The 57671-nt window shown below is 59.4% G+C and carries 41 protein-coding genes and 2 riboswitches (2 of these 43 running past the window's edge); of the genes, 17 read left to right on the forward strand and 24 right to left on the reverse strand.

Translation table 11 applies throughout. The features are described 5' to 3' along the window. Positions 1-421 carry the 5' portion of an MFS transporter gene (locus tag HQN82_RS11470; RefSeq protein ID WP_022556971.1) on the reverse strand. The gene continues 857 nt to the left of window position 1, outside the view, so the window shows 421 of its 1278 coding nt (coding positions 1-421); the start codon lies at positions 419-421; its stop codon lies off the left edge, out of view. Between the two features lie 413 nt (positions 422-834). On the opposite strand from HQN82_RS11470, the gene leuC reads away from it, so the two are divergent. Next, on the forward strand, positions 835-2244 hold the full coding sequence (leuC, locus tag HQN82_RS11475; protein ID WP_004443956.1) for a 3-isopropylmalate dehydratase large subunit: 1410 nt from the start codon (positions 835-837) through the stop codon (positions 2242-2244). Positions 2245-2295: 51 nt separating this feature from the next. Here leuC and HQN82_RS11480 read toward each other — a convergent pair whose 3' ends face one another. The 7 genes from HQN82_RS11480 to HQN82_RS11510 all read right to left on the reverse strand — a co-directional run bounded on the left by HQN82_RS11480 (position 2296) and on the right by HQN82_RS11510 (position 10608). Beyond that, a complete protein-coding gene (locus HQN82_RS11480) occupies positions 2296-3810 on the reverse strand; it encodes a M48 family metalloprotease (RefSeq protein WP_048902756.1) in 1515 nt (504 codons plus the stop codon). A 254-nt stretch (positions 3811-4064) separates the two neighbouring features. Further along, positions 4065-4781, reverse strand: coding sequence for a thiamine ABC transporter ATP-binding protein (locus tag HQN82_RS11485; RefSeq protein WP_173614902.1), 717 nt, complete (start codon positions 4779-4781; stop codon positions 4065-4067). Then, on the reverse strand, positions 4778-6418 hold the full coding sequence (gene thiP / locus HQN82_RS11490) for a thiamine/thiamine pyrophosphate ABC transporter permease ThiP (RefSeq protein ID WP_022556975.1): 1641 nt from the start codon (positions 6416-6418) through the stop codon (positions 4778-4780). Before thiP ends, HQN82_RS11485 begins: the two co-directional genes overlap by 4 nt. Positions 6419-6437: 19 nt before the next feature. Then, entirely contained in the window at positions 6438-7451 is a 1014-nt protein-coding gene (gene thiB, locus HQN82_RS11495) for a thiamine ABC transporter substrate binding subunit (RefSeq protein ID WP_173614903.1), read from the reverse strand. Between the two features lie 37 nt (positions 7452-7488). Next, a riboswitch (TPP riboswitch) is annotated at positions 7489-7599 on the reverse strand. A 45-nt stretch (positions 7600-7644) separates the two neighbouring features. Beyond that, entirely contained in the window at positions 7645-8037 is a 393-nt protein-coding gene (locus tag HQN82_RS11500) for a VOC family protein (protein ID WP_112765645.1), read from the reverse strand. Between the two features lie 86 nt (positions 8038-8123). Next, positions 8124-9950 (reverse strand): ABC-F family ATP-binding cassette domain-containing protein, encoded by a 1827-nt coding sequence (locus tag HQN82_RS11505; RefSeq protein ID WP_004443966.1) that lies wholly within the window; start codon positions 9948-9950, stop codon positions 8124-8126. A 4-nt stretch (positions 9951-9954) separates the two neighbouring features. Further along, positions 9955-10608: a thiamine diphosphokinase gene (locus tag HQN82_RS11510; protein WP_107340285.1), complete on the reverse strand. Its 654-nt coding sequence runs from the start codon at positions 10606-10608 to the stop codon at positions 9955-9957. Positions 10609-10697: 89 nt separating this feature from the next. Next, positions 10698-10774, forward strand: a riboswitch (SAM riboswitch). A gap of 84 nt (positions 10775-10858) precedes the next feature. On the opposite strand from HQN82_RS11510, the gene metA reads away from it, so the two are divergent. Beyond that, positions 10859-11785, forward strand: a complete 927-nt coding sequence (metA, locus tag HQN82_RS11515; RefSeq protein ID WP_022556978.1) for a homoserine O-acetyltransferase MetA — start codon at positions 10859-10861, stop codon at positions 11783-11785. A 76-nt stretch (positions 11786-11861) separates the two neighbouring features. Next, a complete protein-coding gene (locus tag HQN82_RS11520; RefSeq protein WP_022556979.1) occupies positions 11862-12881 on the forward strand; it encodes an aldose epimerase family protein in 1020 nt (339 codons plus the stop codon). A gap of 15 nt (positions 12882-12896) precedes the next feature. Here the strand turns inward: HQN82_RS11520 and mtgA are convergent, their stop codons facing one another. Further along, positions 12897-13607, reverse strand: a complete 711-nt coding sequence (gene mtgA, locus HQN82_RS11525) for a monofunctional biosynthetic peptidoglycan transglycosylase (RefSeq protein WP_034500053.1) — start codon at positions 13605-13607, stop codon at positions 12897-12899. 174 nt (positions 13608-13781) lie between these two features. On the opposite strand from mtgA, the gene HQN82_RS11530 reads away from it, so the two are divergent. Beyond that, positions 13782-14696, forward strand: a complete 915-nt coding sequence (locus HQN82_RS11530) for a polyprenyl synthetase family protein (protein WP_112765647.1) — start codon at positions 13782-13784, stop codon at positions 14694-14696. Between the two features lie 31 nt (positions 14697-14727). Here HQN82_RS11530 and HQN82_RS11535 read toward each other — a convergent pair whose 3' ends face one another. The 6 genes from HQN82_RS11535 to HQN82_RS11560 form a co-directional block, all read right to left on the reverse strand. Continuing rightward, positions 14728-15390, reverse strand: a complete 663-nt coding sequence (locus HQN82_RS11535) for a YiaD family glycine zipper/OmpA-like lipoprotein (RefSeq protein ID WP_004443979.1) — start codon at positions 15388-15390, stop codon at positions 14728-14730. Between the two features lie 66 nt (positions 15391-15456). After that, on the reverse strand, positions 15457-16707 hold the full coding sequence (gene ispG / locus HQN82_RS11540; RefSeq protein WP_004443981.1) for a flavodoxin-dependent (E)-4-hydroxy-3-methylbut-2-enyl-diphosphate synthase: 1251 nt from the start codon (positions 16705-16707) through the stop codon (positions 15457-15459). Between the two features lie 120 nt (positions 16708-16827). Further along, positions 16828-18018, reverse strand: a complete 1191-nt coding sequence (locus HQN82_RS11545) for an MFS transporter (RefSeq protein ID WP_112765648.1) — start codon at positions 18016-18018, stop codon at positions 16828-16830. A 33-nt stretch (positions 18019-18051) separates the two neighbouring features. Then, the gene (locus HQN82_RS11550; protein ID WP_077986979.1) at positions 18052-18831 is read right to left on the reverse strand and encodes a DeoR/GlpR family DNA-binding transcription regulator; all 780 of its coding nucleotides are present in this window, start codon (positions 18829-18831) and stop codon (positions 18052-18054) included. A gap of 122 nt (positions 18832-18953) precedes the next feature. Then, a complete protein-coding gene (gene pyc, locus HQN82_RS11555) occupies positions 18954-22415 on the reverse strand; it encodes a pyruvate carboxylase (RefSeq protein ID WP_173614904.1) in 3462 nt (1153 codons plus the stop codon). A 105-nt stretch (positions 22416-22520) separates the two neighbouring features. Continuing rightward, the gene (locus HQN82_RS11560) at positions 22521-23258 is read right to left on the reverse strand and encodes a helix-turn-helix transcriptional regulator (RefSeq protein WP_004443990.1); all 738 of its coding nucleotides are present in this window, start codon (positions 23256-23258) and stop codon (positions 22521-22523) included. A gap of 335 nt (positions 23259-23593) precedes the next feature. Between HQN82_RS11560 and HQN82_RS11565 the strand changes: the two genes are divergently transcribed. Continuing rightward, the gene (locus tag HQN82_RS11565; protein WP_004443992.1) at positions 23594-25360 is read left to right on the forward strand and encodes a glucan ABC transporter ATP-binding protein/ permease; all 1767 of its coding nucleotides are present in this window, start codon (positions 23594-23596) and stop codon (positions 25358-25360) included. A gap of 523 nt (positions 25361-25883) precedes the next feature. Here HQN82_RS11565 and HQN82_RS11570 read toward each other — a convergent pair. Next, positions 25884-34379 carry a glycoside hydrolase family 94 protein gene (locus HQN82_RS11570; RefSeq protein ID WP_173614905.1) on the reverse strand — a complete coding sequence of 2832 codons (8496 nt, stop codon included), beginning with the start codon at positions 34377-34379 and terminating at the stop codon, positions 25884-25886. Positions 34380-34943: 564 nt separating this feature from the next. Between HQN82_RS11570 and HQN82_RS11575 the strand changes: the two genes are divergently transcribed. Continuing rightward, positions 34944-36122 carry a M20 aminoacylase family protein gene (locus HQN82_RS11575; RefSeq protein ID WP_162699294.1) on the forward strand — a complete coding sequence of 393 codons (1179 nt, stop codon included), beginning with the start codon at positions 34944-34946 and terminating at the stop codon, positions 36120-36122. A gap of 76 nt (positions 36123-36198) precedes the next feature. Here the strand turns inward: HQN82_RS11575 and HQN82_RS11580 are convergent, their stop codons facing one another. Beyond that, positions 36199-36342: a hypothetical protein gene (locus HQN82_RS11580; protein WP_004443999.1), complete on the reverse strand. Its 144-nt coding sequence runs from the start codon at positions 36340-36342 to the stop codon at positions 36199-36201. 227 nt (positions 36343-36569) lie between these two features. On the opposite strand from HQN82_RS11580, the gene HQN82_RS11585 reads away from it, so the two are divergent. Beyond that, a complete protein-coding gene (locus HQN82_RS11585; protein ID WP_173614906.1) occupies positions 36570-37673 on the forward strand; it encodes an NAD(P)/FAD-dependent oxidoreductase in 1104 nt (367 codons plus the stop codon). An 11-nt stretch (positions 37674-37684) separates the two neighbouring features. On the opposite strand, the gene HQN82_RS11590 is transcribed toward HQN82_RS11585, so the two are convergent. From HQN82_RS11590 to denD, 4 genes are all read right to left on the reverse strand, one after another. Further along, positions 37685-38659: a threonine ammonia-lyase gene (locus HQN82_RS11590; protein ID WP_112765651.1), complete on the reverse strand. Its 975-nt coding sequence runs from the start codon at positions 38657-38659 to the stop codon at positions 37685-37687. Positions 38660-38769: 110 nt separating this feature from the next. Then, positions 38770-40554 (reverse strand): IlvD/Edd family dehydratase, encoded by a 1785-nt coding sequence (locus HQN82_RS11595; RefSeq protein WP_112765652.1) that lies wholly within the window; start codon positions 40552-40554, stop codon positions 38770-38772. 9 nt (positions 40555-40563) lie between these two features. Next, positions 40564-41466, reverse strand: a complete 903-nt coding sequence (locus HQN82_RS11600; protein ID WP_006698294.1) for an NAD(P)-dependent oxidoreductase — start codon at positions 41464-41466, stop codon at positions 40564-40566. Beyond that, complete coding sequence (gene denD / locus HQN82_RS11605; RefSeq protein ID WP_037090136.1) at positions 41463-42449, reverse strand: D-erythronate dehydrogenase; 987 nt, start codon at positions 42447-42449, stop codon at positions 41463-41465. Before denD ends, HQN82_RS11600 begins: the two co-directional genes overlap by 4 nt. 200 nt (positions 42450-42649) lie before the next feature. Between denD and HQN82_RS11610 the strand changes: the two genes are divergently transcribed. The 6 genes from HQN82_RS11610 (at position 42650) to HQN82_RS11635 (ending at position 49169) form a co-directional block, all read left to right on the forward strand. Beyond that, positions 42650-44095, forward strand: coding sequence for an FAD-binding oxidoreductase (locus HQN82_RS11610; RefSeq protein ID WP_112765653.1), 1446 nt, complete (start codon positions 42650-42652; stop codon positions 44093-44095). 119 nt (positions 44096-44214) lie between these two features. Next, positions 44215-44931, forward strand: a complete 717-nt coding sequence (locus tag HQN82_RS11615) for a FadR/GntR family transcriptional regulator (RefSeq protein WP_045533422.1) — start codon at positions 44215-44217, stop codon at positions 44929-44931. A gap of 196 nt (positions 44932-45127) precedes the next feature. After that, positions 45128-46288 (forward strand): fumarylacetoacetate hydrolase family protein, encoded by a 1161-nt coding sequence (locus HQN82_RS11620; RefSeq protein ID WP_045533424.1) that lies wholly within the window; start codon positions 45128-45130, stop codon positions 46286-46288. Positions 46289-46309: 21 nt separating this feature from the next. Continuing rightward, a complete protein-coding gene (locus tag HQN82_RS11625; protein ID WP_004444021.1) occupies positions 46310-46840 on the forward strand; it encodes a TRAP transporter small permease in 531 nt (176 codons plus the stop codon). Positions 46841-46844: 4 nt separating this feature from the next. Further along, the gene (locus HQN82_RS11630) at positions 46845-48122 is read left to right on the forward strand and encodes a TRAP transporter large permease (RefSeq protein WP_045533426.1); all 1278 of its coding nucleotides are present in this window, start codon (positions 46845-46847) and stop codon (positions 48120-48122) included. A gap of 39 nt (positions 48123-48161) precedes the next feature. Next, positions 48162-49169, forward strand: coding sequence for a TRAP transporter substrate-binding protein (locus tag HQN82_RS11635; protein ID WP_004444024.1), 1008 nt, complete (start codon positions 48162-48164; stop codon positions 49167-49169). Positions 49170-49270: 101 nt separating this feature from the next. Here the strand turns inward: HQN82_RS11635 and acs are convergent, their stop codons facing one another. Continuing rightward, positions 49271-51223, reverse strand: coding sequence for an acetate--CoA ligase (gene acs, locus HQN82_RS11640; protein ID WP_004444026.1), 1953 nt, complete (start codon positions 51221-51223; stop codon positions 49271-49273). A gap of 230 nt (positions 51224-51453) precedes the next feature. Between acs and HQN82_RS11645 the strand changes: the two genes are divergently transcribed. Continuing rightward, entirely contained in the window at positions 51454-52155 is a 702-nt protein-coding gene (locus HQN82_RS11645; protein ID WP_173614907.1) for a DUF1013 domain-containing protein, read from the forward strand. 57 nt (positions 52156-52212) lie between these two features. Here the strand turns inward: HQN82_RS11645 and HQN82_RS11650 are convergent, their stop codons facing one another. Then, a complete protein-coding gene (locus HQN82_RS11650) occupies positions 52213-52872 on the reverse strand; it encodes a YggS family pyridoxal phosphate-dependent enzyme (RefSeq protein WP_072495178.1) in 660 nt (219 codons plus the stop codon). A gap of 191 nt (positions 52873-53063) precedes the next feature. Between HQN82_RS11650 and leuS the strand changes: the two genes are divergently transcribed. The 3 genes from leuS to holA are packed head-to-tail and all read left to right on the forward strand — an operon-like array spanning position 53064 to position 57281. Continuing rightward, positions 53064-55694: a leucine--tRNA ligase gene (gene leuS / locus HQN82_RS11655; RefSeq protein WP_173614908.1), complete on the forward strand. Its 2631-nt coding sequence runs from the start codon at positions 53064-53066 to the stop codon at positions 55692-55694. Continuing rightward, positions 55687-56232 carry an LPS assembly lipoprotein LptE gene (gene lptE / locus HQN82_RS11660; protein ID WP_006698300.1) on the forward strand — a complete coding sequence of 182 codons (546 nt, stop codon included), beginning with the start codon at positions 55687-55689 and terminating at the stop codon, positions 56230-56232. The genes leuS and lptE overlap by 8 nt, the downstream gene beginning before the upstream one ends. 11 nt (positions 56233-56243) lie before the next feature. After that, entirely contained in the window at positions 56244-57281 is a 1038-nt protein-coding gene (gene holA / locus HQN82_RS11665; protein WP_004444036.1) for a DNA polymerase III subunit delta, read from the forward strand. Between the two features lie 64 nt (positions 57282-57345). Here the strand turns inward: holA and fdxA are convergent, their stop codons facing one another. Further along, a protein-coding gene (fdxA, locus tag HQN82_RS11670) for a ferredoxin FdxA (protein ID WP_004444038.1) crosses the window boundary here: on the reverse strand, positions 57346-57671 show its 3' portion. 13 nt of this gene lie beyond the right edge of the window; only the last 326 of its 339 coding nucleotides appear in the window; the start codon falls outside the window, past its right edge; its stop codon occupies positions 57346-57348.

A 57671-nucleotide genomic window follows, 5' to 3' on the forward strand; every position in this document is an offset into this window, starting at 1 on the left:
CGATCATGCGGCCGCGATAATCGCGCGGGAACCAGAGCGTCATCAGGAACAGCACACCCGGGAAGAAGCCCGCCTCGCAAAGCCCGAGCAGGAAGCGCAGGATGTAAAACATCGTGGCGTTCTGCGTATAAGCAAGCGCAATTGTGACGGCCCCCCAGGAAACCAGAATGCGGGCAAACCATTTGCTGGCGCCGAAGCGGTTGAGGAACAGGTTGCTCGGCACTTCGAAGATGAAGTAGCCGATGAAGAACAGCGACGCGCCAAGACCATAGGCGTATTCGCTGAGGCTCAACGCATCGACCATCTGCAGCTTGGCATAGCTGACATTCTGTCGGTCGATATAGGCGATGAGATAGAGAAGGCCAAGAAACGGCATGAGCCGCCAGGTGATCTTCGAGATAAGGGCCTTTTCGGATACCATATGCTTTCCTCCCTTCGATTTCTCGTCGAATGCAAATGATAAGGGAACCCATCTATATGTGCGCTGCAAAATAGGCAAGTTGCGTTGCATCATAACAACCGCAAAGCGTTGCTGGGCAGGCCGTCTCGCCGTGATGCAGTGCATAGTGTTGGCACGATCCTGTCCTTCAGCCTGTCTCCTGCGCATTCATGTTGCCGTAAAACCATCGATCTGCTATGAAAGTTGCCATGGGATCTAAATTCGGATGTCTCGCTCAGAATGTGTATGTGCTGCAGGACCACAAGCGTCTGCCGGCACGCTTCTTTGCGCGCGTTTCCGGGGCGCTCACCAGCCGACTTAGGCTCGCCTGACAGCACCGCTGTCCACCGCCTTACTGAACCCTATTATCCTTTTCCATGACAAGGCACAGAGCCATGAGCGCACCCCGCACTTTGTATGACAAGATCTGGGACGACCACGTCGTCAATCGCGACCCGGATGGAACCTGTCTTCTCTATATCGACCGTCACCTCGTTCATGAGGTGACGAGCCCCCAGGCCTTCGAAGGTCTGCGCATCGCCGGCCGTCCGGTGCATTCGCCGGCCCGCACGCTCGCTGTGGTCGATCATAACGTGCCGACCACCGCCGACCGGCTGGAAGGCATCAAAAACGAAGAAAGCCGCATTCAGGTGGAAGCGCTGGCGCAGAACGCCAGGGACTTCGGCGTTGAATATTATTCCGAACGCGACAAGCGCCAGGGCATCGTTCACATCGTCGGTCCCGAACAGGGTTTCACCCTGCCGGGTATGACGATCGTCTGCGGCGACAGCCACACCTCCACCCACGGCGCATTTGGCGCACTGGCGCATGGCATCGGCACCTCCGAAGTAGAGCATGTTCTGGCCACACAGACGCTGATCCAGAAGAAAGCCAAGAACATGCTGGTGCGTGTCGATGGCAAAATCCCCGAGGGCGTTACCGCCAAGGACATCATCCTTGCCATTATCGGCGAGATCGGCACCGCCGGCGGCACCGGCCATGTCATCGAATTTGCTGGTGAGGCGATCCGTTCGCTCTCCATGGAAGGTCGCATGACGGTCTGCAACATGACCATCGAGGGCGGCGCCCGCGCCGGCCTGATTGCGCCTGACGAAACGACCTTCGAATACATCAAGGACAAGCCGCGTGCGCCGAAGGGCGAAACGCTGGAACAGGCGATCGCCTACTGGAAGACTCTGAAATCCGACGAGGGCGCCCATTACGACAAGGTCGTCATCCTCGATGCGGCCAATCTTCCGCCTATCGTCTCCTGGGGCTCTTCTCCGGAAGATGTAACCTCTGTTCAAGGCATTGTTCCCAATCCCGATGATATCGATGAAGAAAACAAGCGCGCCTCCAAGTGGCGTGCGCTTGACTACATGGGCCTCAAGCCCGGCACGCGCATTACCGATATCGCCATTGACCGCGTCTTCATCGGCTCCTGCACCAATGGCCGCATCGAGGATTTGCGCGCGGCGGCGAAGATCGTTGACGGCCGTAAAGTCGCTCCCACCGTTTCGGCCATGATCGTGCCCGGCTCCGGTCTCGTGAAAGAACAGGCGGAAAAGGAAGGTCTGGACAGGATTTTCCTCGAAGCCGGTTTCGAATGGCGCGAGCCAGGCTGCTCCATGTGCCTTGCCATGAATGACGACCGCCTGAAACCCGGCGAACGCTGCGCGTCCACCTCGAACCGCAATTTCGAAGGCCGTCAGGGCTATAAGAGCCGTACCCACCTCGTCTCCCCCGCCATGGCGGCGGCGGCAGCCATTGCGGGTCATTTTGTTGACGTTCGTGAGTGGCAGTGATCGCCGGGTGAAGGCCTGAACATAAAACCCCGGGGCTATCCGGGGTTTTTGTTATTCAGAGATGATCTTTACCCTTTGCCCGGGCTGAATCGTGGCCGTGGCGCCCATCGCATTGATCATGCGGAACATGTCGAGCTTCCGCTCCGTTCCCATCATCCGCGCCGCCATCGTGGCCACGGTTTCACCCGGCTTCACCGTCACCACCCGCACTCTTAGCGGCTTCAGGGAGGCGATCTCCTGCGGCGTCATCTTGCGGAAGCTGGTGCGCAAGGTATTGGCGATGGAATCGAGTTGCGTATTGCCCTTCGGCACCGCGGTCAGGAACCGGAATATCTGCTGGCCGACGCGGATGACCGTGACGTCGAAATCCCATTTATCCGCGCTTGCCCGGGCTGTCGCGGCCTCCAGTCCGTTGATCTGCGTTTCCTTTACCGTTTCAGGCAGCAGGCCGGCGACCCAGCCGCTCGTCAGGTAATTGGCAAGGCTCGTCTGTTTCGGATCGGCGACGCCGTCGAAACGGATTGCGACCTCGCCCGGCCCTGTCGCCAGCACAGCCTCAACCTTGTTGTCGATCACGAAACCTTCCGGCACGTCGAAACGAATGCCGAGCGTTCCATGCAGGAATGTCTGGCCGCGGACATAACCTTCCTGCGGGCTATCGCCGTAAAGCAGCCCGTCTATACCGTCCAGAAACCAGTCTCGGCCACGATCTCCGACCTGGCCTTCCTGGCCGAAGGCACGGGCATGCCGGCGCGCAAGCTCGATGCGCTGTGGTGTATTGGGGTGACTCGAAAGGAAGTCGAGGCTCTGGTCGTTTTCCGGATCGGCCGAAGAGAACCGCGCATAGGCCGCCATGGAATCAAGAAAGCGCGGCGATGCGTAAGGATCGTAACCCGCCTCGCCAAGCATGCGTACCCCGATCACATCCGCCTGCAACTCCTGCTGGCGAGAAAAAGCTGCAAGCCGCAGCTTGCCACGGGCCAGCGCCTGCTTGCCGGCGAGATCGCTGGACAGGACCTCTGCAACCACGCGGCTCGCAATCACTTCCGCTTCTTCGCGGCGCTGACGTTCGATCCCGTGGTTGGCGGTGACGTGGCCCATTTCGTGCGACAGCACGGCCGCCACTTCCGAGGCGTCATTGGCGAGCGCCAGAAGCCCGCGCGTCACGTAAAGATACCCGCCGGGCAAAGCGAAAGCGTTGATGGCGGGCGAATTGAGAATGGTGATGCGGTAGGATTGCTGCGGATTTTCGGAGACGGCCGTCAGCGCTCCGGCAATCCGGGCGACAAGCCGCTCCGTCTTGGCATCACGATATTCGCCGCCATAGCTGGCCACGATGCGTGGATGTTCGCGTGCGCCCATCTGCGCGCGCGGATCGTTCTTCTGAACCTCTTCCACCGTCTGCGGATTGTCCGAGGGACGCAATGTGGACTGGTAGGCCGGGCTGAAAAGAGATTGGCACGATGACAGCAACACGGCAGAAGCGGTCAGCGCGGACCACGCCGCAGCGAGCCGGCCGGAACGGCGAAGGCCTGAACCGGAGGAGAGCCTCCGCTGTGCAGTCATGCTATTTTTCATTCTCTATGCCTGCCCCTTAACGTTCCTGATCATCCGTTAATTGCAGACCAGAATAACAGATTCGCCCCAACGGGCGATGAATGCCGAGACGGTAAAATCGATCCATCAAATCCGGAATATTCCTGAAGAACGCAATAATTCTCATCTTTTCTCGGGCAACAACTTGAAACTGGCAAGTGCAAATTAGCGCCATTGAAGTCATCTAAAGCGATTGCCAGCGGCGCGCGTCGAAAATAAGGCGGTCACCCGTTCAGGAAACTGTCCACGGCCTTCACATTTTGTGTGGCAAAGAAATCCGCTGTCGCTCCGGCAAAAACGACACGGCCACGATCAAGAAAAACCACCCGCCGCGCTAATCTTTTTATGTCTTCCGGTTGATGGCTCACAATAATCACCGCATTATTTGTTTCTTTATGCAAGTCAAGCAACAGAGAACTCATGCCCGCCCGTAGCCCTGGATCAAGTGCGGCGAAAGGTTCATCGAGCAGCATGACGGGCTTCTTCCTGACCAATGCGCGCGCAAGCGCCGCCCTCTGCCTTTCTCCTCCGGAGAGCGTGCCCGGCAGACGCTTGCCGAAACCCGAAAGACCAACGCGCGCAAGCGCAATATTTATTCTTTGCCGGTCTTCCGCGTGTAATCTGAGCGTGGGGCTTATACCAAGCGCGACATTGGTAAAAACGTCGAGATGGGCAAAAAGATTATTGTCCTGAAAAATCGAAGAGACGGGCCTTTCGGAAGGGTCGAGCGTCGTCACGTCCCGTCCGCCGATCATCACGCGGCCGGAATCCGGCAACTCGAAACCGGCAACGAGGTTAATCAGTGTCGATTTTCCCGAACCGGATGCACCGACGACAGCGGTGACCTGCCCCTGCAGAAACGCACAGTCGAGGTCGAAATCCTGCGTTCCAAGCCGCAGCCTGACCCTGTCGAGCTGCACTGCGAAATCGTCGCCCTTCATGTCATCGCCTCTGCCGCTTTTGCCTGCTCCGGTTGTGAATGTCGCGATACGCCGGTTGCAGCAAGCAACAGGCAGACCACACCGAGAAGAAAGGCGTAACCGGCGGCATCGTTGGTCCGGTAGCTGCCCATATTGCTATAGACGAGCCACGGCAAGGTGACAAAATTCTCTGAACCGAACAGGGCAACCGCGCCGAGATCGCCAAGCGACAGGGCCATCGCGAAGGAAAATGCCATGGCCAGCGGCCGCCACAGGACGGGCAGATCGGCGAACCGCAGCCGCGGCAGACCCTGAAGCCCGAGGCTGGCGGAAAGTCGGCCGGTGCGGAGAAAATGACTGGTGACGGCCGGCTCCAGCACCCGCATGGCAAGCGGCAGGGCCATCAGCATGTTGATGAGCGCCACGAGAACCGGGGCATAAACAGCGACGTCACCGAAAGGCCGCAAGAGAAGGAACCATCCGCTTCCGAGCACCACGGGCGGAACCAGCAGAACCAGAGACGATCCCGCGCCGAGAACGCTGGACAAGAGGTGAAGAGGCCGCGCGGCCCGCCGTTTCGCGCTGACCGCCTGACGTGCGCGGATGATCGCCATGCTGACGATGATCACGAAAATTGCCGAGAACGCGGCAATCCCAAGACTTGTCGCCGCCGCGCGCAGGAAGACCGGTGCTGTGATGAGGCGCGGCAGGTCTGCCTGGACGCCCGAGAACACAATGGCGACAAGCGGCAGTCCGATCAAAAGCACCGCGGAAACGATGATTAGACCGTCCCACAGGCGGGCCGCCGCCCGGCCCGCATCGAAACGGCGCACGGGCCGGCCAAGTGAGGCGATTTCCGCTTCCGGCGACGGCAGGCAGGCCAGAAGGCCGAGCAGGGCCGCGGTGAGGACGATCTGCAGAACCGAGAGCGCGATCGCCCGCTGCGGATCGAAATCGAACCGCAGCGCCTGGTATATAGCGACCTCCAGGGTGGTCGCCGCCGGCCCACCGCCCAAAAGGAGCACGAGCGTGAAACTGGTGGCGCAAAGCATGAAGATGAGGCCGGCGATACCCGGAACAAGCCGGGACACGGCCGGCCATTCGACAAAACGGAAAACCGAGATCGGCCCCATGCCGAGGCTCGCCGCCATGCGCCAATATTCGCCCGGAATACGCTCCAGCCCGGCCAGCAACAACCGGACGGAAAGCGGCAGATTGAAAAACACATGAGCAATGAGGATGCCGGAAAGACCGTAAATGCTGAAAGGTTCTTCCGCGCCGGCGAAAACAAGGAGCGTATTTAAGACACCCTGCCTCCCCCAGATGGTAATGATACCGAAGGCGCCGACGATAACCGGCAGCCCCATCGGCACTGCCATCAACCGGATGATCCAGATCCTTCCCGGAAACTCCCGCTGCCGGGAGAGTGCCAAGGCCACGGGAAGACCAAGAATGATGGAAAGAAGGGTGGAGAGCGTCGCCTGATAAACCGTGAAGCGCAGAATACGCAATGTATAAGGGTCGGAAATGCCGGAAGCGGATGCACCCGCGTCAAAGGACAGAAGCGCAAACACGGCGAGCGCCATGAACAGGAAAACGGCGGCAAAAGCCGCCGTCCCGAAAATGATTGACCGCCGGTAATCGCGACGCAGCATCATGCGTGGACGCGCCTCTTCTTCAATTCATGCTCATGGCCGTCAGCCATTCGTCTATCCATGCCTTGCGGTTTTTCACGACCTCTTCCGGCTGCATCAGGAAAGTCTTCTGCGGCACGACGAGCCTGGAAAAGGCCTCCGGCAGGGGGGCGGAGGTTGCCGCAACCGGCATCATCCAGTTGTTTTCGGGAATGGTATCCTGAAAACCGGAGGTGAGGGTGAATGCGAGAAACTGCTTTGCAAGATCCTTGTGCGGCGCGTTTTTGAGAAGGCCTGACACTTCGATCTGGATGTAATGTCCTTCGGAGAAAGCTGCGGCCTGATAACGATCCGTCTTTTCGGCGACCATATGATAGGCGGGCGAAGTCGTATAGGACAACACCATCGGCACCTCCCCCTTGGTGAAGAGCCCGTAGGACTCCGACCAGCCCGGCGTAACGGTAAGGATCCGCTTCCTGAGCTTTGCCCAGGCTTCCGGCGCCTGGTCGCCATAAACCGATTTCACCCACAGAAGCAGCCCCAGTCCCGGCGTCGAGGTGCGCGGGTCCTGAATGGCTATCTTCTGGGCAGGGTCGCCTTCCACGAGTTCTTTGAGGCTCGCTGGTGGGCTTTTCAGCGTCTGGGTGTCATAGACGATAGCAAAATGGCCGTAATCATAGGGAACGAACACATCGTCCTCATAGCCGCCGGGTACCTTGGCCGCTGATGCATCAACGCCGCTGACATCGAAAAGGCCGGTCTGTTTCGCCTCCGCGACCAGATTTGTATCAAGTCCCACGACGACATCCGCCTTGGACCCCGCACCTTCTAATTTCAGCCGGTTGAGAAGCGCCACGCCGTCCGCCACGCCGACAAAATTGACGGTGCAAGCGCACACCTTCTCGAAAGCGTCCTTTATTTTGGGACCGGGACCCCATTCAGAAACGAAGCTCTCATAGGTATAGACCGTCAGTTCGGGTTTTTCCTGCGCAACGGCGAGGCCGGGCAGAAGCATGGAAACGGCAATGATGGAATTTACAAAAACACGACGGCGCACGAATATCTCCTCAAAACGAGGAGGGAAATAGCCGCCTGCATGAAAGCCGTCTAATCCCTCCGCCGGTATGAACCGGATCAGGTTCTTCGGGTTGGCAAGCCTCTCAGCCTTTTGCGCCCAAGCGCGAAAGACACCCCGTTAGATCAAGATAATGGTGTAGTCCCGCAGACCCATCTTGGCAAGATGGCTGCCATCAACCCTGCTGCGCCATGTGCACCAGTTCCCAGACGTGGCCGTCGGGATCCTGAAAACTGCCTGCATACATGAATCCGTGATCCTGAATGGGTTTCCAGTGGCTGCCGCCTGACGCGAGCGCGGCCTCGATCATACGGTCGATTTCCTCCCGGCTTCCGGCGGAAAGACAGGTCAGTACCTCGGTACTCCGCTTGGCGTCGGCGATGTCGCCGTTGATGAAATCACGAAAACGCTCTTCTTGAAGGAGCATGACGAAGATGTTCTCCTCGACAATCATGCAGAGCGTGCGGTCATCGGAATATTCCGGATTGAAGGTGAAACCCAGTGTCGTGAAGAAGGCTCTCGATGTCTCGATATTCTTGACGGGCAGGTTGACGAAGATCATGCGCATGGTGTTGAACTCCTCCGAACCGGGACAGCAAACGGCATTTCCGCCGTCCTGTCAAAGGCGGATGGCGGTGCGACGGAAAGATCGGCTCAGCCTTCCAGTTCCTCGCGCAGCATCTCCAGCTCCAGCCACTCCTCTTCCATGGCCTCAAGCTTTTCGCGCAGCTTTTCCATTTCCTGCGCCAGCTTGTTGAAGGCCGCCTGATCCTTGGCGAAGAGTTCCGGGTCGGCCATGCGCTGCTCGCGTTTTGCGATCTCTTCCTGCGCCTTCTCCATCTCCTTGGGGAGATTTTCGAGGGCGAATTTCTGCTTGAACGAAAGCTTGGCCTTGGCCTTTCCAGGCTCCTGCGAAGACGGGGCTGAAGGTGCGGCTTTCGCCTTTTCCTGTCTCTCAGCTTTTCGTTTCTCTTCCGCAGCTCCCTTGCGCTGCGCCATCATATCCGAATAGCCACCGGCATATTCGATCCAGCGTCCGTCCGGTTGATCGGGATTGGCCGGCGCGATGGTGGAAGTGACCGTACGGTCAAGAAAATCACGGTCGTGGCTGACAAGGATGACCGTGCCGGAAAACCCGGCAACGATCTCCTGCAACAGATCGAGCGTTTCGATATCGAGATCGTTTGTCGGTTCGTCGAGAATCAGAAGATTGGTCGGCCGGGCGAGAATACGCGCCAGAATGAGCCTTGCACGCTCGCCGCCGGAAAGGTTGCGGATGGGTGTGCGGGCCTGTTCCGGCTGGAACAGAAAGTCCTTCATATAACCCGTGACATGCTTCACCTCGCCATTGACGAGAAGATTGTCGCCCCGGCCGTCGGTCAAATAATGTGCGAGCGTATCGTTGGGATTGAGCTCCTCGCGCTTCTGGTCAAGCGTTGCGATCTCGAGATTGGTGCCGAGCTTCACCCAGCCGCTGTCTGGTTCAAGCTGGCCGGTGAGCATCTTCAGCAACGTTGTCTTGCCCGCGCCATTCGGTCCGACGAGACCGATGCAATCGCCGCGATGCACCCGCAGTGAGAACGGCGCGACAATCATGCGCTCACCGTAAGCCTTGGTGATAGCCTCCGCCTCGATGACCAGCTTGCCGGACTCCCGGCCTTCCGTGACGGTCGCCTGTACAGTCCCCTGCGGCCCCTTGTGCCCACGATATTCCGCCCGCATGGCCTGAAGCTCACCGACACGGCGCATGTTGCGCTTGCGCCTTGCAGTTACGCCATACCGCATCCAGTGTTCTTCGCGCTCGATGGCCTTGCCGAGCTTGTGTTGTTCAAGCTCTTCCTCTTCAAGCACCTTGTCACGCCATTCCTCGAAATGGGCAAAACCACGATTGAGACGGCGGGACTGGCCGCGATCGAGCCAGACGGTCGAGGTCGAAACCCGTTCGAGAAAACGACGGTCGTGCGAAATCAGCACCAGCGCGCTGCGCGTCTGCTGGAGTTCGCTTTCAAGCCATTCGATTGTCGGCAGATCCAGATGGTTGGTGGGTTCGTCCAGCATCAGAATATCGGGCTCCGGCGCCATGACACGGGCAAGCGCGGCGCGGCGCGCTTCACCACCGGAAAGGTTTGCCGGATTTTCCTGACCCGTAAGCCCGAGATGCTCGAGAAGATAAGTAACCCGATAGGCATCGTCGCCAGGCCCGAGCCCCGCCTCGGCATAGGCCTGAACGGTATCGTAACCGGCAAAATCCGGAGCCTGTTCCAGATAACGGATGGTTGCAGCGGGATGACGGAAAACCTCGCCCGACTGGGCCTCGACAAGGCCCGCTGCGATCTTCATCAGCGTGGACTTGCCGGAACCGTTGCGTCCGACAAGGCAGATGCGGTCGCCCGGCTCCACCTGGAGATTGGCGCCGTCCAGCAGCGGGGTAACGCCGAAGGTCAGCTTGATGTCATCGAGTTTCAAAATAGGGGGTGCCAAGGCGTCAGGCTCCGGTCAGATCATAAGGGCGGGCGAGCACGATGGCTTTTCCGCTTTTAAGCGAAAAATGCACAGGGCCGCCATTCGCGACATTGGAAATAGTGCGGGAGGAACCGAAAGCAAGCGCGAAATCCTCCAGCGGGTAACGCACATTGCCGATATCCAGCCCCTCCAGGGCTGTGAAGCCGGCCACCGAGAAAAGCGAGCCTGCGGGTAGAGAGACATCAAGCGAGCCAGGGAGCAGCGGCCGGGCCTCTTCCTCGCCGGAGGTGAGCGAAACATCGAGACCACGTTCGGCAAGCGCGACGGCGTAAAGGAGGTGCTGGAGGGCATGGTCGCTTCGTGCACCCCCGAGCGCGCCGACAAGCACCAGCGTACCGGCGCCGCGGGCGAGCGCCTCCGAGACCGCTATCTCACCATCGGTCACCGCCTTTGCTGCCGGGTAAGGCTGCCGTGTCACACCGGGCCAGGCATCCAGCAACTCTTTGGTGGCGGAATCGAAATCCCCGACCCACAACTCCGGTGTGAGGCCAAGCGGCCGGGCGTGGCGCATGCCGCCATCAGCCGCGATCACGCGGCTACCCGCGACCACGTCCCTGAGACGATCAGTAACCGTAACATCGCCGCCGAGCAGAATGGTGAAGTGCGCTTTATCCATGCCCTGCCTTATCGCACCTCGGCCGAAAATGGAAAGCCGAAAGCCTCCGAAAACCGTCCATATTGATTTTCGTCGGCTTCGGGATTATGAAACGCCTTAGTGGTGATTTGCCGACCGGCTTGCAGCCACTTTAAAGAAGTCGCTAAAGGGTCGAGGAAAAAGGCAATTTCCTGGGACCGGTCGCGATTTCCGCTGCCGGTTTTTTTGTTTTCGCAACGTTCTTTACGTGATCCGGAAAAGAGAGTTCGACATGCCGATCAAGATTCCCGATACGCTTCCCGCCTTTGAGACCCTCGTTCACGAGGGCGTGCGGGTCATGACCGAAACGGCGGCCATCCGACAGGATATCCGCCCGCTCCAGATCGGGCTTCTCAACCTCATGCCGAACAAGATCAAGACGGAAATCCAGATGGCGCGCCTCGTTGGCGCCTCGCCGCTTCAGGTTGAGTTGTCGCTCGTGCGCATCGGCGGTCATCGCGCCAAGAACACACCGGAAGAACATCTCCTCTCCTTCTACGAGACGTGGGAAGAGGTGCGTCACCGCAAGTTCGACGGTTTCATCATCACCGGTGCCCCCATTGAGCTGCTGGACTATGAGGACGTCACCTACTGGAATGAAATGCAAAAGATTTTCGAGTGGACGCGGACCAATGTCCATTCGACCCTCAACGTCTGCTGGGGCGCGATGGCCGCCATCTATCACTTCCACGGCGTGCCTAAATACGAGCTGAAGGAAAAGGCTTTCGGTGTTTACCGCCACCGCAATCTTTGCCCCTCGTCGATCTACCTCAATGGTTTTTCGGACGATTTCCAGGTTCCCGTGTCACGCTGGACGGAAGTGCGCCGCGCCGACATCGAAAAACATCCGGAACTCGAAATCCTCATGGAGTCGGAGGAAATGGGTGTATGTCTGGTACATGAGAAGGCAGGCAACCGTCTCTATATGTTCAATCATGTCGAATATGACTCGACATCGCTTTCGGAAGAGTATTTCCGCGATGTTCACGCCGGCGTGCCGATCAAGCTGCCGCATGATTATTTTCCGCATAACGACCCCGAACTCGCGCCCCTTAACCGCTGGCGCAGTCATGCCCATCTGTTTTTCGGAAACTGGATCAACGAGATATACCAGACCACACCGTATGAACTCGAGGCCATTGGCCAGCTGGCCGCCTGAATTTGCGGGATTGCGAATTGCCGGGAAATGACGCAACGTCCGCCCGGCATTTCATGGCAACCGGGAGAATGATGTTATGAGCGACGGGGCAGCACGGGAGAATTTTGGTTTCACGGCAACGGGCGAAAAGGTCGAGCGTGTCACCATTTCGAAAGGTGGGCTTACAGCGAAGGTCATTACCTGGGGTGCCGTCATCCAGGATTTGCGCCTTGAGGGTCACCAGCCGCCGCTCGTTCTCGGCTTCGACAAATTCGAGGATTATAAATATTCCTCCTATTTCGGCGCCACACCCGGCCGTAACGCCAACCGCATCGGCAATGGCAGATTTTCGATCGACGGTCACGAATACCAGCTGGAGCTGAATGAAAAGGGCGTAACCCACCTGCACGGCGGCAGCGACGGCATGGGCAAACGCAACTGGATGCTGATGGAACACGGCGAAAGCCACGCGGTTCTGCAGATCATCGACCCCGATGGCCGTGCCGGTTATCCCGGCAACTGCACGGTCACAGCCACCTACACGATCCGTGACGGCGGCGTGCTGTCGGTGGTCTATGAAACGGTGACCGACAAGCCGACCATCGCCAATGTGTGCCAGCATTCCTATTTCAATCTCGATGGCGCCGACACCGCACTTGGGCATGAGATCAGCATCGCGGCTGACTTTTACCTGCCCACCAACGACAAGCAGATACCGACCGGCGAAATCCGTTCCGTCGAAGGCACCGTCTTTGACCTTCGCCACCCGACGCCGATGCGGCGCAGCGAAAATGGTGAGCAGGTTCTCTACGACCATAATTTCTGCCTTTCGCCCGAGCGCCGCGCCAAGCGCAAGGTCGCCCGCGCTTATTCTCCAGCCTCTGATATAGCTCTAGAGGTTCACACCACCGAACCCGGTGTGCAGTTTTATTCGGCTTTCAAACTGGACGTTCCCGTTCCGGGCCTCGATGGCCGTCACTACGGTCCCTTTGCCGGTTTCTGCCTGGAAACACAGATCTGGCCGGATGCCGTCAACCACCCTGATTTTCCGCATGCCATCCTACGGCCGGGCGAGACGCTGCGCCAGGAAACCGACTATATTTTCAAGAAGGGCTGAAGCGGCGCGCTGGTATCAATCCAGCACGCAGCCGACATAGCTGCCCGAGGCGCGGGCGCGGCGCTCGATAAGGCCGGCGAGCCTCTGCAAGCCGCGCCCCGGCTTGCTGGCCACACGATCAATGGGATTGGGAAGCGAAACGGCCAGAAGTGCGGCCTGTCGGGAACTGAGCTTGGCGGCCGGCACCTTGAAGTGGTGCTGGGCGGCAGCCTCGATGCCGTAAATACCCGGTCCCCATTCGGCGACGTTGAGATAAATCTCCATCATCCGCTTTTTTGACCATACGAAATCGGCGGCAATCGCCAGCGGCAATTCCAATCCCTTGCGCAGAAACGAACGACCGTTCCATAAAAACAGGTTTTTGGCCGTCTGCATCGGGATGGTGCTGGCGCCGCGCGTCGCGGCCCCGTCGAGCGCATTGCTGACCACGGACTGCATCTGGTTCCAGTCAACCCCGCCGTGAAAACAGAATTGCCCATCCTCGGACATCATCACCGATTGCACGAGGCGCGGCGAAATATCCTCTAGTGGCACCCAGCGCCTGTCATAGCCTTGCAGCGTCACCAGATCGGCAAGCATCAGCGTCGACACGGGCCGGATGAAGGGCAACGCATAGACCGGAATCAGCAGATAAGGCAGGATGAGCAATGCCAGCAAGGTCATGATGATGCGCTTGGCCAACGTGCGAAAATCCACCTTCGGACTGCTCCGGTCTTCCGCCAGCATGGCGTAATCTGCGTCGCTTTCAGGCGTACTGCTCACTATCCGTCCCCGCACCCCACGCCAATTGAAGCCTTTCATAGTCCATTGCCGTCTTCAAGGCGAGTCCGGCGCGACAGTTGAGTTGGGGAATCACGAAAAGGTTTGCCTGCATTCGCTCGGCGTGCCAAAGAGCGCGGCATGGACGCTCAGATGACGAATTTCGAAACACGGCTGCGTGAGAACGCCGCCAGGACCGAAGCCCTGCTTGGCCGCCTGCTTTCCGGCGAGACACGCGCGGACGAGATCGCGCGCCCGCAGAACCTGCTTGAGGCCATGCGCCACGGCGTGCTGAACGGCGGTAAACGCCTGCGCCCCTTCCTCGTCATCGAAAGCGCCGCGCTCCTCGGCGGAGATGGAGAAGCTGCGCTTTTTGCCGGTGCCGCGCTGGAATGCCTCCATTGCTATTCGCTGGTTCACGACGATCTGCCGGCTATGGATGACGACGACCTGCGTCGTGGCCAGCCAACGGTGCATCGCAAATTCGACGAGGCGACCGCCATCCTCGCTGGCGACAGCCTGCTGACGCTGGCCTTTGATATCATTGCATCGGAAGAAAATCCGCTCGCGGCCGGGCGCAAGGCCGCGCTCGTGCTTTCGCTTGCCCGCGCAGCGGGCATCGGCGGCATGGCCGGCGGGCAGGCGCTTGATCTCGCCGCGGAAAAGAACGCACCGGACGAAACCGGCATTATTACATTGCAGGCTATGAAAACCGGCGCACTGCTGCGCTTCGCCTGCGAGGCGGGCGCAATCATAGCCGGTAGCGATGATTGCGAAAGGCAGAGGCTACGCCTATTTGGAGAAAAAATCGGCCTCGCCTTCCAGCTGGCAGACGATCTCCTTGATTTGACGGCCGACGCCGCCACCATGGGCAAGGCGACCGGCAAGGATGCCGCACGCGGCAAGGGAACGCTGGTGGCGCTGCGCGGCCAAGACTGGGCGCGTCGCAAACTTCAGGAACAGGTGGCAGAGGCCAGCGAACTCCTGGCTCCCTATGGCGAAAAGGCCGCGATTCTCATCTCGGCCGCCAGATTTATCGCAGAACGAAAAAGCTGAGTGGGTTTTCCCGCTCAGCCTCTCAAGTCGATCAGCCCTTAAGCGGCGAAATCAACACTTCCACACGGCGGTTTTGGGCGCGACCATCAGACGTTGCGTTCGAGGCGATGGGCTGCGAAGGCCCAAAGCCAAGTGTTGAAATGCGTCGTTGATCGACACCGCGTGCGCCGAGATAGTTGGCAACCGACGCGGCGCGGCGTTCCGAAAGCCCCTGATTGTGGGCGAGGCTACCGGTCGAGTCGGTATGGCCGTTGATGTCGATCAGCGTGCGGTTGAACTTGTTCAGCACGATCGCAACGGAATCGAGCGTCTGATAGAAGGGCGGAATGACCTGATCCTGATCCGTGGCAAAGGTGATATTCGACGGCATGTTGAGAACAATGCTGTCGCCACGGCGGGTCACCGAAACGCCGGTCCCCTGAAGCTGCGCGCGGAGTTCCGCTTCCTGGCCATCCATGTAATTGCCGATGGCGCCGCCAGCGAGCGCGCCGATGCCGGCACCGATCAGGGCAGCGTTACGGCGTCCGACCGGCGAACCGCCCACAGCCAGACCGCCGAGCGCACCGACAACAGCGCCGATACCCGCGCCGCCGGCCGTGTTCGACATTTTCTGCTCGCCCGTATAGGGATCGGTGGTGGTGCAGGCGGAAAGATAGGTGCCGCAAAGGGCGACGATCGCGATTTTTTTGATCATGTGTTTTGATGCTCCGAAAGGGTCAGGAGGTATGACAGTGGAATTGCGGCCTTTTCACGCTACTCGTTACTCCGCTGCGTCTTTCCGGCCAAAACGCTTTTCGATGTAATCGGTCACAAGCGCTTCGAAATCAGCGGCTATGTTGGGGCCACGCAGAGTGAGAGCTTTCTCTCCGTCGATGAAGACCGGCGCCGCCGGGCTTTCGCCCGTTCCGGGCAGCGAAATGCCGATATCCGCGTGCTTGCTTTCACCGGGACCATTTACGATGCAACCCATGACGGCGACATTTAATGCCTCGACGCCGGGATATTTTTCACGCCAGACCGGCATATTCTTGCGGATATCGTTCTGGATGTTCTGGGCCAGTTCCTGAAATACCGTCGACGTGGTACGCCCGCAGCCGGGACATGCCGCAACCACCGGAATGAACTGACGGAAACCCATGACCTGCAGCAATTCCTGCGCCACCTGCACCTCGCGGGTGCGGTCGCCATTCGGCTCAGGCGTCAGCGAAACGCGGATCGTATCGCCAATACCATGCTGCAACACATAACCCATGGCGGCGGACGAGGCGACGATACCCTTTGAACCCATGCCGGCTTCCGTGAGACCGAGATGGAGGGCGTGGTCGGAGCGTTCAGACAACATCGAATAGACGGCAATCAGGTCCTGCACCTGGCTGACCTTGGCCGAGAGGATGATACGGTTGCGCGGCAGGCCGATCTCTTCGGCAAGCTCGGCGGAAATCAGCGCCGACTGAACAATGGCCTCCCGCGTGACCTGACGGGCGGAAAGCGGAAAGCCCTCTTCCTTGTTCCTGTCCATCAGCGTGGTCAGCAATTCCTGATCCAGAGATCCCCAGTTGACACCGATGCGAACGGGCTTGTCGTAACGGATCGCCGTTTCGACGATCTCGCCGAACTGCTTGTCCTTCTTGTCCTTGAAACCGACATTGCCCGGATTGATGCGGTACTTCGCCAGCGCTTCGGCGCAGGCCGGATGGTCGGCCAGAAGCTTGTGGCCGATATAATGAAAATCACCGACCAGCGGCACATCCATCCCAAGACGCAGCAGCCGTTCACGAATTTTCGGCACGGCGGCCGCACTCTCATCACGGTCAACGGTGATACGGACGATTTCCGAACCGGCCCGGAACAGCGCCGCCACTTGGCTGACGGTGGCGTCGATATCAGCCGTATCGGTATTGGTCATCGACTGCACGACGACGGGTGCGCCGCCACCGACGATGACGCCGCCGACGTCTACGGCGACGGAGGCGCGGCGGGGCTTCGGGTCGTAATCGGCATGTGACGTCATGGCGGTCTCTGGAGCTTGCGGCAAGGTCTTGCAATTGAGGTGAAACAAGGGGGACTTCTTGTCAACACCCAACGCGCTGGAGCTTCTACTTTACCGCAATCATGGCAAAATTCGATACGCCTATTCCTTGCCCGCACCGTCGGCATGACGGGCGAGCCGCGAAAGTAGCAGAACCACCACATGCAGTAACGGGAGAAACAGGAAGACGCTGGCGAGACCGGTATGTTCCGCAATGAAGCCAATCGCCGATGGCGCCACCAGAATGCCGGAATAACCCATGGTGGTGACGACCGAAAGGCCGATTCCCGGTGCCAGGCCCGGCATATTGCCCGCCGCCGAGAAGGCAATGGGCACCATGTTGGAGATGCCGATGCCCGCAATCGCGAAGCCAACGATCGCGATGGTGGAATTTCCCGCAATACCGGCGATAAGAAGACCGATAATCGACATGGCCGAACAGAAGCGCAGGGTCGTCACAGCCCCGAAGCGGTCGCGCACCAGATCGCCGGCAAAACGCATGGCCGCCATGGTCATCGAGAAAGCCGCAAAGGCGAAGCCGGATTGTGACACCGAAGCTCCGAGCTCGTTGCGCAGATAAAGAGCGCCCCAGTCGAGGATTGCGCCTTCCGGGATCATCGAGAAAAGGGCCATCAGGCCGATGATCCACGGCAGCGGCGTCAGCGGCAGGCCGCCTTTCGGGCGCTCTTCCTCCGGGTGCGGACGATCTGCAAGCACACGCGGCCATGCCACGATCAGCAGCACGAATGCGATGACCGTCAGCGCAATGGCGTGCCCCTGCACGCCGATGGCCGTGATGAGATAACCGCCGAGACCGGCCCCGATGAGGCCGCCGAGGCTCCAGAAAGCGTGGCAGGATGACATGATGGCGCGGCGCATATCGCGCTCAACCGCTACCGCATTGGCATTCATGGCGACATCCATCGCTCCCGTCAGGCCGCCAAACAGGAAAACCGCGATTACCCCGGCCCAGACGGTTCCCGCCCAGGAGATGAAAAGCAGTGTGGGCAGAAAGATCGCCGCGGTCACGAGACTGACCGTCCGGGAGCCAAAACGGGCGATCTGCGAGCCGGCGATCGGCATGAAAACCAGCGAGCCGATACCGAAGACCAGGATGATGAGACCAAGCGCGCTTTCACTAAGGGAAAGACGCGCCGCAAATTCGGGAATCTTGGGCGCCCATGATCCCATCATGAACCCGTTCATCAAGAACAGCAGGGAAACGCCGATACGATGACGCGTCATATAGGACGAGCGTGCACCCGTCTGCGAAAATGTGGTGGGGCCATTCATCGGCTATATCCTTCAGACTTGACCATGTGAAAATCAGGCGACGGCATCGTCGCCGCAATAAACGTCTACGCCTCGGCTGGACACGCCCTCGACCAACACGCGGTCGGCATCCCGTTCCAGCACAAGGGAAAGCGGCGGGGAAAAATCATGCACGTGGAACGCTGCCTTATGCCCCAGCTTCTCGGTGGTGATTGCAGCGACAATCCGCTGGCTGGCGCTGCAAGCGAGCCGCTTGAAAACGGCATCCTCGAAGACATCGGCCGACAGGCCGGTCTCGACCGCGACACCACAGACCCCGAGAACACAGAGATCGGGTCGCATCAATTCGAGCTGCCGCAGCGCCATTGCATCGATTGCCGCACCAACGGCGGGATCAACCTTGCCACCGATCAGCACGAGATCGATATCCGCCCGCCCCGTCAGTTCGGCGGCAATGGCGGGCGTATTCGTCACCACCGTTACATTGAGACCAGCCGGGATCGCCCTGGCAATGGCGAGGTTCGTCGAACCGGCATCGATGAAAACGACCATGCCCCGCTTGAGAAGCGGGACAACGGCGCGGGCCAGTAGAGCCTTGCGGTCCGCATCCTCGGCGATCCGCGTCTTCAGCGGCACCGTCTTGCTATCCGAGAGCAGGGCGCCGCCATAAACGCGCATGCATTCCCCACGGGCCGCCATCTCTCGCAGGTCGCGGCGAACCGTGTCTTCAGAAACGCCAAAGTTTTGAGCGAGGTCCTGCGCCAGCACGCGGCCGCTCTGCCGCAACTGTTCGAGGATGAGCGCCTGCCGCTCGCTGACGAAATGATCACTCATGCAGACTCATGCATAAACAGGAATAAACGTGCATGAACATGCATATTCGAGTTTCCGGGGAAGCGCAATAAAAAACGCCCGCCTGGAAGGCGGGCGTCTGACTGTTCAATCGACGACTGTATTTATTCCGCGTAAGCGATCAGTAGATCCTTCGCATCGATCTGGTCGCCTGGGCGCACCAGAACTTCCGCGATCTTGCCATCCCGCTCTGCGTGAAGCGCCGTTTCCATCTTCATCGCCTCGATGGAGAGCAACACATCGCCAGCCTTAACCTCCTGGCCTTGATTGACGAAGACGCGGCTGATGACACCCGGCATCGGTGCCCCGACATGCGACACGTTGCCAGGTTCGGCCTTGCGGCGCACGGCAGAGCCGGAAGCACCATGCGTCCGATCCGGCACCTTGATACGGCGCGGCTGACCATTGATTTCGAAAAACACCGTCACCATGCCCTTGTCGTCAACGCCGGATGAAGCCTGATTGACGATGACCAGCGTCTTGCCGCGCTCGATATCGGCAAACAGTTCCTCGCCATCCTCCATTCCGTAGAAATAGGCATGGGTGGGAAGCACCGAGACCGGACCATAAGTTTCGGCGGTGAGCGCGAAATCCGTGAATACCTTCGGATACATCAGATAGGATGCGAACTCGAAATCATCGACCTTGCGCTCCAGCTTGGTCTCGATGGTCTTCCGTTCGGCATCGAGATCGGCATCCGCCAATAGTGAACCCGGACGAACGGTATAGGGCGCTTCGCCCTTCAACGCTTTTTTCTGCAGGGCTTCCGGCCAACCGCCGGGCGATTGTCCGAGATCGCCCTTCAGCATGGAAACCACGGACTCCGGGAAAGAGACCTCGCGCTCGGGATTCTGTACGTCGGCCACTGTCAGATCCTGGCTGACCATCATCAGCGCCATGTCACCGACGACTTTCGAAGACGGCGTCACCTTGACGATATCACCGAACATCCTGTTGGCATCGGCATAAGCCTGCGCCACTTCGTGCCAACGGCTTTCGAGACCCAGCGAACGCGCCTGCTCCTTGAGGTTGGTGAACTGACCACCCGGCATTTCGTGCAGATAGACTTCCGACGCCGGCCCCTTGAGATCGCTTTCGAAAGCCGCATACTGGTTGCGCACGGCCTCCCAATAGAAGGAAATGCGGCGAATCCATTCGGTATCGAGGCCCGTATCGCGTTCCGACCCGGCAAGCGCTTCCACGATCGAACCAAGGCACGGCTGCGACGTATTGCCAGAGAAGGCGTCCATCGCGGCATCGACCGCGTCGACACCCGCATCCACGGCGGCAAGAACCGTCGCTGCCGCAATTCCTGACGTATCATGGGTGTGGAAATGGATCGGCAGACCCGTTTCTTCCCGCAGCGCCTTGAACAGAACCTTGGCGGCAGCCGGTTTCAGCAGGCCCGCCATATCCTTGACGGCAATAATATGCGCGCCTGCGCGTTCCAGTTCCTGGGCGAGATTGGTGTAATATTTCAGGTCGTATTTCGGACGCGCCGAATTGAGGATGTCTCCGGTGTAGCAGATGGCCGCTTCACAGAGCTTGTTTTCCTCCGAGATGGCATCCATCGAGACCCGCATATTCTCCACCCAGTTCAGGCAATCGAAGACGCGGAAAAGATCAATGCCGCCCTTCGCGGCCTGACGGACAAAATACTTCACGACGTTATCCGGGTAGTTCTTGTACCCGACGCCGTTTGCCCCTCGCAGAAGCATCTGCAGCAGCAGGTTGGGAGCACCTTCGCGGATCAGCGCCAGACGCTCCCACGGGTCTTCGGTCAGGAAGCGCATGGAAACGTCGAATGTCGCACCGCCCCAGCACTCCAGCGACAGAAGCTGTGGCAACGCTTTGGCATAGGCGCTGGCGACGCGGGCGATATCATGGGTACGGACACGGGTCGCAAGCAGCGACTGATGTCCGTCGCGCATCGTCGTATCCGTGACGAGTACCCGCTTTTCGTTGCGCATCCAGTCTGCGAAACCCTTCGGGCCGAGCTTGTCCAGCAACTGCTTGGTGCCGTCGGGCGTCGGCGCATCGATATAGGGCACGATGGGCTTTGCCGCCTTGTCCGAGGGCCTTGCGCGTCCCTTAGTTTCCGGGTGGCCGTTCACGGTCACATCGGCGAGATAGGTCAAAAGCTTGGTAGCGCGGTCCTGCCGTTTGACCTGGGCAAAAAGCTCGGGCGTCGAATCGATGAAGCGCGTTGTATAGGTATTGTTGCGGAAACTGTCATGGCCGATGATGGCCTCTAGGAATGTGAGGTTGGTCGCCACGCCGCGGATACGGAATTCGCGCAAAGCGCGATCCATACGGTTGATCGCCTCGTCAGGCCGCGGCGCCCAGGCCGTCACCTTCACAAGCAACGGATCGTAGTAGCGGGTGATGACAGCGCCAGTATAGGACGTGCCGCCGTCCAGACGGATACCGAAGCCTGAAGCGGAGCGATAAGCGGTGATACGGCCATAATCCGGAATGAAATTGTGTTCCGGGTCTTCCGTCGTAATGCGGCACTGGAGGGCGTGGCCATTCAGGCGGATATCCTCCTGCCTCGGCACCCCGGATTCCGGCGTGCCGATGGCGGCGCCTTCCAGAATGTGAATCTGCGCCTTGACGATATCGATACCTGTGACGACTTCCGTAACGGTATGTTCCACCTGAATGCGCGGATTGACCTCGATGAAGTAGAATTTGCCGGTGTCGGCATCCATCAGATATTCGACCGTGCCTGCACCGATATAACTGGTCGCGGCGGCGATCTTCAGGGAATAGGCGGCCAGTTCCTGACGTTGCGCTTCCGACAGATAGGGCGCAGGCGCACGCTCGACGACCTTTTGATTACGCCGCTGAATCGAACAATCACGCTCGAACAGATGCACGACATTGCCGTGCGTGTCGCCGAGGATCTGGCTTTCGACGTGGCGCGCACGCTCGACCAGCTTTTCGAGATAGACTTCGTCCTTGCCGAAGGCGGCCTTGGCCTCGCGCTTGGCTTCCGTCACCTCGCGGGCAAGGTCTTCCTTTTTGCGGATGGCGCGCATGCCACGGCCACCACCGCCCCAGGAGGCCTTGAGCATGACGGGATAACCGATCTCCTCCGCCATACGCTCCACTTCCGCCATGTCGTCCGGCAGTGGGTCGGTGGCGGGAACGACGGGAACGCCAACCGAAATCGCCAGATTACGGGCGGCGACCTTGTTGCCGAGCTGGCGCATCGTATCCGCCGTCGGTCCGATGAAGGTGATGCCCGCCTTGTTGCAGGCCTCGACGAATTCGGGGCTTTCAGACAGAAGACCGTAACCGGGATGAATCGCGTCCGCTCCGGAGAGCTTCGCAACGCGGATAACCTCCTCGATCGAAAGATAGCTCTCGATCGGTCCCATATCCTTGGCGAGATGCGGCCCCCTGCCGACCTGATAGGACTCGTCCGCCTTGAAGCGGTGCAAAGACAGCTTGTCCTCTTCCGCCCAAATCGCAACGGTTTTAATCCCGAGCTCGTTGGCTGCCCGGAAAACGCGGATCGCAATTTCGGATCGGTTGGCAACAAGTATTTTCGATATTTTCAAGACGGTCTCCCCACACGCCAAAACAAAATTCTGCTGCACTGCGGAATTAAGCAGCAAAACCCCGTCTTGGAAAGGGCAATTCCGGCGAGAACTGTTCTGTTTGCGCTAGCTCAGCAAGCCATGGCGGAACGCGAGTGCGACGGTGTGCTGCCGGTTCTTGGCGCTGAAACGACGCTGAATCCCGTTTATATACCAGTCGACCGTATGGTTGGAGATGGATAGCTTGCGGCCGATCTCCGCCGATGTCATGCCATCCGCCATCAGCGCCAGCACTTCCGTCTCACGCCGTGTGAGCTCAAGAGCGGAACCGTCTGGAATATTGCTGAGATCATGGGCCTGACCTGAAAGATCGAGCAGGCGCCAGAAGACCGCCCGGGTCGCAGCATCGAGCAGTTCCACCTGCAAGGAGGGCAATTGCCGGTCCTGTCCACCTATGAACACGGCACCTATGAATCCCGCCCGTCCATGCACGGGAAAAGCATAACCGCCCTGCAAGCCGTAACGGCCGGCATCGTGGAAAAACACGCTCGCCCTTTTCCGATGCATGGCGCGGGGAAGCCCCTCCAGCGCCTCTTTCCAATGAAAGGGTTTGTGCACCATGCCGATCACTTTGCGGACGGGATCGACGAGGTTGTATTTCTTGGCCCTGTAAACCTCTATCCAGCCTTCCGGCAAATGTTGCGCAAGGATTTGGCCGGTGGAGGCCAGCTCGCCGGTCATGCGTCTGCTGACAAGGAAATATTCGAAACCATATTCCCGAATGAGCGTTGCAAATTCTGAACGCACACGTTCGGCGTTTCCCGCCTGGTAACACGCAGAGATGAAGTGAAGAATATCATGCATAAAGACACATGGTCCGGACTTGGCTTGAAGGGGATGACACGAAGGACATGGTCCCGCGATGACGTCATGTTACTCGGGCGCCGGTCGGGTGAGATTGAACATATCGTCGTTAGCAATCCCTGAAACGAAGATGCGAAATCTTGTGACGGCAGGCCCCGGGAAACACCGGGAGGTTTTTTCGGTTCGCATGGACGGCCAATCTGTTAAGCCGCCATTCAGACAGAAAGAGCGATAATTACACAAAATTCGCCGTCTCATGCAACCTTGCTAAAGTAGCATCGTATTGAGGCCGAACAATCAACCGCTCGAAAAGACGCCCGGACTGGATTGAAAATTTGACCTTGTTTCAGGTTTATACACGCGCTCTGCGCTATCTGACCGTTCATAAATGGCGTGTGGCCGTCGTCGTCATCGCCAACGTCATTCTTGCAGCGATCACCATTGCCGAACCCGTGCTGTTCGGCCGGATCATCGACGCCATTTCTTCTGGCTCCAATGTCACGTCCATTCTCATATTGTGGGCGGGGTTCGGCGTCTTCAACACCGTGGCTTACGTAGCCGTCGCCCGCGAAGCCGACCGGCTGGCGCATGGCAGGCGCGCTTCGCTCCTGACGGAGGCCTTCGGGCGCATCATCTCGATGCCGCTTTCCTGGCACCATCAGCGCGGTACGTCCAATGCCCTGCACACCCTCCTGCGCGCCAGCGAAACGCTCTTCGGCCTATGGCTGGAATTCATGCGCACCCATCTCGCGACCTTCGTTGCGCTGGTGCTGCTTGTGCCCACCGCCATGTCCATGGACCTGCGCCTCAGCTTCGTGCTGATTGGCCTCGGCATCGTCTACTGGTTCATCGGCAAATGGGTGATGGGCCGCACCAAGGATGGTCAGGCTTCGGTCGAAGAGCATTATCACAGCGTTTTTGCCCATGTCAGCGATTCCATCAGCAACGTTTCCGTACTGCACAGCTACAACCGCATCGAGGCTGAAACCAAAGCGCTGAAATCCTTCACCGAAAAGCTTCTAAGTGCGCAATATCCCGTACTCGACTGGTGGGCCTTTGCGAGCGCTCTGAACCGCACGGCCTCCACCGTTTCGATGATGATCATTCTCGTGATCGGCACCGTGCTGGTGAAGAACGGCGAGCTGCGCGTCGGCGATGTCATCGCCTTCATCGGTTTCGCCAATCTCCTGATAGGCCGTCTGGACCAGATGCGCCAGTTCGTGACGCAGATTTTCGAAGCCCGCGCCAAGCTTGAGGACTTCTTCGTCCTCGAGGATTCCGTCAAGGAACGCGAAGAACCGGGCGATGCCCGTGAATTGTCGAATGTCTCCGGCACCGTGGAATTCCGCAATGTCAATTTCGGTTTTGCCAACACCAAGCAGGGCGTTCACGATGTCTCCTTTACGGCAAGGGCCGGCGAGACGATCGCGATCGTCGGACCGACAGGTGCCGGCAAGACGACGCTCATCAACCTGCTGCAGCGGGTCTATGATCCCGATTCCGGCCAGATCCTGATCGATGGGACCGATATTTCGACGGTGACGAAAAATTCGCTCCGCAACTCCATCGCCACGGTTTTTCAGGATGCCGGCCTGCTGAACCGCTCGATCCGCGAAAATATCCGCCTTGGCCGTGAATCGGCCACCGATGCCGAAGTGGTGGAAGCAGCGGCGGCCGCTGCGGCGACGGATTTCATCGACAGCCGCATCAACGGCTATCTGACCCAGGTTGGTGAACGCGGCAACCGCCTGTCCGGCGGCGAGCGCCAGCGTATCGCCATTGCCCGTGCGATCCTGAAGAACGCCCCCATTCTGGTTCTCGACGAGGCAACCAGTGCACTCGACGTGGAAACCGAAGCCCGTGTGAAGGCCGCAGTGGATGCGCTGAGAAAGAACCGCACGACCTTCATCATCGCCCATCGCCTTTCCACTGTCCGCGATGCCGATCTCGTTCTGTTCCTCGATCAGGGCCGGATCATCGAAAAGGGCACTTTCGATGAGCTAAGCCAACGCGGCGGTCGCTTTACCTCGCTGCTGCGCACCAGCGGCCTGCTGACGGAAGACGAAGGCCAGCAGCCCCGGCCAAAAGCGATAGCCTCCTGAGGCTCAGGAATGGAATGCCAAAAGGGCGGGCACTGTCGTGTCCGCCCTTTTTCGTTGTCTGCTTCGAAAATATCGGGACATCACGAAGCTTCTACCTCAGTCCCCCAACCGTCATATTCACCACCCAATTTTTGCAGCCGTTGCGCTGAGAAGTTCAATTTCTCGGTCGATCTCATTCGGAGCTTGCGGCTTGGAAAACTCTATACCCCGCCGCGCTGTCTGCGATGCATCCATCGCCTCACGGGTGATGCTGTAGCCACGGGGGACCAAGAAGTCTCTGTACAGCATCTGCCCTTCATGCGTCGGAATATGTGAAATGGTCTATCGGTCTCGATTTGCTGCCATCGTGCCTTGCTTCGCATTGACCGCCCACTGAGCGTTCTTGCCGGCCCTGTATCGCCGTACAGGCGCCATGCCCCAGACGCCAAACAACATCGAAGGCGGGGGAATCTCACAACAAAATTCGGGCCCCTGCGTCACCGCAGGAGCCCGACTTAAAAAGCAAACCGAAGGCCCGCCCGTCTCAGTCGAAGGGGATCACCCTCTCGCCGGCCGCCAAGTCCTTGCCATCGACAGACACCGAAATCTCCGCCGTGCCAGGCTTGCGGCTGACGGCAATGTCTCTAGCCTTGCCGTCGAGCGTGATCTTCACCGAGAAACCGCTCCAGTCTTCCGGCAGCGACGGTGAAATATGCAGCCTGCCGTCAGTGCGGGTGATGCCGAGAATACCCTCGACAGCGGCACGGTAGAGCCAGCCGGCCGAGCCGGTGTACCAGCTCCAGCCGCCACGGCCCGCATAAGCGCCTTCACCGTATACATCCGCGGTCACCACATAAGGTTCGACCCGATAGGTTTCCGACGCTGCCGCATCGAGCGCGTGGTTGACCGGGTTGAGCAGCTTGAAGCAGTTCCAGGCCTCCTGCGCCCTGCCCTGCTTGGCAAGAGCGAGAACCACCCAGGTCGCCGCGTGGGTATATTGTCCGCCATTTTCGCGCACACCTGGCGGATATCCCTTGATGTAGCCCGGATCGTGCGGCGCACGCGAGAATGGCGGCGTGAATAGCCGGATGATGCCGGTCTTTTCATCCACCAGATGCTCCATGACCGCATCCATTGCCTGCCGCGACCGGGCCTCTTCGCCTTCGCCGGAGAGAACGCTCCAGCTTTGGCCGAGCGAATCGATCCGGCATTCCTCGCTTCCGGCGGAACCCAGCGGCGTGCCGTCGTCGAAATAGCCGCGGCGATAATAGCTGCCATCCCACCCCGCGGTTTCGAGCACATTGCGCAGTTTTTCGCGGTGCGAGGCCCATCTGCCGACCCGATCCGTATCACCGCGCTTTTCCGCAATTTCAATGAAATCGCGCAAGGCGCCGGAAAGGAACCAGCCGAGCCAGACACTGGTACCCTTGCCGCCAACGCCGACGCGGTTCATGCCGTCGTTCCAGTCACCGCCGAGGATCAGCGGCAGGCCGTTCTCCCCGGTCCGATGAATGGCAAGATCGAGCGCCAGCGCCGCGTGTTCGTAGAGCGTCGCGGATTTGTCGCTGGTTTCCGGCTGGAAGAAAGCGTCGTGCTGGCCGGGCATCAGCGCCGGCCCCTTCAGGAAGGGAATGCTCTCATCCAGAATGGCGATATCACCGGTCGCCGAAACATACTGGTTGATTGCATAAGCAAGCCATACCACGTCGTCCGAGATAGTGGTGCGGACACCGGCGCCTGTCAGCGGCAGCCACCAGTGCTGAACGTCGCCTTCCGGGAACTGCCGGCCGGCTGCGCGCAGGATCTGCTTGCGAGCGAGATCCGGCTGGTAGAGCAGGAACGCCAGGGTATCCTGAAGCTGGTCACGGAAGCCGAAGGCGCCGCTCGACTGATAGAAGGCCGTGCGCGCCAGAATGCGGCACGCCAGCGCCTGGTAGGGCAGCCAATTGTTGACCATGTGGTTGAAGCCGGCATCCGGCGTGGACACCTGTAATTGGCCGGTAAAACCGGTCCAGAACGCCTTGCTTTCCTCCAGCACGGACTGGAAATCCACACGGCGGACATCCTTCACCAGCGCCTCGGCTTCTTCCGCATTATCGGCATCGCCCAGAATGAAGGTCATGTGCCGTTCTTCGCCGGGCTTAAGGTGGATTTCCTGCATCAGCGCCGCACAGGGATCGCCGTCAACCTCGGTGCTGCCGCTGAGTGCGTTACCCGACACGATCGCCTGCGGGGCCTGTGCCGAACCAAAGCGGCCAATGAATTCCCGACGACTGGTGGTGAAACCGCTCGCCTCCGTATCAAGCGTTAGGAACGCCGTGCGTGCGCTGTAGTCGATGCTGTAGGGGTTCGACGCGAAGATCGCGTTGTTGCCCGCATCATGTCTGCTCAGAATGAACGGCGCTGATTTCTGTCCGTTATTGCCCAGCACCCATTCGACATAGGCATAAACCTTCAGCCGGCGGCTTTTGGAGCCTTTGTTGCGAACGATGACCTGCGCGAACTTGACCGGCTTTTCACGATCGACGGTCTGTGTCACCTCGACTTCAAGTGTGTCGGCAACGCCGGTCAGGATGGAGTAGCCCAGGCCGTGACGGGTTTCGAACATGGCTTCGGGATCACGCGACAACGCGGCACACGGCGTATAGAGCTTTCCTGTGTCCACATCGGCGACATAGAAGGCCTCGCCCGGCCGGTTGATGACAGGGTCATTGCTCCACGGCGTCAGTTGATAATCGCGCGAATTGCGGCTCCAGCTGAAACCGGCGCCTTCGGCCGAAATATGGAAGCCGAAATTCTCGTTCGAGATGACGTTGATCCACGGATGCGGGGTGGACTGCCCACCATGGAGACGCACCACATATTCCTGTCCGTTCCTGGCGAAGCCGCCGAAACCGTTCCAGAAATCGAGATCACCCGCGTCTTCGACCGGCTCCGCAACCGGGAAAGCCGGGACCGGCAGACGGGCCTGTGCGGCGTCGCTTGTGCCATCGGGACCACGATGGGCCGCAAACAGCGATACCGCGCGGTTGATCTGGTCCACGATCTTGCCATTGCGCACATGGAGTACAACGCGGGAAGCGGCCAGAAGCGCGCTCCACGTCTCTTCATCCATCAGGTCACGGCGCACGGAGAAGACGTGCGGGCGACCGCCATCGGCGGGATTGATGCGGCGTTGTGCTTCGGAAATATGATCCAGCGCATGCTGCATGTCCTGCGCGTAGGATGCGGCCCGTTCGTTAACGATAACGAGATCGAAGATCACGCCGCGCGAACGCAGATATTCATGGGCACTCAGCGCCTCACGGGCGATGTCCATGTCCATATCGTCGTTGATGCGCAGGCTGAAAATCGGGAAATCGCCGGAAATCGCAAGCGGCCACAAGGCGCGCTGCGAAGCGAGTCCTGTTTTCAGCGTTTCCGAATCCGCACGCAGATGCATGTCGGGATAGGTCAGATATCGGCCGAGATGCTGGAAGGCGGCCGCCTGCTGTGAGGTGACGCCCACATGGCGCATCTGCACCTGTGTACGCGTCCAGGCATGAACGAGTTCATGCGCGAAAGCATCAGGATGACGATAACGGTCGATCGCCTTGTCGACTTCCTCGCGGCTCGGCGCGGCAATCGTCCAGAAGATCACGCTCACCTTCTTGCCTGCCGGCACGCGCACGGTGCGTCGCAGCGACAGGATGGGGTCGAGCGTGAAGCCGTCAGTGCTGGAAAGCGTCGCACCGGCATCGAAAGCCGCCGCTTCGCGCAGCGAACGGCCACGACCGATGAATTTGGCGCGATCCGTCTCGAATTCCGTCGGGCGCGACGGGCCGGCATTATCGGCGGCCAGATGCGCAATGACGGTGCCCGGCTCGTTCGGGCTGCGACGGTTGCGCCAGGCGCGGATGACGTCGCCACGCCGGCCGATCTCCGTCTGCACGAACATGCGCGAGAAGAGCGGATGGGCGTTGTCGTCATCCTCAGACGCAATGACCGGCTCCATATAGGAAGTCACTTCGATATAGCGATCCTCGGAACCGACATTGAGCAGGGTGACGCGTCGGCCTTCTGCATCGTGCTCGGTGGCGACGATGCATTCTACAACGCTCTGCAGGTCGCCGGTGGTCTTGTGGAACTCGGCCTTGTCGTCGGTGAAGACTGTCTTGGTCTTTTCACCCTCGAAGACACGCGGCTCCGCAGTCGCACTCCACCATTGCCCGTTGGTGGTGTCGCGCAGGAAGATGAAGGTGCCCCAGCGGTCTTCGGTCGGATCGGCCTTCCAGCGGGAAATCGCCTGCCCGTTCCATTTCGAATAACCCGCACCCGTCGAGGTGAGCATGGTCGAATAATGACCATTCGACAGGAACACCACCTCACGGTCGCGCGCCGCCGGATCGGCAATGGAGCGCACTTCCGCCCGCAGCAGGTCGGCCTGTTCCTTGCCGGGGGTCTCCGGTTCGTATTTGGCGCTCATGACCGGCACTTCGCGCGGCGCCTTTTCCTGCAGCAGCAGTTCAGCTGCCTCGATCACCGGATCGGAATGGAAGAGTTCACGCAGCACGCCGTCAAAGGCGACGTTGGCGACGGCCGCAATCGACATGCCATGGTGGTGGGCATAATAGTTGTAGACCACCGCGCAGACCTTGCCATCGGGCACACGCGTTGGCGTGAAATCCACCGCATCGTGGAAACCGTATTGGCCAAGTGCGCCAAGCTTGCGCAGCTTGTCGAGGTTTTCAAGTGCACCATCCGGATCGTATTGGCTGGCGAGGATCGATGCATAGGGCGCGATTACCGCATTCTGGCCAAGGCCACGCTTGAGGCCCAGCGTCGGCACACCGAAGTTGGTGTACTGGTAGTTCATGTTGTGATCGCGGGCATTAAACGCCGCTTCGGAAATGCCCCATGGCGTGCCCAGACGGCGGCCGTGATTCATCTGTTCCTTGACGATCAGGTTGTTGGTCTGGTTGAGGATACCCCCCTGACGCTCCTGCATCACAAGCGGCGGCATCAGATATTCGAACATGGAGCCCGACCAGGACACCAGCGCGCCCTGCGCACCGATCGGCACGACCTGACGGCCAAGGCGGTACCAGTGCTCAGTCGGCAGATCGCCCTTCGCGATGGCGAAGAGGCTGGTCAGACGGCATTCCGACGCCAGAAGGTCATAGCAGGCCTCATCCAGCTCCTTGCTTTCGACGCGATAGCCAATGGACAGAAGGCGGCGATCCTTGCGGTAAAGGAACGTGAAATCCATCGAGAAAGCGAGATTGCGGCTGCGGTCGCGCAGCGAAGCGAGACGCTGGCGCAAGGGCTCGACATTGGTCAGGTCGATGGCGCTGTCGGAAATATGGGCTTCGCAGCACTCGACCAACAGCTGCGCCCAACGCGTCACTTCGGTGCTCTGTGTGGACTTCACCTCGTGGTCGACATTGGTGGCAAGCTTCTGAATGTCACGCGCAAGCACCGCCAGGTTGATGACGCGAATGGAGGCGAATTCGTGCTCGCGCTTGACGGATGCCAGCGCGTTCGAGAAGCCGATGATACGCTCTTCGAGACGGCGATGCAGCGGCCGCAGGTTCTTGCGGTCGTCGGGCAAGGCCTTCAGCGTTTCCCGCAGAATGCCGGCGACATCGCCGATACCGTCGAGGTTGCCCTGAAGATGTGCCGACGGCGCTTCCGCCCAATCGCGGCAAGCGGAAGAAACCGCAATCAAATGGCCGGCGAGGTTGCCGCTGTCCACGGCCGAAACATAACGCGGTCCAAGCGTCTGCAAGGTATCGGTGTGATACCAGTTGTAGAGATGGCCACGATATTTTTCCATCTTCTCAACGGTCTGGATCGTGTTCTCGATGCGCTCCAGCGTGTCGGCAAAGCTGATCCAGCCAAACTGACGGGCGGAGATGACGGAGAGCAGATAAACGCCGATATTGGTGGGAGACGTGCGCGAGGCAACGATCGGTTCCGGCGTCTCCTGGAAATTGTCCGGCGGCAGGTGGTTTTCCTGCGGTGTCACGAAGGTCTCGTAATAACGCCAGGTACGACGCGCGATCTTGCGTAGTTCGAACGAGACGTGCTCGGAAACGAACAGCCGGTCTTCGGTCTCGGCTGACTGGCTGACATACCAGGCAACGGCGGGCGACAGCACCCACAGCAGCGTAAAGGGAATGCCGATCAGGAAGGCATTGTCGCCCGGCAGCGCCGCGAACAGAAGGCCGAGCATCGCCACAACGGGGGCGTGCCACATCTGACGATAATAATCGATGATGCTGCCCTGCGCACTGGACTGGATACTGGCGGCGGTGCGCCATTCCAGCATCAGCTTGTGGCTGACGAGCAGGCGGTAGAGCGAACGCGCAATCGCATCTGTCATCATGCAGGCGGCATCGGCGATGAAGACGATTCTCAGCGCGACTTGCGCATTGGTGGCGCGGATTTCAGACCAGATGGTGTGGAAATGCGCCTGCGGCACGATGTCTGTCGAACGCGGCACAAGGCCGGAAAGCAGCGAAAGCGTCGGTGCAACGAAGAGCGAGAAGATCAGCAGGATCTGCCAGATCAGCGCCCCGAGCGGATCCATGAAATACCAGCCGAGGATCGAGGCGAAGAACCAGGCGATCGGCGTCAGTGAGCGACGCAGATTGTCGACCATCTTCCACCGTCCGATAGCGGTGACGCCGCGGGCGCGGTCGAGAATATAGGGAAGCAGCTGCCAGTCGCCACGCGCCCAGCGATGCTGACGCGAAACTTCCACCTCATAGCGCGTCGGGAAGTCCTCCACGAGTTCCACATCGGTTACCAGCGCGCAACGCGCAAACGAACCTTCAAGCAGGTCGTGGCTGAGGACGGAGTTTTCTTCGATACGGCCCTTCAGCGCCGCCTCGAAAGCATCCACGTCGTAAAGACCCTTACCGGTGAAGGTGCCTTCGGAGGTCAGGTCCTGGTAAACGTCGGAAACCGTGAAGACGTAGGGATCGATACCGCGGTTGATGGAAAAGACACGCTGGAAAACCGAAGCATCCTGGCCCGTGGTCAGGGAAGGTGTGACGCGCGGCTGCAGCAGACCGTAACCTTCGACCACCCGACCGGATTCAGGATCGATCCTGGGGCGGTTGATCGGATGGTGCATCTTGCCGACCAGCTTCGTCACCGCATCGCGCATCAGGCGCGTATCGGCGTCCAGCGTCATGACATATTTCACACCTTCCGGAATGATATTCGCGCCGCCGAGGAACGTCGTGTCCTTGTCGCCGCGCAGCAGCATGTTCAGCTCATGCAGCTTGCCGCGCTTGCGCTCCCAGCCCATCCAGCAGCCTTCAGCCGGATTGTAGATGCGACGGCGATGCAGAAGGTAAAATCGTGTCTTGCCGTCAAAGGCGTAGCGGCTGTTCAGTGCTGCCAGCTCGCGCTTGGCATATTCGAGTATCTCAAGATCATCCTCGGACTGCTCGTATTGCGCGTCGCGCCAGTCGCTCACCAGCGAGAAATAGATCTCACCATGCGGATTGGCGAGATAATGCACCTCGATATTGCGCATCATCTCGTCAACGCTGTCGCGACTGGTCAGCATGCAGGGCACGGCGACCAATGTGCGCGCGTCCTCGGGAATTCCATTCTTGAACTCGTATCCGACCAGCCGGAACGGTTTCACGAAGAAAGTGACAAGGGTGTTGAAGAGGCCGGTCGCGCCCTCCGAGGCGGGCAGAGCGAACATCAGCAGGAAAGCGGTGACAACATACCAGGGCATGCCCGCTTCGGCGAGGAACCACCCGACCGCCAGCATGGCGACCGCGGTGATGAGAAGCACTGGCGCTGCAATTGCCAGCCAGTTGAACTTCCGCATCGCCCGGACGATACGCTGCGATACTAGGGGCCGGTATCCCAGCGCCTTTTCAAGCTCGAAACGACGCTGACCCACCAGCACGGAGCCGACATTGACGGGATGCGTCTCGTCCGCCTCTGCGGGCATATCGGTACGCGCCATTTCGACAGCGGCACGGGCGACCTCAACTTCGGTCTTGGGAGAACGACGCGCCAGAAGTTCGATGGTATTGCGGTAGGTGTTCCGGGAGCCGAAATCGAGCGTTTCGTAATCGGTTTCTTCGCGCAGAACCTTGTCGATATGGCTGACTTCCTCGAACCACACCGACCATTCGGTATCATCGATCTCGCGCAGGCTCTTGACGATGTTGCCCATCGTCACGTTGCCGGATGCGAGGCGATTATGTTCCGACATCATCACGTTTTCAGCGTCGGTGCCGGCAGCGTGAAGACGCTCTTCGAGCCATGCGACGGCAAAACCCGATGTCTGCGAGCCGTTTCGGAGGCGATAAAGGAACTGCGTCGCGAAAGTCGGGTCATCGACCAGCGAATCGACCTGGTTGAGAAGTGCTGCCGACGCTTCCGCATCGTTCAGGCGGATAATCTCGTCGACCACCTCATTCGCCTTCTGGCGCATGCGGCGCGAACGCTCCACACGGATGGAGATGCGGCGAAGATTTTCGATGAGGACAAAACGGATGATCGAGGGCAGCGCCCACAATTCACCGATCTGCAGCGTCTTCGAGGTCTGGTAGCCATCCACCAGCGCCGTCATGTTTTCGCGCGATACCGTGCTGTGGGTGTGGGCAACATAAAGCCAGCCGAGCGCCATGACCCGCGGGATCGTCACGCCGCCCACCGTCATTGTCGGCAGCTGGCGATAGAACTTGCGCGGAAAATCACGACGGACTTCCTGGATCGCCTCTTCGATGACGTAGTGGTTGTCGAGAAGCCATTCCGCCGCCGGCGTTATCGTCGCGCCATTTTCCGCGTCGACCGCCGTTGTGCGATAGACCCTGAGGATTTCCTTTTCATTCTCGCGATGACGCTCGAAGAAATCGAACTCCATGAAGCCGGGAAGGCTGTCGGCGCCATCGCGGGAAAGCGCGGCGCCCGCATCATGCAGTTCCTCGACCGTCATATAGGACGCGCGGATCGAATCATTATGATCGATCTGCTTCGTCTCGGAATCACGGGCGGCGGCGGTCGGGGTGATATGAAATGACATCGGGCTCGTATTCTGAACTTTATGGAGACTTGTTCGACTTGGCCGGCATTTCGTCCGTGGCGGGAACACACACGAAAATCGGCCACGCTATATTTATGACTTATCCTGAACCTTCGGTGAACCGGACCGGACGCCTGGATGAGAGGACCGTCCGGCAGGAAGGCGCCGCATACTGCTGCACAATGTTTGCAATCTGTTTGTGGGGCTTGAGATCAGCGCGTGCAGGGAGCTTCCGGTGACAGAAAGATCTCATCCTGCGGCCCGGCAACGCCGTTCCGACCGGATTTCGCACCCTCCCCGACGGCGAAATTTGTGCGCGCAACGCCCGATGGTCCCCCGTTGATAACCTGAAGGGCAACACGAAACCGGAACGGTTCGCGCTACATCCGAAAGACGCTAATGCCCCAGGACATCAATAGTTCCATGCCACCTGTCGCGACCCGATGCAAGCGCTGAATTTCAGGCCGTCTGAGTGCCTGCAGCGCCCCTTACATGCCCATGCATATGCTGCTATGTCATTTTGAAAAAGCACCGTAAAAAACGGCGAAACCCGGGACTTCGAAAATGACCAGACAGACCGCCACCATGACGTCTTTTGCCAATCATATGCTGGATGTGGTGGCAATCCGCCGCCACTTGCACCGTCACCCTGAAATAGGCCTCTCCGAGTTCAAGACCTCGGATTTCATTGCCGAACAATTGCTGGCGATGGGGTACGAGGTAACGCGCGGGCTCGCCGGCACTGGCGTTGTCGCCACGCTACGCAATGGTGACAGCACGCGCACACTTGGCATTCGAGCCGATATCGACGCCCTGCCGATCCACGAAGAAACGGGGGCGGAATATGCAAGTGCCAATCAGGGCGTGATGCATGCCTGCGGCCATGATGGCCATACTGCCATGCTTCTCGGCGCAGCGAAGATCATCGCCGAACGCAGGAATTTTAACGGAACGCTGCATCTGATCTTCCAGCCGGCGGAGGAAAATTTCGGCGGCGCCCGCATCATGATCGAGGACGGCCTGTTCGACCGCTTTCCCTGCGATGCGGTTTTTGCACTCCACAACGACCCTGGCCTGCCCTTCGGGCACTTCGTGCTGCGCGACGGGCCGATCCTTGCCGCGGTCGACGAGTGCAAGATCACCGTCAACGGTTATGGCGGCCACGGTGCCGAACCGCAGGATGCCGCTGACCCTATCGTTGCCGGGGCAAGCATCATCATGGCGCTGCAGACTGTGGTTTCACGCAACATCCATCCGCAGCTGTCGGCGGTCGTCACCGTTGGCGCCTTCCATGCCGGTGCTGCCAGCAACGTCATTCCCGAAACGGCGGAAATGCTACTGACCATCCGTTCCTTCGATCCGGGCGTGCGCGATGAGCTGGAAAAGCGCATTCGGGCGATAGCCGAAGGCCAGGCGGCCAGCTACGGCATGAGCGTCACCATCGATTACGAGCGCGGTTATAATGCAACCGTCAACCACAGGGCGGAAACGGATTATGTCGCCGATCTCGCCCGCCGTTTTGCCGGGCCTGAAAAGGTCGCAGAAATGCAGCGCCCGTCGATGGGCGCGGAAGACTTTGCCTACATGCTGGAGAAACGGCCGGGCTGTTATTTCTTCCTCGGCACCGCACGAACCGACAACGACCCGCCGTTGCACCATCCAAAATTTGATTTCAACGACGAAATCCTGCCAATCGGAACCGCTTTCTGGGTCGATCTTGCGGAAGATTACCTGAAGTCGTGAATGGGAATGAAAAAGGCCGGTCGGAGGAGCGACCGGCCTTTTGTTCTCAAATTACCTGATGAGAAGATCGGGAGGATCAGGGAACGAGACCGAATATGACGGCAGCGACAAAGGCCATGCAGACGCCGACGAGAGCCGCATGAACCGAATCTTTCCAGTTGCGCGGCGACTGGGGCTGCGAAACAAAGTCTTTTACTTTTCCTGCCTTGGAATAAGACATTGTACACTCCCTTCCTGCTCGGCCCTTCAAAGCGGGCATTGCTTATTTCACTGGTAGAATAGCTTTATTCCCCACTGTTTCAGTAGAGATAATATTCCATAAGATAGGTGCATCGGGAAAAATACGGATTGCAACTTGCCGGACGGCAAGCATCAATCTACCCATTGCGCGGCATCAGCGCGACGGGGCGCGTTCCGTCTGAAGGCAATGCGGACACGGAAAATACCATGACAGATATCGACGCCATCATCATTGGAGCCGGTGTGATCGGCCTGGCGACAGCGCGAGAACTCGCTATGCGCGGCCTCTTCGTCGTCATCCTGGAAAGCGAAAAGGAATTTGGCTCGGTCACTTCCTCCCGCAACAGCGAAGTCATCCACGCAGGCCTTTATTACCCGCCTGGAAGCCTCAAGGCCCGACTTTGCGTGGAGGGCAAGGAGCGTCTTTATGCTTTCTGCCAGAGCCACGGCGTTGCTCATCGCCGCTGCGGCAAACTCATCGTCGCCACGAGCCATGAAGAGACGGCCATGCTCGCCACTCTCCAGGAGAAGGGCAAGGCCAACGGATGTAACGATCTTGAGCTGATTGATGAACGACAGGCGGTTTTACTCGAACCCGCGCTTACCTGCGTTGCAGCCCTTACGTCACCTTCGACCGGTATCATCGACGGTCACGGATACATGCTGGCGCTGTTCGGAGACGCACAGGATCACGGCGCGGCCATGGCCGTCAACGCCCCCTTCGAAAGGGCGGAAGTGGCGGGCGATGGTTTTCGGATCCACGTCGGCGGCGCGGAGCCCACCAGCCTGACGTGCCGGCTGCTCATCAATTCCGCCGGACTTGTTGCGCCGATGTTGGCGAGAAAGATAGAGGGATTGCCGGAGGATGGTATCCCGCAGGCGCGTTTCGCCAAGGGCAGCTATTTTTCGCTGGCCGGCAAGTCACCCTTTTCAAGGCTCATCTACCCGGCACCTCATACTCATGGCCTTGGCGTACATCTCACCCTCGATCTTGCTGGGCAGGCTCGTTTCGGCCCGGATGTGGAGTGGGTGGACGCCATCGATTACGCCGTCGATTCCCAACGCATGGAAGGTTTTGATGATGCGATACGGCGTTATTGGCCGCGCCTTCCCGACCATGCGTTGATTCCGGCCTATTCTGGAATCCGGCCGAAGATTTCAGGTCCGGACGAACCCGCTATGGATTTCCGCATTGACGGGCCGGAGACGCATGGCGTCAACGGTCTCGTCAATCTCTTCGGCATCGAAAGCCCCGGCCTTACTGCCTCGCTGGCCATCGCCAACGAGGTCGCGGCGCGGCTTGGGGCTTGATCCCAACCCGCTCAGCCGAAACGGGACAGCGCACCCGTCATGACCTCCGGATCGACATTGCCGCCGGAAGCGACTGCGATCACCGTTTCACTCTCCAGTTCATCGCCATGGAAGAGGGCCGCCGCCAGGGCCACCGCTCCACCGGGCTCAACGACGATCTTCAGCCGGTTGAAGGCGAGAACCATTGCCCGCAGCGCTTCCTCTTCGGTCACGGCGATGCCTTTCCCGCAAAGCCCAACCATGATCGGGAAGGTGATGTTACCGGGCTGCGGCGTAACGATCGCGTCGCAGATCGAACCCGAGGTCGTGGCGTTCCGCTCGATCTTGCCCGAGGCAAGAGAGCGTGCCACATCATCGAACCGCTCCGGTTCCGAAGTCCTGACCTTATAGTTCGGTGCTTTCGCTGCAAGCGCAAGGGATATGCCGGATGTAAGGCCACCGCCGCCGCACGGCACCAGGATCTCGGCTGAATCGATACCCAGTTCCGCCCCCTGTTCAGCAATCTCGAGCCCCACCGTCCCCTGCCCGGCAATGACCAGCGGTTCGTCATAGGGCCTGATCAGCGTCAACCCGCGCTCGCGCGAAATGCGGTCCCCAATGGCATCGCGATCCTCATTCGCGCGGTCATAAAGCACCACCTCCGCGCCATAAGCACGGGTATTGTCGATTTTGATCTTCGGCGCATCCGTCGGCATGATGATGACGGCGGGAACGCCGTGGAGGCTGGCGGCAAGCGCCACGCCCTGCGCATGGTTACCGGAGGAAAAGGCGATGACGCCTTTGGCGCGGACCTCCGCAGGCAGGCCTGAGACGGCCGACCAGCCGCCACGAAACTTGAAGGAACCCGTTCTTTGCAGGCATTCAGCTTTTACGAAGAGCTTTCGCCCGGCAATCTCGTCCAGAAAAGGTGATGAGAGAAGCGGCGTGCGAACCGCTTGAGTGCCGATGCGCTCCCGCGCGGCTTCTATCATCGAAATATCAGTCATGTCCTGCCCCTATAATGCGGATGTGCAGGCACCTTATGAGGTCACACGCATTTACGAAACCGCCCGAAAAGAAAAATCCCCGGACGTGGCCGGGGATTCTGGTCGTGTGATCAATGATTGTGCCGGGGCATCTTCTCGGCAATGCGGCGGAAATCCGCAGCGCCTTCCAGAACCGCGCCGTCCGAAAGCTGCGTTACCGACTGACGATAAATGCGCTGCCAGGGCGTCGCATCCGCGGGAACAGCGGGAATGCCGTCTGCCTTGCGGGCTGCAAGCTCCTCATCCGGCACCAGCACGTTACACTCGCCCTTGTTGAAGTCGATGCGGATCACATCGCCCGTGCGAAGCCACGCCAGGCCACCGCCGGCAGCACTTTCGGGCGAGGCGTTGAGAATGGACGGACTGTCCGCCGTTCCCGATTGCCGGCCGTCGCCGATCGTCGGCAGGCTGGTGATTCCTTTTTTCAAAAGCGCATCCGGCGGCTGCATGTTGACGACCTCGGCCGAGCCGGGCCAGCCAAGCGGCCCCGCACCACGAATGACGAGAATGGTACGCTCATCAATATTGAGGGACGGATCATTGATGCGGGCGTGATAGTCTTCCGAACCGTCAAAAACCACGCATCTGCCCTCGAAAATTCCCTCGTGCCCCGGCTCGTTGAGATAGCGCTGCCGGAACTCCGCCGAGATCACGCTCGTCTTCATGATGGCGAAATCGAACAGATTGCCCTTGAGAACCAGGAAACCTGCTCGTTCCTTCAGCGGCTTGTCGTAAGGAAGGATCACATCTCGGTCGGTCGATTCCCGACCTTCCAGATTTTCCGCCACAGTTCTACCGGTCACGGTCCGACAGCTTCCATCGAGCTTGCCCGACTGCAGAAGCTCCCACATGATGGCGGGCGTGCCGCCGGCGCGGTGATATTTCTCACCGAGCCATTTGCCGGCCGGCTGTATGTTCGCCAACAGCGGAATATCGTAACCGTGGACCTGCCAGTCCTCTTCACGGAGTTCAACGCCCGCATGTTTCGCCATGGCCGCGAGATGCGGCTGGGCATTGGTAGAGCCACCGATCGCCGAGTTGACGCGGATCGCGTTCAGGAAGGCTTCGCGCGTCATGATGTCCGAGGGCTTGATATTCTCAACAACCAGTTCGACGGCGCGGCGGCCGGTGCGATAGGCCATCTGGCCGCGCTCACGGTAAGCGGCGGGGATTGCGCCGCAGCCGGTAAGCGACATGCCAAGCGCTTCCGCGATGGCGTTCATGGTCGACGCCGTGCCCATGGTGTTGCAATGCCCGACCGATGGCGCGGATTCCAGCGCCGCCTGCAGAAACTCCTCCCGGGTGATTTCGCCAGCGCCATATTTGCGGCGCATGCGCCAGATCACAGTGCCGGAACCGACCAGATCGCCCTCATGATAACCGTCGAGCATCGGCCCGCCGGAGAGCACGATGGCCGGAATATCGACCGTGCTTGCCGCCATCAGTGCCGAGGGCGTGGTCTTGTCGCAGCCCGTCGTTAACACGACACCGTCGAGCGGATAACCGTAAAGCACTTCCACAAGGCTGAGATAGGCAAGATTGCGGTCGAGCGCTGCCGTCGGGCGCTTGCAGTTTTCGAACATCGGATGGGTCGGGAATTCGATAGGAATACCGCCCGCATCACGGATGCCGTCGCGCACACGCTTCACCAACTCCACATGGACGCGGTTGCAGGGCGTAAGATCGCTGCCGCTCTGTGCGATGCCGATCACCGGCTTGCCGGAACGCAGTTCTTCCGGCGTTACGCCATAATTCATGAAGCGCTCCAGATAGAGCGCCGTCATGTCGAGATGATCAGGGTTGTCGAACCAGTCCTGCGATCGCAGCCGGCGCATGGGTGTCTTCTCGTCGCTCATAAGCCTGCCTCAGCCCTGTTCGCGGTTGTTGAGTTTTTCGAGGTAAAGCAGGATGCCGCTGTGATCGATATCGGCACCGCCGTCACCAACGAAGTCGTCGAATTCCCGCGTCACCTGCTGCGTAAGCGGCAGGGTAAGCGACAGGTCCTTCGCCGTTGCCAACACGCCATTCAGATCCTTGAGCTGGAATTTGGATGGACCACCCGGCACGAAATTGCGCTTCACCATGCGTTCGCCATGCAATTCCAGTATCCGGCTTTCGGCAAAGCCGCCACGTATGGCGTTGCGGAAACCTTCGCGAGAGGCTCCTCCCGCTTCCACCAGCATCATCGCTTCGGCAACCGCGCCGATCGTAATGGCGACGATCTGCTGGTTGGCGAGCTTGCAGAGCTGGCCGGCACCCGAGGGACCCACATAGGTGAGCCGGCCCATCGGTGCAAAGACATCAGCAAGATCCGCGATCAGCGCCTCGTCTCCACCGGCCATGATGGCGAGTGTACCGGCCGTCGCGCCCGGCACACCGCCCGAAACCGGTGCATCGACGTGATGGATGCCAAGCGCCTGAAGCCGGGAGGAGTGTTCACGCGCGATCGGCGGCGCAATCGAGCTGCTGTCGATGACGACAGCCCCCTTTTTCAGCGCTTCGGCCACGCCGGCCTCGAACAGCACCTCGCCCACGGCCTTGCCGTCACTCAGCATGGTGATGACAATATCGGCGCCCTTGGCTGCATCTGCCGGCGATGCCGCGACGACCGCGCCATCGGCAACAAGAGCCTCGGCCTTATCGACACTGCGGTTCCAGACCGTGACCGAAAAGCCCGCACCCAGCAGGCGCCGGGCCATCGGCCCTCCCATCAGGCCGGTGCCGATAAAGGCGACCGAGCGCTTCTTCTCCTCCCCGCCGACACTCATTTCAGTGAACCTCCCAGTTCGTCCTCAATATGAACCTGAATAATCTCTTCGAAGGAGCTTTCCGCCGTAAAGCCCAGTTCGCGGGCACGCTTGGCTTCGAAACCGGGCGCCCAGCCTTCGCACATGCGCATGATCATCTCGTTCGGCTCGCGACGGATGAGGGCGACGGCCTTTTCCCCCGCCACCTTGCGCAGTGCCTCAATCTGCTCGCCGACGGTGGCGCTGAGGCCCGGCATCGACAGGTTGCGGCGCGGGCCGACCTTTTCTACGTCGATCGTGGCGCCATGAATAAGGAAACCGACGGCGGAACGCGGCGAGGCGTGCCAATGGCGAATGCTTTCCGGCACCGGCAGAACCGCCTCCTGGCCAACCAGCGGCTCGCGCAGGATATTGGAGAAGAAGCCGGAGGCAGCCGCATTCGGCTTGCCGGGACGAATGCAGATAGTGGGAAGGCGAATGCCGATGCCGTCAAAGAAACCGCGGCGGCTGTAGTCGGACAGGAGCAATTCGCAGATAGCCTTCTGCGTACCGTAGCTGGTCAGCGGCGTGGTGTGGAATTCGTCCGGGATCGGATAGGGAAGCGGCGCACCGAAGACGGCGATCGAGGAGGTGAAGACCACGCGCGGCTTGTAGCCATCCTTGCCGTTGGCAAGGCGGATGGCATCGAAGAGATAACGCGTGCCGTCGAGATTGATGCGGTAGCCCTTGTCGAAATCGAGTTCGGCTTCGCCGGAGACGATGGCGGCAAGGTGGAAGATGACGTCCGGACGGGCTTCGACCAGCTTTTCGGCTTCGCCAGATGCGGAAAGATCGGCCGCGCGCGCATCGACGGCACCGGAAAAACCGGCAGGCGCTTCGGGCTGGAACACGTCGATAAGCGTGAATTTCTCCACCGCCTTGCCACCCAGTGACCCGTCCTTGACGAGACGCTGCGTCAGCTTGCGGCCCACCATGCCAGCGGCGCCAATAATTGCGATATGCATGTCTTCCTCCTCTTTGTCCCGGTCGTTCTCCCGAGACCGAAAAAACATCATCAGCCAACCGACCGATAAATTAGCTTGTAAGGTTGTCTGATAACCTTATATGATCGAGTTGAAAATAGTATTTTTTCACAAACCGGCAAAAGCAAGGGCGAAGAAGCCTTGCCCGGACATTTCAGGGCGGATTGAGCGGAGAGGGTGGAATGACGATCGTCAGCGAACACGATATCGGGGAATTGCGATTCTCGCTGAAGAACAGGTTGGGCGAGGCTTTGGTGCTCACGTCGCCGGAGGACATGCTGCGTTATTGCCGGGACTGGCATGGCGACGTCGCCAGTTCGGCTGTAGCCGTGATCCGTCCCCGGTCGACGGAGGAAGTATCTGATACGGTGCGCGCCTGCGCCGAACTCGGACTCGCCATCATCCCTCAGGGCGGCAATACCGGTCTTGTACTCGGCGGCATTCCTGATGCGCCTAAACGCCAGGTCGTTCTGAGCCTCGAGCGCATGAACGCCATCCGCACCATAGACAGCGACGATTTTTCCGCCGTCGTGGAAGCGGGCTGCATTCTCTCGGAATTCAAGGACGCGGTGCAGGACAAGGGTATGTTCTTCCCGCTATCACTTGGGGCCCAGGGTAGCTGCCGTATAGGCGGTAATGTCTCCACAAATGCCGGCGGCATCAATGTGCTGCGGTACGGGATGACGCGCGAACTGGTCCTGGGTCTCGAAGTGGTGCTACCGGATGGCACTATCTGGAATGGGCTGTCGACGCTGCGCAAGGATAATCGCGGCATCGACCTGAAGCAGCTTTTCATCGGTGCGGAAGGAACGCTCGGCATTATCACCGCCGTTGCCGTCAAGCTTTATCCCAATCCGGAACACGTCGAAACGGCGCTGCTCGGCCTCAATTCGCTTGACGATGCCATCAAGCTTTACCGTCGCGCCCGTCGCGAATGCTGCGACCTGATGTCTGCCTTCGAATTTATGCCGCCGGTCGCCTTCACGCTGGCGATCGAGGCAATCCCCGACCTTAAAATGCCGATCGCCGGTGACTACCCGGCCTATGTACTGATGGAAATTTCAGGCTCCGGCCTGGTCGACACCGCAGACCTGATGGGCCGCTTCCTCGAAGGCGTCATGGAAGACGGGCTGGTGCTGGATGGCGTCATCGCATCGTCACGGGCGCAGGCGCAATCGCTTTGGCTATTCCGCGAAGGCATGAACGAAGGCCAGGCGCTGCGCGGCAGCCATATGCGCACCGATATTTCCGTACCGCTGTCAAAACTCGCGGCTTTCGTGGCCGAAGCTGAAGCGGAACTGGCGGAAAAACTGCCGGAGTGCCTCGCTGTTTCCTACGGCCATGTGGGAGACGGAAACGTCCACCTCAACGTACTGCCGCCGAACGGCTCGACGCCGGAAGAGCGCGAAGCATTCATCTACAAGTCCAAAACGCTCGTCAATGACGTCCTCGACCGTTACGTCGGCAGCATCAGCGCCGAGCACGGCATCGGCCGGTTGAAACGCTCGGATTTCGAAAGCCGGCTATCTGACGTGCAGCGGCGGATGATCACTGGCCTGAAAAACACCTTCGACCCTGATTTGCGGATGAATCCCGGTTGCCAGATAACCCTGCAACCGGATAGCTAATCAAGGTACGGCAGAGGCGGCTGAAAAACGCCGCCTTAAAAAACCCCGCTGACGGCGAAGGAGGAAGTCGTCTGCAGCGGGAAAAACGAACCAATCGTTTCTGTGGAACGGGAGCAACCATGACGCTGGAGTTCAATCAGATACATCGCAATGACCATCTCCCCGGCCGCATCGCCGCAGAGATCGCACGCGAGATCAACGATTCGAAACTCGGGCCGGGCGACAGGCTGCCGACTGAACATGTGCTGGCAAAAACCTTCGGGGTGAGCCGCTCTGTCATCCGCGAGGCGATAGCACAATTGCGCAATGAAGGTTTCGTCGAAACCCGGCAGGGCGTGGGCGCATTCGTCACCGATCCCCGGCAGAGACTGTCCATCCGTATCGAGCGCTCCCGGCTGAACGATCCGGAGAACTTCCGCGATCTTTTCCAGCTTCGCATGCCGCTGGAAATAGAAGCAGCGGGGCTGGCGGCATTGCATCGTAGCCCGCAGCAGTTGGCGCGACTGGCCGAGGCACTGGAAAAGATGAAAACCGCCGACGATTGGTCGACGGAAGGCGTTGCCGCCGATCTGGACTTCCACCGTATTCTGGCTGAGGCCACACAAAACGAATATTTCCTGATGTTCCTCGGCTTCATTGCGGAGCGCATCAGTTCCGCCATCAACATCGCTTTCTCCCGGGCGGTTTTTGGGGAAATTCTCGAGGTAACGATTGCCGAACATGTGGCAATTTACGAGGCCGTGGAAAAAGCTGATGCGCCCGCGGCCAAGAGCGCGATGCGCAAGCATCTGATTGGTGCGGCGAGCCGCGTCAATCTGGAGCTGGATATATTCTGACTGGAAAAAAGGCACTGGCAGTCAAGCTATAGGACAGGTTTCCGCGCTTCATGAGCGATACATGATAAATTTGTCCGCGAGACCGCTAGACTCGCTCGAAAAGTCATACTAAGAAGAATAGGATTAGGTTGTCAGACATCCAGACAATAAGACCGCAGGAGGCGGCCTGTCGGAAGTCTGAAAGGGGAGGATATACATGGCCGGCGTAAGGTCGATCGACGCTACCGCAATTTTGCCTGAGGATTATGAAAACGCTTTGCTGGTCGGCCGCGTCTGGTCGAAAAGCGAAGGCGGCCCCTGCCCCGTCCTCCTCAAGGATGGCGTGCTTTATGACCTCACATCTGTTTCTCCGACCATGTCAGAGCTTCTGGAGAAGACCGACCTGGTGGAGCAGCTCAACGACACCGGTACTTTCGTCGCCTTAGGCGCACTGGACGCATTTCTGGACGGCTCAGCCGGCGAACTCCTCGCCCCCAACGATATTCAGGCCGTCAAGGCTGCAGGTGTCACCTTTGCCGACAGTATGCTGGAACGCGTAATCGAAGAGCAGGCCAAAGGCGATCCGCTGCGTGCGCAGGAAATTCGCGGACGGCTGGCGCCTGTTCTCGGCGACAACCTCAAGGGACTTGAGGCCGGCTCAGAAAAAGCCGCCGAGGTGAAAAAACTGCTTCAGGAAATGGGCCTCTGGTCGCAATATCTGGAAGTGGGCATCGGCCCGGATGCGGAAATCTTCTCCAAGGCGCAGGCCATGGCCTCCGTCGGCTGTGGTGCCCTGATCGGCGTCCATCCCAAATCGCAGTGGAACAACCCTGAGCCGGAAGTGGTGTTGGCCATCACCTCTGACGGTCGCATTGTCGGCGCGACGCTCGGCAACGACGTCAACCTGCGCGATTTCGAAGGCCGCTCCGCCCTGCTGCTCAGCAAGGCGAAGGACAACAATGCCTCCTGCGCAATCGGCCCGTTCATCCGCCTGTTCGATGGCAACTTCAGCATTGAAGATGTGAAGAAGGCGCAGATTTCTCTTCTGGTCGAAGGAGAGGATGGTTTCACCATGACGGGCGTCAGCCCCATGGAGGCGATCAGCCGCACGCCCGAAAACCTCGCTTCGCAGCTCTTGAACCGTAACCACCAATATCCTGACGGCGCAGTCTTTTTCCTTGGCACGATGTTCGCGCCGGTAAAGGACCGCCATGGCCCAGGTCTCGGCTTCACCCATTCAAAGGGTGACCGTGTCGAAATCTCCACGCCCAAGCTCGGTAAGCTGATCAACTGGGTCACGACGACTGACGAATGCCCGGAATGGACGTTCGGCACCGCGGCACTGATGCGCAACCTGGCGAAACGAGGGCTACTCTAGATATTTCTTCGGGAGGGGAAAATGCAAAAGACCATCAATCTCTTTTACCGGATTCTCGAAATCATTCTCGTCGCGCTGCTTGCTGGCATGTCGATCATGGTCTTCGTCAACGTCGTCATGCGTTACACGATGAATTCCGGCATCAATGTCTCGGAAGAGCTGTCACGCTACTTCTTTGTGTGGCTGACCTTCCTCGGCGCGGTGCTGACCTTCCGCGAGAACAGCCATATGGGTATTGAAACGCTCGTGATGTTTCTGTCGCGCCGCGCCCGAATCGTCTGCATGATCATCTCGAACATCATCATCCTGGCCTGTTCCGCCATCTTCTTCTGGGGCACCTGGAAACAGTCCGGCATCAACGCCAGCATGCACGCCCCCGTCACCAAGCTCTCCATGATCTGGGTCTATGGCATCGGCATGTTCACCGGCGGCCTGATGTTCGTCATCGCGCTGGAACGCCTGTACCGCCTTCTGACGGGCCGCGTGACGGAAGACGAAATCGCCCAGTTTGCGGGCGAGAACCTGACGATCGAACAGCTTTCGGAGCGCTGATACCATGACACTTTTCGTTTTTGTCGGCTCTCTTCTGGGAGCCATGGCCATTGGCGTTCCCGTCGCTTTCTCGCTGATGTTCTGTGGCGTCGTGCTCATGTGGTATATGGGCATGTTCAACACCGCGATCATCGCGCAGAACATGATCTCGGGCGCAGACACCTTCACCCTGCTTGCCATTCCCTTCTTCATCCTCGCTGGCGAACTGATGAATTCCGGCGGCCTGTCCCGCCGCATCATCGACTTTGCGATCGCGCTGGTCGGCCATATCAGGGGCGGCCTCGGCATCGTGGCCATCGTCGCTGCCATCATCATGGCCAGCATCTCCGGTTCGGCCGCAGCCGATACCGCAGCCCTTGCCGCAATCCTCATCCCGATGATGGCGAAGGCCGGTTACAATATTCCGCGCTCCGGCGGCCTGATCGCAGCCGGCGGTATCATCGCCCCGGTTATTCCGCCGTCCATGGCGTTCATCGTCTTCGGTGTCGCCGCTAACGTTTCGATCACCCAGCTTTTCCTTGCCGGTATCGTACCCGGTATTCTGATGGGCATCTCACTGATCGTCGCCTGGCTGATCGTGGTGCGCAAGGATAACGTCAAGCCGCTGCCGAAAACCACGGCCAAGGAACGCGTTACAGCCACGGCCCGCGCCGGCTGGGCGCTCGGCATGCCCGTCATCATCCTCGGCGGTATCAAGGCCGGCATCATGACGCCGACGGAAGCCGCCGTCGTGGCTGCCGCCTATGCGCTTTTCGTCGGCATGGTGATCTACCGCGAACTGAAGCCGGCGGACCTGTTCCACGTGCTCCTGCGCGCCGCCAAGAGCACCTCGATCATCATGTTCCTGGTCTGCGCGGCCCTCGTCTCCGCATGGCTTATCACAGCTGCGAACATTCCGAACGAAGTTGCCGGTTACATCGAGCCGCTGATCGACCGTCCGATGCTGCTGATGGCTGTCATCATGGTGCTGGTCTTCGTCGTCGGCACCGCGCTTGACCTGACGCCGACCATCCTGATCCTGACGCCAGTTCTGATGCCCATCATCAAGCAGGCGGGCATCGACCCGGTCTATTTCGGTGTTCTCTTCATCATCAATAATGCCATCGGCCTGATTACCCCGCCGGTTGGCGTGGTGCTGAACGTCGTCAGCGGCGTCGGCCGCATCCCGCTCGGGAAGGTCACGATCGGTGTCTGGCCCTTCCTCGTCGCCGAAACCATCGTGCTGGCGCTGCTGGTGATTTTCCCGGACATCGTCCTCGTGCCTCTGCAGTACCTACGTTAAGTGAAACTTTTTCTCGACCACAATCCAAGGGAGGATATTATGAGAAAGCTTCTTCTGACCACCACGGCAATCGCCTTCGCAGTCGGCGCGGCGGCGCCGGCAATGGCCGAATTCAACAGCCGCAACATCCGCGTTTCGAACGGTATCAACCAGGATCATCCCGTCGGCAACGGCATCAAGGCCATGCAGGCCTGCCTCGACGACAAGTCCGGCGGCAAGCTGAAACTGACGGCATTCTGGGGTGGCGCTCTCGGCGGTGACCTTCAGGCGACACAGGCCCTGCGCTCCGGCGTTCAGGAAGCGGTCGTCACGTCGTCCTCGCCGCTCGTCGGTCTCATCCCGTCGCTTGGCGTCTTCGACCTGCCATTCCTCTTCGCCAATGCCAAGGAAGCCGATGCCGTCATGGACGGCGCCTTCGGCGACATGATGAACAAGAAGCTGGAAGAACAGGGCCTCGTAAACCTCGCTTACTGGGAAAACGGCTTCCGCAACCTGTCGAACTCCAAGCATGCCGTCAACAAGTGGGAAGATTTCTCGGGCCTCAAGGTCCGCGTGATGCAGAACAACATCTTCCTCGACACCTTCCAGAACCTCGGTGCAAACGCTACGCCGATGGCTTTCGGCGAAGTCTTCTCGGCGCTTGAGACCAACGCGATCGATGCCCAGGAAAACCCCTATGTGACGATCGACACCTCGAAGTTCTACGAGGTGCAGAAGTACATCACGGAGACGAACCACGCTTACACGCCGTTCCTCTTCCTCTTCTCCAAGCCGATCTTCGACAGCTACACGCCGGAAGAACAGGCAGCCCTGCGCGAATGCGCAGTCGTGGGTCGTGACGAAGAGCGCAAGGTCATCCGCGAACTGAACCAGAAGTCGCTGGAAAAGATCAAGGCGGCCGGCCTCGAGGTGAACTCGCTGTCTGCCGAAGAGCAGGCGCGTATCCGCGAAAAGTCGATGGTCGTTTACGAAAAGCACAAGGCTGAAATCGGCGCCGACGTCGTTGACGCCGTTCTGGCGGACCTCAAGAAGATCCGCGGCCAGTAAGCCTTACAGCCTACGATGAAAAACACCCGGAGGTTCGCCTCCGGGTGTTTTTGTTTGTGAGGACAGTCAATAGAAAAAGGCTGCCGAAGCAGCCTCTCAGTTCACGCCGTGCGGTTTTGCCGGTTGGCGATGAGGTCCTCGACGACAGCAGGATCAGCGAGCGTCGACGTATCTCCCAGCGCACCAAAATCATCCTCGGCGATCTTGCGCAGGATGCGCCGCATGATCTTGCCGGAACGGGTCTTCGGCAGGCCGGGCGCGAACTGGATCTTATCGGGTGTCGCAACCGGTCCGATCTCGTTGCGCACGTGTTTTACCAGCTCTTCGCGCAGCGCATAGTCGCCGTTCTGGCCTGCCATCAGCGTGACATAACAATAGATGCCCTGCCCCTTGATCGGATGCGGATAACCGACCACGGCCGCTTCCGAAACCTGATGATGCGACACCAGCGCCGATTCCACCTCGGCCGTGCCAAGACGATGACCGGAAACGTTCAGCACGTCATCGACGCGGCCGGTGATCCAGTAATAACCATCCTCATCGCGCCGGCAGCCATCACCGGTGAAATACTTGCCCTTGTAGGTGGAGAAGTAGGTGTCGATGAAGCGCTGATGATCGCCATAGACGGAGCGCGACTGGCCCGGCCAGCTGTCGATGATGCAGAGATTGCCGTCTGCCGGCCCCTCCAGCACATTGCCTTCGGCATCGACAAGCTGCGGCTGCACACCGAAGAACGGCCTTGTCGCCGAGCCGGGTTTCAGATCGGTCGCACCCGGCAGCGGCGAGATGAGAATGCCGCCGGTTTCCGTCTGCCACCATGTATCGACGATCGGGCTCTTGTCCTCACCGACAACATGGTAATACCACTCCCATGCTTCCGGGTTGATCGGCTCGCCCACGGTGCCGAGAAGACGGATGCTGGAGCGCGACGAGCGCTGGACGAACTGGTCACCCGCACCCATCAGCGATCTGAGCGCTGTCGGCGCCGTGTAGAAGATGTTGACCTTGTGCTTGTCGATGACTTCCCAGAAACGGCCCTGATCCGGAAAATTGGGAACACCTTCGAACATCAGCGTCGTCGCGCAATTGGCCAGCGGTCCATAGACTATATAAGAGTGTCCCGTGACCCAGCCGACATCGGCCGTACACCAGTAGACCTCGCCATCCTTGTAATCGAAGACATATTCATGCGTCATCGACGTATAGACGAGGTAGCCGCCCGTGGTGTGCAGCACGCCCTTTGGCTTGCCGGTAGAGCCCGACGTATAGAGGATGAACAGCGGATCTTCCGCGCGCATCTTCACAGGCGGGCAATCCGGTTTCACCGTGGCGATTTCCTGGTGGTACCAGATGTCGCGGCCCGGCGCCCAGCCGGTCTTGCCGCCGGTTCGGCGAACGACCAGAACCTTGTTGACAATGACATATTGCTTGGCGGCGATATCGATCGCCTTGTCGGTATTTTCTTTCAGCGGTATCGGCTTGCCGCCGCGCACACCTTCATCGCAGGTAATGACGAAGGTCGACTGGCAGTCAACGATGCGGCCCGCCAGCGCTTCCGGCGAGAAACCGCCGAAAACGACCGAATGGATCGCCCCGATGCGCGCACAGGCGAGCATCGCATAGGCTGCCTCCGGTATCATCGGCATATAGATGGTGACGCGGTCGCCCTTCTTGACGCCGTGCTTCTTCAGCACATTCGCCAGACGGCAGACATAATCATAAAGCTGGTTATAGGTGATCTTCTTGTCGATATAGGGGTTGTCACCTTCCCAGATGATCGCGGTGCGCTCGCCATGCGTCTTCAGATGCCGGTCAATACAGTTGTAGGAGACGTTGGTGAGGCCGTCCTCGAACCACTTGATCGGCACCCTGCCCTTGAAGGACGTATTCTTGACCTTGGTGTAAGGCTTGAACCAGTCGATCCGACGGCCATGCTTGTCCCAGAATTTTTCTGGATCCTCGACGCTCTCCTGGTACCATTTCTGGTAACGCTCATTGTCGATGAGCGTGCGGGCTTTCGCCGACTTGAGCACCGGGTAGATTTTGGCAGACATGAACTCCTCCTGGAACCGGGTATGGCTTCTGACGCGGCCCGAGACTCCCACCTCAGGCATGTGTTGAATTCATAGCAGGTCAATTGCACACGGCAATTAGACAAAGGTCATTTGTTTCGCAAAGAATTGCAATTATGATGCAATCCGGTTATAGAGCGGCAATATCCCGGAAATCAGTGGTTGATACCACGCCCGCGACACCGGCGCGGACGGACAGAAGGACTGTATCTATGGCTCAACAATTGCTCATGCCAAAGGCAACGGCTGTATGGCTGGTTGACAACACCGCGCTGTCGTTCGATCAGATCGCCACGTTCTGCAAACTGCACCCGCTTGAAGTCAAGGCAATTGCCGACGGTGAAGCCGCGCAGGGCATCAAGGGCCTCGACCCGATCGCCACCGGACAGCTTTCCCGCGATGAGATTGCCCGCGCTGAAGCCAATCCGAACCATAAGCTGAAGCTTTCCGAGCCAAAGGTGCGCGTGCCCGAATCCAAGCGTCGCGGGCCGCGTTACACGCCGGTTTCCAAGCGTCAGGACCGTCCGAACGCCATTCTCTGGCTCGTTCGCAACCACCCGGAACTGAAGGATGCGCAGATTTCGCGTCTCGTCGGCACCACGAAGTCGACCATTGAGCAAATCCGCGACCGCACCCACTGGAACTCGGCAAACCTGACGCCGATGGACCCGGTCACACTCGGCCTCTGCAGCCAGATCGATCTTGACCTCGAAGTTGAACGCGCCTCGCGTGGCCGTCCGCTGCCGACCGCCGAAGAGCTGGACAACACATTGCAGCCGGCGACGGCAACGGAAGGTCTGGATTACAACTTCCAGCGCGAAGAAGACGAACATATCGACGCCGATGCGGTCTTCAAGAAGCTCTCCTCGCTGAAATCCACGCAGAAGGATGAAGACGAGGACGATCAGTACTGATCGACGTTTTCGAATGTTCGAAACCCGGCCTCAGTGCCGGGTTTTTTGTTTATGTCCTTATCGTGTGCCGAAGATCGCCGAGCCCACACGAACACTGGTCGCGCCGAATTCGACGGCCGTTTCGAAATCACCGGACATGCCCATGGAGAGTTTTTCTAGGCCACATTGCTTGGCAAGCTTCGCCAGCAGCGCAAAATGCGGACCGGGATTTTCATCTGCCGGCGGAATGCACATCAGCCCCTCGACAGCCAATTTCAACTCATCCCGGCAAAGGGCCACGAAAGCGATGGTCTCACGCGGATCGATGCCCGCCTTTTGCGGCTCGAGCCCGGTATTGACCTGCACATAAAAACGAAGGCTGCGGCCCTGTTTGCTGCATTCCTCGGCAAGCGCGCGGGCGATCTTTTCGCGGTCGACGCTCTCGACGACATCAAACAATGCCACGGCGTCCGCAGCCTTGTTGGACTGCAACGGGCCGATCAGATGCAGTTCTATGCCATCAGTCTTCTCTTTCAGCGCCGGCCACTTGCCCTGCGCTTCCTGCACGCGGTTCTCTCCGAACACGCGCTGGCCAGCATCGATGACCGGCTGGATCGCCTCCGCTTCGAAGGTCTTCGATACCGCGACGAGGGCAACATCTGCCGCCTTGCGGCCGGATTTTTCCGCCACATCCGCAATGCGCTGCCTGACATCCTGAAGTCGTGCTTCGATTTCCATCACAAGACCTTTTTTAACCGTTCGAACCGCTAACTAGACGCCGATCGCCTTGATGCCAAGCGGCTTTAGCACCATTTGAGGCACGCTGGCCAAGATTGAACGTCCGAACGCCCCGCCAAACTTGACGCCCCGGTCGTTTCATGGTGAAGGTCAGCGCACATTTTTCCCCTCGATACCCGGAATTTTAGACAATGGCCATCGAACGTTACAATCCTCGCGACGCCGAGCCGCGCTGGCAGCAAAAATGGAACGAAGACAAGGTCTTCGTGACAGACAACAGCGATCCGCGTGAGAAATATTACGTTCTGGAGATGTTTCCCTATCCGTCGGGTCGCATCCACATGGGCCATGTCCGCAACTATGCCATGGGTGACGTCGTCGCCCGCTACAAGCGTGCCCGCGGTTTCAACGTCCTGCATCCGATGGGTTGGGACGCCTTCGGCATGCCGGCCGAAAATGCGGCCATGCAGAACAAGGTTCATCCCAAGGACTGGACCTACCAGAACATCGCCACCATGCGCGGCCAGCTGAAATCCATGGGTCTGTCGCTGGACTGGACACGCGAATTCGCGACCTGCGACGTGGAATATTACCACCGCCAGCAGGCGCTGTTCGTCGATTTCATGGAAAAGGGTCTGGTCTATCGCAAGCAGTCCAAGGTTAACTGGGACCCGGTCGACCATACGGTTCTGGCCAACGAGCAGGTCATCGACGGCCGCGGCTGGCGCTCCGGTGCGCTGGTCGAACAACGCGAGCTGACGCAATGGTTCTTCCGCATCACCGATTTCAGCCAGGACCTGCTGGACGAGTTGGACACGCTGGATCAGTGGCCGGAAAAAGTGCGCCTGATGCAGAAGAACTGGATCGGCCGTTCCGAAGGCCTGTCACTGCGCTGGCAGACCGTTGCTGACACGGCGCCGGAAGGCTTTTCTGACATCACCGTCTATACCACACGCCCCGACACGCTGTTCGGCGCCTCCTTCCTGGCCATTGCCGCCGACCATCCGCTGGCGAAAGAACTGTCGGAAAAAAATCCTGCGATCGCCGAATTCTGCGATGAATGCCGCCGCCATGGCACCTCTCTGGCCGCGCTGGAAACGGCTGAAAAGAAAGGCATCGATACCGGCGTCAAGGTCGTCCATCCGCTGGATCCGACCTGGGAACTGCCGGTCTACGTCGCCAATTTCGTGTTGATGGATTACGGTACGGGCGCGATCTTCGGTTGCCCCTCCGGCGACCAGCGCGACCTGGACTTCGCCCGCAAATACGGCCTGCCGGTCGTGGCGGTCGTCGCCCCTGAGGGCCCGGATGCGGAAAGCTTCACGGTCGATGACACCGCCTACACCGACGACGGCGTGATGATCAATTCCGGCTTCCTGAATGGCATGAAAACGACGGATGCCTTCGAGGCAGTCGTGCAGAAGCTGTCTGCGCAGACGCTGGGCAACGCGCCTCAGGCCGAGCGCAAGGTCAATTTCCGTCTGCGCGACTGGGGCATTTCCCGTCAGCGTTACTGGGGCTGCCCGATCCCGGTCATTCATTGCGAAGTCTGCGGCGTCGTGCCGGTTCCGAAAAAGGACCTGCCCGTCAAGCTGCCCGACGATGTGACCTTCGACGTGCCCGGCAACCCGCTGGACCGGCATCCGACCTGGCGTCACGTCGCCTGCCCGCAATGCGGCCATGACGCGCGTCGTGAAACCGACACGATGGACACCTTCGTCGATTCCAGCTGGTATTACACCCGCTTCACGGCACCTTGGGAAGATGCACCGACCGATCCGAAGGTCGCCAATCATTGGCTGCCTGTGGATCAGTATATCGGCGGCATCGAGCACGCGATCCTGCACCTGCTCTATTCGCGCTTCTTCACCCGTGCGATGCGCGAAACAGGTCATGTCGATGTCAAGGAGCCCTTCAAGGGCCTGTTCACCCAGGGCATGGTGGTTCATGAGACCTACAGCCGCGGTGAAGGCACTGCACGCGAATGGGTGCCACCTGCAGATCTGCGGATTGAGGAAACCGACGGCACACGCCGCGCCTTCCTGCTGTCATCCGGCGAAGAGGTGAAGATCGGCTCGATCGAGAAGATGTCGAAGTCGAAAAAGAACGTGGTCGATCCCGATGATATCATCGCATCGTACGGCGCCGATACCGCACGCTTCTTCGTGCTTTCGGACTCGCCGCCGGATCGTGATGTGATTTGGTCCGAATCGGGCGTCGAGGGCGCGAACCGCTTCGTACAACGCGTCTGGCGCATCATCGGTGAAGCTGCCGAGGAGCTGAAATCCGTCAGGCCGAAGCCTGCAACCGAGGGTGAAGGGCTGGCGGCCTCCAAGGCGGCCCACAAGACGCTGAAGGCTGTTCAGGAAGATCTGGACAAGCTCGCCTTCAACAAGGCCATTGCCCGCATCTATGAACTGGTCAACGCGCTCGCCGGTCCGCTTGCGGATGTCGCTGCGGGCGGCAAATCCGACGACGTCAAGGCAGCAGCGCGTGACGCCGTCGAAATCCTGATCCGCATCATCGCCCCCATGACGCCACACCTGGCGGAAGAATGCTGGGCGGCGCTGGGCAATGAAGGCCTGGTGGCTGAGGCGTCATGGCCGACCTTCGTGCCGTCGCTGGTCGAGGAAAACGACGTGGTCATGCCCGTGCAGGTCAATGGCAAGAAGCGCGGCGAATTGACAATCGCGCGCGATGCGGATCAAGATGCGGTCCGCGCGGCTGCCCTTGCTCTGGATGCCGTCAAATCTCTTCTTGCCGGCGGCGAGCCCAAGAAAGTCATCGTGGTTCCGCAGAGGATTGTGAACATTGTTGTCTGACGTTTTTTCGAGATGGAGCCGCGTCGCGGCAGCAATTTCCGTCGTGATGATGGCTGGTCTTCTGGCGGGCTGCCAGGTGCGCCCGCTCTATGGCGAGGCTTCCGGGACCAAGGAAAGGCTGGCGGCCGTCAGTGTATCTGATATCGGCGGCAGAGTTGGACAGGAAGTTCGCAACCAGCTAATCTTCCTTCTGGCTGGCGGCGCTGGGCAGCCGACGACGGCGCAATATAACGTCAAGGTTTCGGTAAGCTCGAGCGCTTCCTCGACAGAGGTGCAGAATTACGACCTAACCACACGGACGAACAACAATTACGACGGGCCGTATCCAGGCCGTGTCATCATGAGCGGCCAATACGTGCTGACGCGCATTTCCGACGGTCAGATCCTGCGCTCCGCACGCCGCAGCGTGACGGCGCAGGTGGATCTGCCACAGCAGGAATTCGCCAAGATCCGGGCGACCCGCGACGCCGAAAACCGTGCGGCGCGCGAACTTGCCGAAATCATCCGCACCGACATAGCCGCCACCCTCGGCCGCTGAGAGCGGCGGCCGTGGCGGAGATAAAGTCCCATGAATTTGAGCGCTTCGCCGAGAATCCGGCGGAGCGCTTTCGCGTTTTCGTACTCTACGGGCCGGATCGCGGTCTCGTATCAGAACGCGCAACCCTCATCGCCAAAAAGACGGGGATAGATCCCGACGACGCTTTTGCGTCGCTGAAATTGACTGCGTCCGATCTCCAGGGCGACCCGGGGCGTTTGCTGGACGAGGTGAACGCCATTGGTCTTTTCGGCGGCGAGAAACTTGTCTGGGTCAAGGGCGCGTCAGCTGAAAAGGCGCTGGTGGATGCCCTCCAGATTCTGGCGGAAACGCCGCCGGAAGCGAGCTTTCTCATCATCGAAGCAGGCGACATCAAGAAGGGCACGGGGCTGCGCAAGATCGCGGAACCGGCTCGATCCATCGCAGCCATTCCCTGTTACGCGGACGATGCGCGCGCACTGAACGCGTTGATAGACCAGGAACTTTCGGGCGACAATTTGCGTATCGCGCCTGCCGCGCGGCAACGGCTTATCGAATCGCTGGGGGGCGACCGTATCGCTTCACGAAACGAAATCCGCAAGCTGGCACTTTATTGCCGCGGCGCAGAGGTAATCGAGGAAGACGATGTTCTGGCCATCATCGGTGATGCCAGTACGGTTTCAGCCGATGACGCCGTTGACGCCATCCTGAAGGGTGACAGAAACGCGTTTTTCCATGCCACTCAGAAGATCATTTCTTCCAAGACGCCGATCTTCCTCGTGCTTCAGGGGTGCCTCAAGCAATTCCAGCTGCTCGATCAGATGCGCGCCGAGATGGACGAGAAAAAGCAGCAGGCCGGTCAGGTCATGCAGACGCTTGGACGTCATATCCATTTTCGCCGGAAACCGGTCATCGAAAGAGCGCTGCGCACATGGCAGCCAGCGGCGATCGCGCGCGAGATGAACCGACTGCAGGCGGCCATCCTGCAAAGCCGCCAGCGCCAAAGTCTGGAGGAAAGCGTGGCCCTACTGACACTATTATCCACCACGCTGCAATCCGGCCGCGGCGGATAAACAAAAGCCCTCGTGCAGACGAGGGCTTTTCAAATGTTAGTGCGAGACCGTCGCAAATCTGCGGTCAGTCGCCCTTGCCGGGCTCAGCAGAGAAATAAAGCTCCAGCTTGCCTTCGACACCATCCATTTCCTTGGCTTCCGGCATCGGGTCGCGCTTGATGGTGATGTTCGGCCAGATCGCGGCATATTCCGCATTGAGCTTCAGCCACTTGTCGAGACCCGGCTCCGTATCGGGTTTGATGGCCTCGGCAGGACATTCCGGTTCGCACACACCACAGTCGATGCATTCGTCGGGATTGATGGCGAGGAAATTTTCGCCCTCGTAAAAGCAGTCGACAGGGCAGACCTCTACGCAATCGGTATATTTGCAGCGGATGCAATTGTCGGTCA

The organism is Agrobacterium pusense, from assembly GCF_013285525.1.
GTDB lineage: Bacteria > Pseudomonadota > Alphaproteobacteria > Rhizobiales > Rhizobiaceae > Agrobacterium > Agrobacterium pusense.

Excerpts from the sequence above, each read along its gene's own strand:
- HQN82_RS11570 (WP_173614905.1), bottom strand. The coding sequence starts at position 34,379 with ATGTCATTTCATATCACCCCGACCGCCGCCGCCCGTGATTCCGAGACG.
- HQN82_RS11595 (WP_112765652.1), bottom strand. The coding sequence starts at position 40,554 with ATGAGCGACGAGAAGACACCCATGCGCCGGCTGCGATCGCAGGACTGG.
- HQN82_RS11480 (WP_048902756.1), bottom strand. The coding sequence starts at position 3,810 with ATGACTGCACAGCGGAGGCTCTCCTCCGGTTCAGGCCTTCGCCGTTCC.
- HQN82_RS11545 (WP_112765648.1), bottom strand. The coding sequence starts at position 18,018 with ATGAATGGCCCCACCACATTTTCGCAGACGGGTGCACGCTCGTCCTAT.
- HQN82_RS11585 (WP_173614906.1), top strand. The coding sequence starts at position 36,570 with ATGACAGATATCGACGCCATCATCATTGGAGCCGGTGTGATCGGCCTG.
- HQN82_RS11610 (WP_112765653.1), top strand. The coding sequence starts at position 42,650 with ATGACGATCGTCAGCGAACACGATATCGGGGAATTGCGATTCTCGCTG.
- HQN82_RS11650 (WP_072495178.1), bottom strand. The coding sequence starts at position 52,872 with ATGGAAATCGAAGCACGACTTCAGGATGTCAGGCAGCGCATTGCGGAT.
- HQN82_RS11510 (WP_107340285.1), bottom strand. The coding sequence starts at position 10,608 with ATGGATAAAGCGCACTTCACCATTCTGCTCGGCGGCGATGTTACGGTT.
- thiP (WP_022556975.1), bottom strand. The coding sequence starts at position 6,418 with ATGATGCTGCGTCGCGATTACCGGCGGTCAATCATTTTCGGGACGGCG.
- leuC (WP_004443956.1), top strand. The coding sequence starts at position 835 with ATGAGCGCACCCCGCACTTTGTATGACAAGATCTGGGACGACCACGTC.
- HQN82_RS11615 (WP_045533422.1), top strand. The coding sequence starts at position 44,215 with ATGACGCTGGAGTTCAATCAGATACATCGCAATGACCATCTCCCCGGC.
- mtgA (WP_034500053.1), bottom strand. The coding sequence starts at position 13,607 with ATGCTGGCGGAAGACCGGAGCAGTCCGAAGGTGGATTTTCGCACGTTG.
- HQN82_RS11530 (WP_112765647.1), top strand. The coding sequence starts at position 13,782 with ATGGACGCTCAGATGACGAATTTCGAAACACGGCTGCGTGAGAACGCC.
- HQN82_RS11580 (WP_004443999.1), bottom strand. The coding sequence starts at position 36,342 with ATGTCTTATTCCAAGGCAGGAAAAGTAAAAGACTTTGTTTCGCAGCCC.
- HQN82_RS11550 (WP_077986979.1), bottom strand. The coding sequence starts at position 18,831 with ATGAGTGATCATTTCGTCAGCGAGCGGCAGGCGCTCATCCTCGAACAG.
- HQN82_RS11625 (WP_004444021.1), top strand. The coding sequence starts at position 46,310 with ATGCAAAAGACCATCAATCTCTTTTACCGGATTCTCGAAATCATTCTC.
- HQN82_RS11520 (WP_022556979.1), top strand. The coding sequence starts at position 11,862 with ATGAGCGACGGGGCAGCACGGGAGAATTTTGGTTTCACGGCAACGGGC.
- denD (WP_037090136.1), bottom strand. The coding sequence starts at position 42,449 with ATGCATATCGCAATTATTGGCGCCGCTGGCATGGTGGGCCGCAAGCTG.
- leuS (WP_173614908.1), top strand. The coding sequence starts at position 53,064 with ATGGCCATCGAACGTTACAATCCTCGCGACGCCGAGCCGCGCTGGCAG.
- HQN82_RS11635 (WP_004444024.1), top strand. The coding sequence starts at position 48,162 with ATGAGAAAGCTTCTTCTGACCACCACGGCAATCGCCTTCGCAGTCGGC.
- HQN82_RS11620 (WP_045533424.1), top strand. The coding sequence starts at position 45,128 with ATGGCCGGCGTAAGGTCGATCGACGCTACCGCAATTTTGCCTGAGGAT.
- HQN82_RS11485 (WP_173614902.1), bottom strand. The coding sequence starts at position 4,781 with ATGAAGGGCGACGATTTCGCAGTGCAGCTCGACAGGGTCAGGCTGCGG.
- HQN82_RS11590 (WP_112765651.1), bottom strand. The coding sequence starts at position 38,659 with ATGACTGATATTTCGATGATAGAAGCCGCGCGGGAGCGCATCGGCACT.
- metA (WP_022556978.1), top strand. The coding sequence starts at position 10,859 with ATGCCGATCAAGATTCCCGATACGCTTCCCGCCTTTGAGACCCTCGTT.
- acs (WP_004444026.1), bottom strand. The coding sequence starts at position 51,223 with ATGTCTGCCAAAATCTACCCGGTGCTCAAGTCGGCGAAAGCCCGCACG.
- HQN82_RS11535 (WP_004443979.1), bottom strand. The coding sequence starts at position 15,390 with ATGATCAAAAAAATCGCGATCGTCGCCCTTTGCGGCACCTATCTTTCC.
- HQN82_RS11630 (WP_045533426.1), top strand. The coding sequence starts at position 46,845 with ATGACACTTTTCGTTTTTGTCGGCTCTCTTCTGGGAGCCATGGCCATT.
- HQN82_RS11500 (WP_112765645.1), bottom strand. The coding sequence starts at position 8,037 with ATGCGCATGATCTTCGTCAACCTGCCCGTCAAGAATATCGAGACATCG.
- HQN82_RS11600 (WP_006698294.1), bottom strand. The coding sequence starts at position 41,466 with ATGAGTGTCGGCGGGGAGGAGAAGAAGCGCTCGGTCGCCTTTATCGGC.
- HQN82_RS11645 (WP_173614907.1), top strand. The coding sequence starts at position 51,454 with ATGGCTCAACAATTGCTCATGCCAAAGGCAACGGCTGTATGGCTGGTT.
- ispG (WP_004443981.1), bottom strand. The coding sequence starts at position 16,707 with ATGACGTCACATGCCGATTACGACCCGAAGCCCCGCCGCGCCTCCGTC.
- HQN82_RS11560 (WP_004443990.1), bottom strand. The coding sequence starts at position 23,258 with ATGCATGATATTCTTCACTTCATCTCTGCGTGTTACCAGGCGGGAAAC.
- HQN82_RS11575 (WP_162699294.1), top strand. The coding sequence starts at position 34,944 with ATGACCAGACAGACCGCCACCATGACGTCTTTTGCCAATCATATGCTG.